The organism is Polaribacter sp. WD7 (assembly GCF_003335085.1).
Taxonomy (GTDB): domain Bacteria; phylum Bacteroidota; class Bacteroidia; order Flavobacteriales; family Flavobacteriaceae; genus Polaribacter.
In genome coordinates this window covers 288,356-346,026 of record NZ_QPEJ01000018.1, presented here as the reverse complement: position 1 = coordinate 346,026, position 57,671 = coordinate 288,356, and the positions used below count along the sequence as shown (strand labels likewise).

Genomic DNA, 57,671 nt, shown 5'->3' with positions numbered 1-57,671 from the left:
CAATTCACTCATATTATAAGCCATTGCAATACAAATGGTTTGACATCTTGTAAAAAAGAAATCGGCAATATAAATTTTATTTTTGTAGTTTGAATTTGTGATTACTTTGCCGTTTTGGTTTATAAGTTCAAAATCTGCAATCTTATGATTTTTTTGAATGTGAAACATACTTTCATCTACCAATCTTGGATTAACATCTACAGGATTAAATACCTTAAGACGATTTTCTTTTTTTACCAAGTGATAAAACACAGAAACTCCAATAACAGAAAATACACCTAAAAAAATAAGCGTAGGAATTGATTTTTTGAAGAATTTGAACTCCATTTACAATATTTTGAAATGCAAATTTACAATATCTAAAACAGCTAAGAAATTAAGAAAAACAATTACTTTGTAAAATCTTTGTTAAAATAAAAATCTTGTTCTAAATAGTTCTTTTACAACTCTCTTTAAAAACGTACATTTGTTCGTTTTTTAATTATGATTTAACGTTGAATGGAAATACTAATAAAAGCATCGCAATTTATTTTAAGTTTATCTTTATTAATTGTATTGCATGAGCTAGGGCACTTTATCCCTGCAAAATTATTTAAAACTAGAGTAGAAAAATTTTATTTATTTTTTGATTATAAATTTTCTCTGATAAAGAAAAAAGTAGGAGAAACCGTTTATGGTATTGGCTGGATTCCGTTAGGAGGATATGTAAAAATATCTGGAATGATTGATGAAAGTATGGATACTGAGCAAATGAAACAACCTGCACAACCTTGGGAGTTTAGATCTAAACCCGCGTGGCAACGTTTAATTATTATGTTAGGTGGTGTTTTTGTAAACTTTGTGCTTGGTATATTTATATATATTATGCTTATGTATGCTTATGGAGAGAAATTTTTACCTAATGAAAATGTGACAGATGGTGTTTGGGTACAAGATTCTTTAGCAACAGATTTAGGTATAAAAACAGGAGATAAAGTGTTAACCATAGATGGCGAAAAGATTAAAAAATTCTCTGAACTTACCATTGGTTTTGTAAATGGCAACACATATCAAATTGAAAGAAACGGACAAATTCTAGACAAAGAAATACCTGAAAATTTTATTTCTAAATTGGTTGATAGAGGCAAAGATGCAGGTGCTATTTTATTACCTAGATACCCTTTTGTTATCGCAGAAATTTCTGAAGATTCTCCAAACACAAATGCAGATATACAACCTAAAGATATTGTTGTTGCGATTAACGGTAATTCAATAAAATATTTTGATGAGGCGCAAACTGAACTAGATAAAGTTAAAAATCAAGAAATTACTATTACTGTTCAAAGAGGCATAGAAACCAAACAAGTTGTTGTTAAAGTTACAGAAAATGGAAAGTTGGGTGTAGGTTTAGGACAGTTATCTTTTAAAGATTTAGAAAAATTAGGCTATTACCAATTGGCAGAAATTGAATATTCTTTTGCAGAAGCTATTCCTGCGGGATGGAACAAGTCTTGGAAAACTTTAACCGATTACGTAAAACAATTAAAGAAAATATTTAACCCAAGTACTGGTGCTTACAAAGGTTTAGGAGGATTTATTTCTATAGGTAGTATTTTTCCTGCAGAATGGAGTGCACAATCTTTTTGGAATATTACTGCATTCTTATCTATCATGTTAGGATTTATGAATTTATTACCAATTCCTGCGTTAGATGGAGGACATGTTGTTTTTACACTTTGGGAAATGATTACAGGTAAAAAACCTGGAGATAAATTTTTAGAATATGCCCAAGTGGCAGGGTTTGTATTGTTAGTCGCTTTACTTTTATTTGCCAATGGTAATGATATTTTTAGACTCTTTAAATAACAATAAAACATAAAACACTCATAACACTAAAAAAAGCTCTGATTTCTCAGAGCTTTTTTTAGTGATCTAATTTAATAATTATCTAATTACTAATTTCTTTGTTGCTGTTTTTCCATTTTCTGTAACTTTTAAAATATACACACCTGGGTTAATAGTTGAAACGTCTATAACTTTCTTTGCATCAAAAAAAATAATAGTAAAAACTTTTTTTCCGATAACATTAAAAATAGAAATTTCTTTAGCGCCTGTACTACTACTTGATAATGTAAATCTTTGGTTTATAACAGGATTTGGATAAGTTGCAAAACCTAGTATTGAGCTATTGCTAACGCTAAGCACAAAATTATTAATTGTACCTGGTGTACCCAAATCACTATCTTCTACATTTTCATCAATTTTAGAAGTTGCTTCTGACCAATTTGCACCAACGTCATTATCTGCTGCAGAATATTTATTGGTAGACAATTCCATACTTTTTCCTGTAGGATCTGGAAACGTGGTTCCGTTATCATACGTAACGCTATCAAAAACAGAAGCGTTACATTCTATGGTAATTGTAGCTATTGCGTTTGTAAGAAACAAACTAGAGTCGTATTGGTAATCTACGGTAACCCCTCCGTTTGTTGTTGTATCAGCATTTTTACCTAAAACTGCATAATCCTTAGCGGGTACAACCACAGAACTTGTAATTGAGGTTATATTAGGATTTTCTGAAGAAACTACTTTAATAAGCCAGCCTTTTAAATCTATATCAACATCAGTCGTATTATAAACTTCAAAATATTCTCCTAAATTATCACTTACCTTATCAGGGTTTTGCATAATTTCTGTAATAATTATAGATCCAGTTGATGGGCAACTTAATGATGGCAAACATCTAGGACTAGCAATATTTCTTATAAAATTACAACTACTTCCTTGTCCTCCAACTATTGTAACAGTATAATCTACACCTTCAGGCACATCTGTAATAGAAATTACTCCAGATTCCACATTATTAGGGTCATCACCTCCAACAATTCCAACATCTGTACCACTACTATCTTTTGCAGTAATGGTGTATCCAATGTTTGTTGTACTTCCTTTAAAATTTATTGTTGTGCTGTAAGTATCGGTATCGTCTGTTGATACATCACAAGCTGTAGCTATATTAGTAAATTGAATTTCGCAAGGAAATTTAACCGAAAAAGATACTGTTTCTATAATAGCAGGATCAAAAGAAGAACCACTATTATCTACCAACTCTAAAGTTAACGTGTAAGAATTACCTTCAGAAACTATTAAGTCTGGTAAAGCATCAGAAAAAAAAGATGAAGATTCTGTTACTCCTCCAGATACGGTAAAGGAAGATCTGATAAAACCATCACCAGAATTATCTCCAAGTCCTGAACCATTATCTGCAGAAAATGTGAAATTATCTACCAAAATGTCTACATTTATTGTGGTTGTAGCTTCTTTTTCTCCTGATGTTGGAGAAGTTATGGTTAAAGTAGGTTCTGTTGAGTTTATTGTAAAATATGTACCTATTGGCATTGGAAAATTTGCAGTAGCATTATTAGTTCCGCCTTCTAGACCATTTACTCCACTGTATGTAAAATCTGTTTCAGAAAAGGTCGTAGAAGCTGTTCTACCACTTTTTCTGTAAGCCCAACCATCAAGATATTCCCAAGTGGTTGCTTTTCCATCAACATTAATATCACCAAAAACATCAATAACGGTTTCATTCATAAAAAGTTCTACAGCGTCGTTTCCATTTATAATCATAGATCCGTCTGTATAATTAGGTTCAAATCCAAAAAAGGTTTTAAAATTATCTACCTCATTAGAAACATAAATAAAAGAACCTGCTTGAGCTGCTACCTCTGGAAATTGAAATTCTTGTCCGTCAGAACCCTCTCCGTTATTAGCACTTCCCAAACCATATATACTTAGGTTCGGTATCGTATTGATCACATAAAGTTCAACTCCCTTTGGATTTCCTCTAGAGAGTGAACCATCAAAAACACCCGTAATTATTAAATTTTGAGCTTGTGAAAGGAAACTCATAGACACAGTTAGCACTGTCGCTAAAAAGCAATTTTTTTTCATAACATTTTTTTTTAATTACGTAAATATACATAATTTTTAATTTTATAATTTGTTTAATATTGATTAGCAGATAATTATAAAATTAAACACGAGTACTTGTTACGTTAACGTTAACGAAGTGGTAACAAATTAAATGATTGTTAAGGAGTTGTTTTTCTAATAGAATTATTACTATTTTTGATGACTATAGTATTCAAATCTATTTATGAACAAAAGTGATATTAAAGTCTTATTGGTAGACGATGAGCCAGATATTTTGGAAATAGTTGGTTATAATTTAAAAAACGAAGGATATCAAGTTTTTACTGCTGAGAATGGTCAAGAAGCTATAAAGTCTGCTAAAAAAATCACTCCACACCTAATTTTACTAGACATAATGATGCCTGAAATGGATGGTATTGAAGCTTGTGAAAAAATTAGGAAAGTAAAATCTTTAGAAAACGTAATTATTGCTTTTTTAACTGCAAGAGGAGAAGATTACTCTCAGGTTGCAGGTTTTGAAGCAGGGGCAGATGATTATATTACAAAACCTGTAAAACCTAAAGTTTTGGTTAGTAAAGTAAAATCTTTGTTAAGAAGACTTAAAACCGAACAAGAAAGTGATGAAACTTTTAAAATTGGAGATATTGTTATAGATAGAGATGAATATGTAGTTTATAAATCTGGTAAAAAGATTTCTTTACCCAGAAAAGAATTTGAATTATTCTCTTTATTAACCTCTAAACCAGGTAAAGTATTTAAACGCGAAGTAATTTTAGATACTGTTTGGGGTAATGAGGTTGTAGTTGGCGGTAGAACAATAGATGTACACATTAGAAAACTTAGAGAAAAAATTGGTGATAACCATTTTAAAACGGTAAAAGGTGTTGGATATAAATTTGTTTTAGAAGGAGCAGATAAATAAATTTACTGCACGTGAAATTTAAAAAAACATATTCATACGCTCTTTGGTCTGCAATATATTTAACCGTGCTTGCTGCAGCTATTGCCTCTATTTCATATTTTTTTATTGTAGAACATCTAGGCTTTGTAACGGTAGCCATTTCTATAGCTGTATTATTCATTATTTCTTTTTTTATCATTCAATATAGAGCAGAGCATTTTATATACAGAAGACTTAAGAAAATTTATGAAAATGTTTCTATATTAGATACTAACGATTTAAAAAGTGATTCTGTAACTACAGACATCGAAAAACTTTCTAAACAGATGGAAACTTATGTTGAAGGAAAACGTTTAGAGATAGAAGATTTAACAGAAAGAGATTCTTTTAGAAGAGATTTTTTAGGAAATGTTGCTCATGAACTAAAAACACCATTATTTACTGTACAAGGTTATATTTTAACACTTATTGAAGGTGCAGTAAATGATAAACATATAAGAACTAAATACTTAGAAAGAGCTAACAAAGGTGTAGAAAGATTGGTTGCTGTAATTAAAGATTTAGACATGATTGCTAAGTTAGAAACTGATGGAATGCGACTTAATAAAGATGTTTTTAACATTTTAGAACTCATTCAAAACGTTTTTGATTTGTTTGAAATGAAAGCTAAAAAGAGAAACATTTTACTCAAATTTGATAAGATTTATGAGTTTCCTGTTTTTGTTAGAGCTGACGTAGAAAAAATAGAACAAGTGCTTATTAATTTGATTGTAAACTCTATTAAGTATGGGAAACCTAACGGAACAACCGTAGTTGCTGTAGAAAGTTTTAATGTAGATAAATTTATCGTAAAAGTAATTGATAATGGAGAAGGAATACAACCCCAACATTTACCTAGATTATTTGAACGTTTTTATAGAGTAGATCAGAGTAGGTCTAGAGAACAAGGTGGCTCTGGATTAGGATTATCTATTGTAAAACACATTATAGAAGCCCATAATGAAACACTTTCTCTAAAGAGTAATTTTGGTGAAGGTTCTGAATTTTCATTTACGCTTGAAAAGGCTAAATAATTCTTTATTTACTTGAGTTTGCCCCGTTGCTAAGCCTTTGTATTTATCAATCTGATCAATTTTTATTTTCGTAAAATCATCAATACTAGAAAAGGGTGCATATTCTTTTTTTTCTAAATATCTTGCTAAATATTCTTGTTCTGGTTGATTTTTGGTAGGAATAAAAAATACTTTCTTTTCTAAAACAGCTAAGTCCATAACTGAGGAATATCCTGATCTACATACTACTATTTTGCTAGAATTTAGCAATTTTTCTAATTGATTAGACAATACATAATTGTAAAAAGTAATATTATTTTCTTTCTTTTTTGTTTGCTGCTCTTCTACACAACCCAACACAAAAACAATATTTCTTGTATCGTTTTGAAATGCTAAAGTCAACTTTTTTTCTAAAAGAGTTCTATTAGGTTCTGGACCAGAAAGGATTACTAAAATGTCAATTTCTTGCTGTAAAGACTCTTTTTTAAATCTGCTTAAAACACCTATGTATTGTGCATTAATTTTGTTTTTTGATATTGATAATTTTCCTGAAAATTCAGAATTAGAAGTATCTGGTATCCAGCATTCATCAAATTTTTTAATAATTTTTTGATGAATATAACTTGTAAAAAAAGTACTTATACCAGAAAATATATTAATTTGGTGAGTAATGTATATAGAGGGGATTGCATTATTGAAAACACCAAATCTATTGTCTGAAATTAATCCAAGTACATCTTTATTTTTTGCTAGAAACCTTCTTATAAGCTCTTTTTCTTGATTAACTGCTTTCCAAATTTTTGGAAATTGGAGTATTAATTTTAATTTAATATGTTTACCATAAGAGATATGGTAAGAAGGCAATTCTATACTTTGTAACTGCGGAAATTCTTTTTGCAGAAACAGCAATGCAGCTCCATCAGAGGCAATAATTGGTGTATAATTGCACTTTAACAAGGCGTTTATAATTGGCACACAACGTGAGGCATGACCTAACCCCCAATTTAATGGTGCTACAATTATTTTACCGTTCATTTATGTTAAATCAAAACCAATATCTTTTCTAAAATTCATTTTATCAAAATGAATTTTATTTATGCTTTTATAGCTCTTTTCTAGCGCTTCTTCTATAGAATTTCCAAAAGAAGTAACTGCAATAACTCTACCACCACTAGTTATTATTTTATCATCCTTAATTGTTGTTCCTGCATGAAAAACGATTGAATCTTCTACAGTTTCGGAACCTGTTATCTCTTTTCCTTTCTCGTAAGATTCTGGATAGCCTCCTGAAACCAACATAACTGTAGTTGCTGTTTTAGAGGTTACGGAAAATGATTTTTCGTTTAAATTTTGATTGGCAACACCTTCAAACAAATCAAATAAATCAGATTCTATTCTTGGTAAAACAACTTCTGTTTCGGGGTCTCCCATTCTAACGTTATACTCCACTACTGATGGATTTCCTTTGTCGTTCATCAAACCTATAAAAATAAAGCCTCTATAATCTATTCCGTCTTTCTGCAAGCCATTTATAGTTGGTTTAACTACCAATTCTTCTACTTTAGCTATAAATGCTTCATCTGCAAAAGGAACAGGAGAAATTGCTCCCATACCGCCTGTATTTAAACCGGTATCTCCTTCTCCGATTCTTTTATAATCTTTTGCTGATGGTAAAATTTTATAATTTTTACCATCTGTTAGTACAAAAACAGACAATTCTATCCCTTTTAAAAATTCTTCAATCACCACTGTAGATGATGCTTCTCCAAATTTTTGATTAGACACCATTTCTTTTAACTCTGCTTTTGCTTCTTCTAAAGAGTTTAAAATTAGTACTCCCTTACCTGCAGCCAAACCATCTGCTTTTAAAACATATGGAGCTGTCAAGGTTTCTAAAAATGTAAAACCATCTGCTAAATTATCTTTAGTAAAAGACTGATATTTTGCTGTAGGCACTCCATGCTTTTGCATAAATTGCTTAGAGAAATCTTTACTACCTTCTAATAACGCACCGTCTTTTTTTGGGCCAATTACAGGTATATTCTTCAAATCTTCATCTGCTAAAAAGAAATCGTGTACACCCGCTACCAAAGGTGCTTCTGGACCTACAACTACCATTTTAATGTTGTTAGTTATAACAACTTTTTTAACGGCTTCAAAATCTGTTGCATTGATATTAATATTGATTGCAATTTTAGCTGTTCCTGCATTTCCAGGAGCAACAAAAAGTTGATTAACTTTTTTACTTTGCGTTAATTTTATAGCAAATGCATGTTCTCTACCTCCAGATCCTAAAATAAGTACGTTCATTATAAGTTTAATTGTTGTGTTGCAAATATACAATTAACAAAAAAAAGAGACTTTTAATTTTACTGTTTTATTTACAACTTCTGTATAGTATAATATGGAATTTTACATAAAAAATCTGCTTAATACGCTATTTAAAAACCCCATTTTAAAAAGTATTTGATGGCAGAAATAAAATGATGATAAAATAATATTGGTTTTTTTGAAGATCCCTTTTGGTGTTGATGTATAATTTCTACCTCTGGAAAATACAACTTCTTTTTACCAGATGCATCTATCTTTCTACAAAGGTCTGCGTCTTCCATATATAAAAAATAACGCTTGTCAAATCCTTGTAAAGTTTTAAGTTCTTTAGTCTTAAATAGCATGAAACAGCCATGAATAAATTCTGGGTAAAAAGGTTTACTTAAATCTTTATGTGCATATTGATGTGCTTGAAACTTCTTTTCTGAGAATTTTATCTTTCTATTAATTAAATCAAAAAAAGTAGGATGCTTTCTACATATAAACTGAGGTGCTTGGTTAGGATACTTAACTTTAGGTGTAATAAATACAGTGTTATCTTTATTTTTTAGTTGATGTATTAGAGAGGGAAGTACATCTACAGAGAACTCTACATCTGGATTCAGAATTAGATGGTAATCTGAGTTTATTGTATCTAAAATTAAATTGTGTGCTTTACCAAATCCTATATTTTTTCCTACAAAAACATACTCAATCTGATTATTTTTAAAATGTTCTTGTAAGCTTTTTGATGTAGAATTATCTATTAGATATAATTTTTTTTCTACAGGTGTTTGTAAAAAACTATCTACTGTTTTTTTGAGTATATCAATCTTATTGTCATATAAAACAATTGATGCAGAAATCATAAATTAGTATGCTTTTTCTTCACCTTCAAAAACATTAAGTACTGTTTTAATAATAATTTTAATATCTAAGAAAAAAGACCAATTTTCTATATAAAAAATATCTAAACGAACTCTGTTTTTAATATCTGCTCTTTTTTTAATTTCACCTCTATAACCACTAATTTGTGCCAAACCTGTAATTCCGGGTTTTACAATATGTCTTTTTAAATAGTCATCTACATCTTTTTGGTATTCTAAAGACAAACTTTCTAAATGAGGCCTAGGCCCTACAACGCTCATATCTCCAGCAAAGACATTAAAAAACTGTGGCAACTCATCCATACTTGTTTTTCTTAGAAATGCCCCTACCTTTGTAACTCTTGAATCTCCTTTTGTAGCATGTATTTTATCTGACAAATCATTTATTTTCATAGATCTAAACTTATAACAGACAAACTCTTCTCCGTTGATACCTTCTCTTTTTTGTTTAAAGATTAAAGGTCCTTTAGATTCTAACTTTACAAAAATCCATATGATTGGTATTAACCACGAGAGAAAAAACACAATAACAATGGTTGAAAAAACAATATCAAAAATTCTTTTTTTATAGAAGTTTTCAGCAAACTCAAATGGGAGTTTGTTTACGTTTAATATCATTAAATCATCATCATAAAACTCTGGACTTCTACTTTTACTATATAATTCTGTGATATTCGGAATCAGTTTTAGAGAGATATCTTTTTCTGTAGCAAATTTATTTATTTTTTTAATCTCATTTTTTGAGAGCTTATTTAATGTACAATAAATTTCATCAACAGTGTTTTTTGAAGCGTAGGCAAATACATCTGCTATTTTACCTAAATAATTTTTACTGTTAATGGGCTTGTCATTAAAAAACCCCAAGTATTTGTACCCTAAGTTAGATTTACTTTTAAATAACTTAATTATTTTTCTTGATGATTCATCTATACCTACAACTACTGTAGTTCTATAATTGTTTCCAAATGATCTATATTTTTTTAATAAATAGAAAATAAAGAATTTAAAGAAAGAAATACTAATAATTATTAATGTTAGTATTTTAAATTGATTATCAACAATATATCCTTCTCTGAAAAATCCAAAGTAAGCAAAATATCCTAAAAAAAATAGTATAAATTGTTTGGCTAACAAAACAAATAGACCAAGAAATCTGGTGTATCTATATACTTTATAAAAACCATAATTATAGGTGGTAATTAGCCAAAAAATAGTAATATAAGATAAAAAAGAAATATTTAGGTACTCATTATCTCTTATAAGATATACAATTAAATTTATTAATAGTACATCTATTAGAATTTGTATGGGTCTTATAAGATGAGAATATCTTTTTTTCAAGTTAATTAATTAAAATAACATTGGCAAATATATTACTTTAATGTAAAATTTTGCGAATCATTTCATCTAAAGTGAACAAGCTATTCGCTATTTTGTTCTGATGGTTAAAATCTACCTTAGTATCTATTATTTCTTCTAATTTTTTTACCAATTCACTTAAATCCCAAGACGTTGATACGGCTTTTAATTTATTATCTAAAAAGAGATGCTCTATTTCGCTGTTAGGATCTGTGATAACTAAAATCTTACAATTTGATGCTAATAAATTAGGTAGTTTAGAAGGTAAAGACCCTTTAGATGTATGCTCTTTTTGAGGAATGATTTGCACTGTACTCTTAGCATACAACTCTTCTAAACATTCTCTTTTAACAAGATTGTGAAATTTTATATTTGAATTGGTATTATTATCTTTTAATTTTTCAAAAAAGCTACCCTGAGAAAAAATATGGTATTTGGAGTTTTTAATTTTGCGAGATGATGTATCAAAAAATTCTAATAACTTAAACGGGTTTTGCTTTTCCCCTAAAGCACCAGAATATACAATATTAATTTTATCTTTAGATAAAATAGAATTTAAATTGTTAGTAACAATTTTACCCATTGTAACAAAAGGATATTGTATTTCCAATTTACTTTCTTCTAAATTGTATAATTTTTTTGCAACACTTTTCATCTCATTAGATAAAAAAATTAATTTGTCACAATTATTATAACATTTGTTTTCTACTTTATGAATAAAAGTATTTACCAATCTATTTATGACTCCTTTTTTTTGATTAGCGTATACTTCTTGTAAATCATGGACCATTCCAACTTTTTTGATACTTTTTTTTATAAATGGTAGTATTACAAAATAAGCAAAACTAGGAGGAAAAACAGGGATAATGATATCCTTATTAAGTTGGTGTTTTTTTAAATTTCTCAATATAAAAAAAGCAAAGCTAATTTCTAGTATCAGTCTTCTTATGAGTGTTTTTTTTGTAAAAAATAAGTTTTTACCTCCTCTAACTATTTCAATTCCTTTTAAAGTCTTTTGACTTTTTTTTATTGACCAATCTGGATAAAAAGGATGAAAACATAAAACGGTTACGTTGTGTCCTTTTTTTTGGAGAGATACTACAAAATCTGTATTAAATTTTCCAGTAGATATTGGTTCTGGATAAAAAAAAGGAGAAAGAACTAAAATTTTTTTTTGACTATTCACCTACTCTATTTCTTATAATTTTTACCGGACTTCCCATACATATTTTATTAGGAGGCAAATTTTTATACACGCTACTTCTAGCACCTACTACTGTTCCTTCACCTATTGAAATACCTGGAGCAACAAATACATCTGTAGCTAGCCAAACTTGATCGTTAATCACAATTTTTTTTGCAAAAATAGAAAAATCTAACTTTAAATAGTCATGAGAAGCTGCACATAAATATGACTTTTGAGAAATAACTACATTATTCCCTATTTCGATTTCTCCCAGAGAATATAATACTACGTCATCTCCAATCCAACATGAATCTCCAATAGAAATTTTCCAGGGGTATGTAACTTTTACGCTTGGTCTAATAATTACATTTTTTCCAATTTTTGCACCAAACATCCTAAGAAGAAAGTTTCTAAAACCATACATAAACTGAGGGGAGTTTTTAAAAAAAAAGCCTTGTACTATCCACCATAATTGTACAATAAAAGCATTTTTACCTCTAAAGTTTTTTGGGAGTTTAAATTTCTCTAAATTCTGGATTTCTTTCATTTAAATTAACGTATATAAAAATAGTAATAAAAAAACAGAACAAAAATAAGCCATAATGTCTAGATAGGTAGTTCTCTGTTAAATTAATCATCAAAACCTGAAAAAAGAATACAACATGCATCATGTTATTTTTCAAAGTTGTAAAAATATAATAGAAATATACTAAAAATAATATTAAGAAAAACCAGCCACCATATAACAATATATAAAAGTAATAATTATGTGTATTAAAAATATTTACTTTGTAAAAGATACTATCATAATTTTTAGCATAACAATCATCCAATTTATTTTGTAAAGCATTTCCATAACCAAAAAATGGTAATTCTTTTGTTAGTTGAATGTTACACTTATAAATAGCTATTCTCGTATTTGTAGAGTTATAATAATTACCACTTATAGGTTTATTAAACTGACTCATAACCTCTTTAAATCTATTTTTTACAACATCTGTATTAAAAATAAAAATTACTGTAATAACCAAAAACAATCCAAAAAATTTAATAACTTTCTTTCTACTTTTTGATATTTGAACACTTAAATATATTGTTAATGTTAATAAAAGTATTAATAAAATTATTCTAGAACTAAAGAGCATTATAAAGAAAAGTGAAATAATTAAATTTAATAGATTAAAAACAATATTTGATTTAAATTTAAATAACGAGAAAGTGATACTAAATAGTAAAAATGAACTAAAATAAGTTGGATGCATTTCTATTAAATAATTAGAAGTAACATATTCTCTAAAAAATGGAATATTTTCTTTGCTTATGTTTAACAATTCTCTAATATTATTTTTTTTAAGAAATACTATCAAATAAATAAAACATTGGACCAATACTGAAATCTGAAAAATCTTTATGGTATTATCTATTACTTTTGGGTTTATATATTTAGGTTTATATAAAAAAACAAGAGGAAAAATTAAAAACGGGAGGTTTAATAAAATTATTTTTAAGTTGTAACTTTTGCTTAACAACTCATATAAAAAAAATAATAGAAAAGGTATTGAGAGTACTACATATTTTTTCTGTATTGCTAAATTATTATTTCTCTTAAAAGAGGAAAATAATAAATTTAAAAGTATAAATACAATAACAGATATAGAGCTAATATTTGGTTTAAGCAGAGGAATTGTAGCTATAGAATAAAAAGACACTATAATTACACTGTTTTTATTTAGCTGTCTCATAAATTATGGTATTGTATAGAGACTCCCAGTCTTTAAATCTTTTTTCCCATGAGTAATTCTCTTTTATAAAATTACTTAACTTTTCTCCGTTCTTCTTTCTTTCTTCACTAGACCAACTTAATACTTCTTTTAATATCTTTTCTAATTCATTTACATTAGGGTTAATCAATTTACCTCCTTGAATATTCCAATCTCTATGAAGCCCTGTTTGGTATGTAGTAATAACTGGTGTTTTTAGGATACCAGCTTCTAAGTTTACCATTCCTATAACTTCAGAATGTGAAGGTGCTGTTAAAACTAGAGCATTTTCTATGACATCTTGCTTTTGTTTACCAGAAATTACTCCTAAAAATTCTACATTGTCGTTTAAATTTAAAGATTCAACTAAAGTTTCTAAATAATTTTTGTAATTATTGAATCTTCCCGCGATTTTAATAGATATATTATTATTTTTCAATCTTGAATAAGCGTTTAATAATAAGTCTATTCCTTTCTTCTCGTCTAACCTACCTAAATATAATATATACTTTTCTTTGTGATCACTATTTTTATTTTTCTTAGAAATAGTAATATTATTGATGAGATTAGGAATTTCAACAATGTTATTTGAAGGAAAAAGTGTTGTTAAATTTTCTTTTTCCTGTGGCGTAATTGCATGAATGTAAGAAGCTTTATTGAATTTATTTTTGATCAAATAGTCAAAATATATTTTTTTTTTAATCTTACCTTTATCCCATAACCAAGGCTCATACATACCATGACAACTTAACAAAAATGGTATCTTGTTTTTTATGCAAAATTTTGCAGCAATAAATTGTGGATACATCCAAACTCCATGAATGTGGACAATATCAATACCAATACTATCTTTTAGAGAAGATAATTTTTTGGACCAATTCGTAGAAAAAAGCCATGTATTACTAGATTCAACCCTATATATACTATCTTGTTTCTCTTTTTTTGATGATAAAATAAAAGAGAAAAAACCAGCTTTATTTAAATTATTGTTTAAATCGTTAACAACTGTTCTTAACCCACCACTATCTATAGAAAAATCTTCAACTATGTGTAATATTTTCATCATCTGTATTATTAAAAAAAATTAGTAAAAAGAAATAAAATTCAGGAGGAAAATAGTGTCCTTCCCTAATTAGTTTTACCACTAAATAAAAAAAAGTACTTTGTTGTATTTTTTTTGAGTCATTTCTAAAAATTAAAATACTCTTGTAAATAAAGATAAAAAATATAACTATTGCAAATAAACCGAAGTCTGATAAAATTCTCAAAAATAAAGAATTAGCGTCTGTCCGATTGATTTTTCGTAAACTAGTAGTTAAATAAGATGGAGGCTTAAGATATTTATAATATTTGTCATACTCGTGCTTGTATGCCCCTAAACCTGTTCCTAAAGGCTTGTCTATTAAAACACTTTTAGTTACAAAAGCATTGCTAATAAAAGCGTAAGAACTCAAGTTTACATTGTTATTAAATTTACCAGTTATAAATGAAGAAAATGTTTCATGCGTTTCTTTTAACCTACGTACTACTTTGTTACTTCTATTTTCATCTATAGGTTCATTCCATTTAGATTTTAAATAAAAGAAACTAGCTATAGCAATTAAAAATACAACTATTGAATATTTTAAAAAATATTTTACTTTTAAAATGGGTATAATTAAAATTAAAAATAAACCTATGAAACCAACAGAAGACTGTGTGAGAAAAATTGTGACTAAAATTATTATAAATTTTAAGTATTTTTTTTCAACAAAACACAAAAACACAGCTGGTAACATTATTGCAGCATAATGTGCTGGCTCAGACATGATTCCATTCAGTCTGTACTTGGAAAAAGTATTTATATTAAAATAAAACATTATCAAAGAAAGTATAGCAAAAAAATAAGCAAACTGTAAGTATATTTTAGTAAGTAATTTAACACCAAACTTTTTTACAACATTAAAATAGAAGATACTACTTATACCTATTCCTAGAATTTGTGCTATTAGGGAGACTATTGAATTCTGATATATTAAAAAACCTAAAACACCATGGATAATTAGAAAAAGAAAAAAGTAAATAAAATTTTTATGAATTTTTATTTCATTTTTATAAGCTAGTATAGCAAAATTAGTAATTAGAATAAGGTAGAATAGCTTCCAGTCTATGATATATTTAAAACTAATGTCTTCTGTAAAAATTGCTAGTACACTTGTATATAAAAGATACTTATCTAGTTGCCGCATTCAACATTCTTTTTATTTTAAATTTCAGAATCCAAAAATAGTAATCGTAAGTAACTAAAAAAGAACTTACACTTTTATTTTCTCTTTTAGCTCTGGCGGCTTCCCTATAAACCATCTTTATATTGCCATTACTTACTCCTCCATCAGACATGTATGCTGTGAACTTATCAAACCAATAAGTTTTTAATTTATCTTTTGCTCTCAATAATATTTCGTAATCGCCTGTAATTCTATATGAAGTATCAAAATTTCCATAAGTTGTAAAAAAATTTCTATGATGAAACGCACCAACATGAGCTATTAACATTCTTCTTCTAAAGCTCCTCCAGCACCAAGTGTCAGAAATTATTTTTCTATCTGCTAACTTTACTTTTGAATGAATTAAGTCTATATGTCCTGTCAGTTTTTTTATTTGCTCGCAATAATTTTTTAATGCATCCTTTAGATAAAAATCATCTGAACCTAAAAAGGATATCCAATCTCCACTTGCCAAGTCTATTCCTTTATTAAAAGCATCATAAATTCCTTTGTCTTTTTCAGATATCCATACATAATTAATATTTCTTTCTTCAAATTTTTTTTCAAACGATTTTATAATCTCTGTCGTTTTATCTGTTGAATTACCGTCCACGATAATGTACTCAAAATTTGTTGTTTTTTGACTTAATAATGATTCTATAGTTTTTGACAATGTTTTTTCACTATTAAATGTAGCTGTAATTATGGATAATAGCATTAATTTTTAATTTTTTTGATAAATTTTACAGGATTCCCTCCCCAAACCTCATTAGAAGGAATATTTTTAGAAACAACACTACCAGCTCCAATAACCGAATTTTTACCGATTTCAACTCCTTTCAGGATTATTGAGCCCGCCCCAATAAAAACTCCAGACCGGATAATAACAGGTGAAGATTTTATATCCGTTTCAGGTACATTTTTTCTATGTCTTACATAAATTGAATGAAAATTTGTATCGTAAATTTTACAATTTCCACCTATTAAAACATAATCTTCTATTAAAATACTTTTTGAGCAATATATTGTACTATTAGATATACCTACATTATTCTCTATTACTAAACTTGCATCTTTTTCAACAACAATACTTGTAAATTCCTGCCCTCCAATGGGATTGTATAGATGAGAAGAGTTTATAGTCACATTATTTCCTATTTTAATTTGTCCTTTACCTTTTAAAAATAGAGAACCTTTAACAACAAATTTTTTTCCATAAGTTATATCAAGCATCAAATACTTTATCCTATTGGAGATATTAGGGACAATTAAAATTAATGATTGATAAAATTTAAAAAGAAGATTTATCATTTTTTAAAAGTTTTTCATATATTTCAAATGTCCTATTATTGTTCAAAGTTTGACAATAGTTTTTTTTAGCTAATTTTCTTGAATTCTTCTTCATCTCTCTTAGTTTTTCGATATCATTTTTCATTAAAATTAACTTACTTACTGCATCTTCAATATTTCCAAAACTGTAGAGATAGCCTGTATCCCCATCTTTTAAAAGAGTATTTTGAGATTTTACATTTGTAGCCAAAACTGGTATAGAAAGAGACTGAGCCTCTATTATAGATCTTGAAAAATGAGGGGTTTTAAAGGGACTTATAAGAACATCAATCATCTGCATTTTTATTGCAACATCATTAACCATACCTTTTAAAATTACATTATTAGGCATTTCTTTTGCAATTGATTTTATTTTATTATCAAGTAAATTAGGAGCATACCCATAAATTAAAAACTTGACATTATTATCTTCTAATTTTTTAGCTATCTCTAAAATATCTTCTATTCCATTTTCTATATTAAATCTTGCAAAAAAACCTACAATAAAATCTGATGTTTTCAAGCCTATTTTTTTTCTCTCTTCTTCTTTTATTAATGAGTTAGATTTGTACTCTTCTAAATTAACTGAATTCTTTATAATTGAGGTATTTATTTTATTAAAAAAACTTGCTTCGTAATCATTAATAGCTATAAAATGATCTACACTAATTCTATTGAAAAATTGAAGTATCTTACCAAATAAATTTTTTAACAAAGGCTCTCTTATATGAGATACTACTTTTACATTTTTGAAAAATAATTTTGCAGTAATTGCATACACAAATAAGCAACTAGTGTTAAGGTGGATAAGTTGAGGGTTTGCTTTCTTTATAACCTTATAAGCAGTTAACATATTGGGTAAGATGTAAAGTATATTTTTAGAAAAAAGTCTAAAGCTCATACCAGAAACAGTTGTACCATGAAAAGCAAAAAGTCTTTTACTACTTGTAATTACTTTTGTACCACTTTTTAAGAACAACTCCTTTGCTGGACCATTGATAAGCATAAAAACAGTTGGTTTAAATCTAGACCTGTCTAATTCATCTAATATGATTGATAAACTCTTAGGTGCACCACCAAGTTCGCCTGCGTGGTGTATATACAATATATTATACAAATCTTTTACTTTTATTTGATATTGAAAAAAGTTCCACTAAAGCTTATTTTCGTTAGAGGATTTAAAGGAATAAAATTTAGGTTAAATTTCTTTTCCCATAAATTAATAATTATTCTTTCTCCTTTTCTATTTGTGTCATCCAAAATAATAGAATTGTTCTCATTTAAATAATTAATTATAAAAGGTAAAGCTGGATATCTTGACATTTGTATATGTTTTTGATAAGCTAAAGGACCATCAATTAATACAGAGTCAAATTTTTGATTTTCAATGTTTTTCTTAATAATATCAGCATCATACCATTTATTATTACCTATTGCAAAATTATTATAGGACAATGGTGCATAAATTAACTCTACATATTTTAACAGTTCTTCTTTTTTTAATATATTTCTCAGTAATTCTATCCACACTTTATCATGATCTACTGTCACTATCTTTAAATCAGTTTTTGAAGTTTGAGCTAATTTAGCCAAATAAATAGTAGAGATACCTCCTCCAAATTCTAATATCCTTTTTCTGTTGTTTATTATTATATCGTTAAGTAGATATCTAATACTACTATAACTCAGTGATGATTTTGAATGCGGCAAATAACTCTTAAAAAGCAAAGAAGACATACTTAATTTAGCTAATATATCCTCTTGATTATTTTTTAATAAGAGTTTTTCTTTAATCTTAGATTTTAATTTCTTGAGCATATTATTGATTTCATTTTCAACCTAAAATTGATTCTTAAATTCTTAAATAGTAAATCATAGAAAAAACCCACAAACGCATAAGATATTAATGTAGAAATAGCTGCACCAATAAGACCAATTTTCTCTAAAAGTACAAAATTTATAACTATATTCATTAAAGCTCCCATTATATTTCTTATAAATGAATGTATATAATAACCTTCTACAACAAGCCACTTAGAACTCACTGTGGTAAAGAAAAAGAAAACATTAGACCATATGTATATTTTTAGTACTGAAGATGAATTAGTATATTCAATACCATATAAATTTTTAATAATGAATTCTCCAAATAAAGTAGTAAATAAAGCAACTAAAATAGCTATCCAAAAAAGGATTCTGTACAAGTTTATTAATCTTTTATGATAAACCTCTTTTTCTTTAGTTTTAGAAATAATAATTGCAGGAAATAAAGATGATACAATCATATTTGGTATAAAATACCAAACTTCAGACAAGTTTATTGCTACTGCATACAAGCCTGCTGATTTATCTCCTAAAATCTCTTTTACCATGACTTGATCAATTCTAATGTAAACAATATACATTAGACCGCTTAAAAATAATGGCCAACTTTTTTTTAATAATTTAATTGCAAGCTCTTTTTTAAAAATCCATAAATTTAAACTGAAGTACTTTTTAACAAACAAATAAAATGTAAAAGTGTGCAGTAACAAAACCTCAAAAACCATAGCAAATGCAAAGTAAAATATCGAAAAATCTTTGTAAATAAAAATAATTTTAATTATGCTAGATATGGATACTGTTATAATTTTTGCAAAAACAGTAAATTTAGATTTAACTTTACTTTGAAAAAAAAGGTCTACAATTTCGAAAGCCTGAAGAAATAAAAAAAAAGAAAGTATGAATATTAATAGTTTAATATGATATGAATCATAAAAAACACTAGCAAAAATTATGATTAAAATAAAACTTAAAGAACCGAAAAGAAATTTTAATCCCAAAGAAGTTCCTAGAATTTTATAAGTATCTTTTTCTGTTTTAGCAAGTAAAAGTTCTTTTATTACAATGTCATTTAAGCCAATCATAGCAAGAGGTATAAATAAAGATACAATGCTATAACTATATGAAAGTAACCCAAAGCTTTCGGGGCCCAGATATTTAGCAACCCAAGCCCCAACAAAGACTACTGAAAATAAACTTATTATTTTACTAACAAAAAGCCAAATTGTATTTTTAAAATATTTTAAAAACGACTTATTGTTTTTGATAGATTGATATTTACTTTTTAGCATCCAATATTTTTAATAATCTAACACAAATACCAAACAAAAGTATTTGTTAACTTACTAATGTATCGTTATTTTACAAAAAGGTTGAATTCTGACAATTTCCTATCCTTCTCAGATAAAACAATATCTTCTTTTTTAATTTTCCAATCTATATTTAAATCCGGATCATTGTATATAACTCCGTCTTCTGATTCAGGATAATAATAGTTGTCACATTTATAAGAAACTATGGTATCATCTTCTAACACTGAAAATCCATGAAGAAAGCCTTTAGGTACTAATAATTGTTTGTTATTATCCTCAGACAATTCTATAGCAAAATGCTGCCCAAATGTTGGTGAGTTTTTACGAACGTCTACAGCTACATCTAGTATTTTTCCTTTTACCACTCTAACCAATTTTGTTTGAGCATACTCTCCTTTTTGAAGGTGTAAACCCCTTATAACTCCATATTGGGACGTAGACTGATTGCCTAAAACAAAATCACCTACAAAACCTGTTTTTTCTTGAAACTCTTTTTTGTTATACTCTAATAAAAAGCATCCTCTATTATCTTTAAAAAAAGTAGGTTCTACAACGTAACAATCTTTTAAATGGGTTTCTTTTACTGTCATAAAATATCTAATAAATTTTTACCATATCCGCTTTTCATATTCAATTCTGCCAATTTTTTTAATTGACTTTTAGAGATAAAACCACTTTTAAAGGCTGCTTCTTCTATAGAGCCTACCTTTAAGCCTTGTCTCTCTTCTATTACTTCTACAAAATTACTTGCCTGTATTAAACTTTTAAATGTACCTGTATCTAACCATGCTGTTCCTCTATCTAATATTCTTACAGATAAATTTACATCTCTCAAATATGCTTTGTTAATATCTGTAATTTCTAATTCGCCTCTAGGACTTGGTTTTAATTTTTTTGCTTTTTCGATAACAGAATTATCATAAAAGTAAATACCAGGAACTGCATAATTAGATTTTGGGTTTTTGGGCTTTTCTTCTATAGAAATTGCGTTTTGATTGTCATCAAACTCTACCACTCCATAGCGTTCTGGATCATTTACATGATAAGCATATACAATTCCACCATTAGGGTTTGTATTCTGCTGTAGTAGTTTAGACAAACCAGAACCGTAAAAAATATTATCACCTAAAATAAGCGCAACACTATCATTACCCACAAAATCTTCGCCTATAATAAATGCTTCAGCCAAACCGTTAGGTTTGGCTTGTATTGCATAATGAAAAGAGCATCCTATTTGAGAACCATCTCCTAATAATTTTTTAAATAAAGAAGTATCTTGAGGTGTAGAAATAATTAAAATTTCGTTTATACCTGCAGAAATTAAAGTTGATATAGGATAATATATCATTGGCTTATCATAAACAGGCATTAATTGTTTACTAACTGCCAATGTTAAAGGGTGTAACCTTGTACCCGAACCTCCTGCTAAAACTATTCCCTTCATATTATGCGTATTTTTTTAAATACCAAGCTATGGTTTTTTTTATACCAGTCTCAAAGTTTTCATCTGCTTTCCAACTCAATTCTTTCTCTATTTTTGATGCATCTATTGCATACCTAAAATCATGACCTGGTCTATCTTTCACAAAAGAAATTTGATTTTTATACGATGCTTCAGAAGGTATTATTTCATCTAAAATTTCGCAAATTTTAGCCACAATATATAAATTATTTCTTTCATTTTTGCCTCCTATATTGTACGTTTCTCCTGCTTTTCCATTTTGAAAAGCAAGGTGAATACCCTTACAATGATCTAAAACATACAGCCAATCTCTAATATTTTTACCATCTCCATAAATCGGAATTTTTTCTCCGTTAATGGCTTTTCTTATTATGGTAGGAATCAATTTTTCATCATGCTGTTTTGCTCCGTAATTGTTAGAACAATTGGTGGTAACTACATTTAAGCCATAGGTATGAAAATAACTTCTAACTAACATATCTGAAGATGCTTTCGAAGCACTATACGGGCTATTAGGGGCATAAGGTGTTTCTTCTGTAAACAAACCCGTTTCACCTAAAGTTCCGTAAACTTCATCAGTAGATACATGATGAAATCGATGTTGTTCGCAACCCTTTTTGTACTGAAATGGAGATAGCATCCAATTATTTTTGGCAACATCTAGTATATTAAATGTACCAAAAACATTGGTTTTTATAAATGCATCAGGGTTTTTTATAGAGTTATCTACATGAGATTCTGCTGCAAAATGGATAACGGCACTAAAATTATACTCTTTAAATAGGTTTTCTACTAAAGTTCTGTCACATATATTACCTTTTACAAAGGTATATCTAGTATTTTTTTCTATTTCTTTTAAGTTGTCTAAATTTCCTGCGTAAGTTAAGAGATCTAAGTTTACAACATGATAATCTTGGTGTTCTAATAAAAAAAAAGGAATAAAGTTAGAGCCAATAAAACCGGCACCACCAGTGACAAGAATAGTTTTCATCCTTATTTTTTATAATTATTTAAATACGTATTTAATTGTAGTAAAAGCAAAACACCTATCATTACCCCTGCACCTAATAAACCAAGAATAAAAATATAATTTTTAGTTACTCCACTAATTTCATAACCTACTGGTTGAAAATTGGAAATAACATTAATAACTTCATACTTTTGAGATTTTTCTTCAGAAATTTCTTTTAAATCTCTAATAATTCTCCTTTTTGTGTTAAATATTTCTAGCTCTTTCGTTTCTTTTTTAGTACCACCTAAATCTATATTAGTTCCGTTAGAAGATTTTTTAGCCTCTTCTACCATGACTTGCATATAAACTTTTCTTAACGAATCTAATTGACTAATGTTTTGAATAAAAATTGAATCTGTTCTATTTAGATTTTCATTTTTTAAGTTCTTAATTCTATTAAAGTAAGGGTTTTCCACTACCGATGAGATAATCACTTCTCCTAGCTTTGGAAAAACATCTTTTTGTTCTGATACTACACTTATTTTATGAAATTTGTAGTCTAAATCTGTAAAAGCAGTCTTAAAATCTGCAAACGTATAGCTACTCACTGTTGCTGTATCTACTTCTAAAATAAACTCATTATAAGAATTGATAATATCATTTTCATTAGCAATGGCTTCTATTGAAAACTTTTGTAATCCTCCAGCAGATTCTTTATCTAAATTAAAAACTTTTACAAGTGCCATGGTGTCCTTTTGAAGGACCAAATCATTATAAAATTGAATATTATTATACAATTGTAATGTACTTTTAAAATTAGGTTCTACCAATAAATCAGATCCAAAGCTTTTTGACTTCTGTGTTTGTAGAAAAAAACCAAGTATTGCGCCTAAAACAAGGGCTACACCAATTTTAATAGTATTCTTTTTTAAAAACAAAAGAATAGCAATTATACACTCAAAAATTCCTATGAAAATATTTCCTATAAAATTGAAAAAGTTTCTAAAGCCATTTCCAATAATGACGAATAAAGAGCCTAAATCTACTTCCTCGTCGTTGTTTTTTTGATTTGTTGACATAACTTATTTGATTATAATATAGTCTTAAACTATTAAAAAATTTGTTCTAATATTTTTTGTGTTATTGCATATGTAGGTGTTACTCCTGTCATACCTAATCCTCCAGAAGCTAAAGTTGCACCCGTTTCTAACGGATTATCAGATGCATAGTAGGCATACCTAACTTTTACATCTTCAGAAATAGTACCTCTTATTTTAGAGGCTGCCTGTATTGCTTTTTGATAATGAGCTCCTTCCATTTCTAACCCAATAACATTCCATGTTGAGTTATGAAAAAACTTTAATAAATCTTTGTTCTGTAAAGATGTTCCTAATACAGAAATCATAGATCCATCAAAAACATTAACTCCAAAACCTTTTAAATCTTCTTTAGTAAGTTCATTTTTAAATGGATAATTATCTGCAGTGCCTTCAAAAATATGTGCAGAAGGAATCATTATATCTCCTTTTGCGCCTTCCAAAATACCAGCTTTACCCATAATAGAAACAGATTTTACGTCTAAATTATTTTTTTTCTTGCTGTTTTTATAGGGTTTTAATAATTCGTCCATAGTTTCATACGCTTGTTCTCCAAAAGCATAATCCATTACTATAATTACAGGATTCTCTTTTTCTAAACTTGTTTTTTGAAACGCAGAGTTATCAAAATTTATTTTGTTGGTATCTATTACTTGAACATTAATATTTGTTCCAGAAGTATCTTTTATATAAATCAATCCATTTTTAGAAGCATACTCTTTTACTTGTTTTTGTAAAGGTTTGCTATCTGCATTACTTAATAGTTGATATAGCTCAAAACCTTTATATTCCTTAGCTTCTTTTGGTAAAGCGTTTTGGGCATAAATAGAATTTAAGACACTATGCATATTTGCGCTAATAATATGAATTGGTCTTTTTAAAAGCTTATTTTCTTTAAGGACTTTCTTAATTGTGTTTGCCCAAATTTCTCCATAAATATGATGCCCAATTTCTTCTATTAGTTTTGAACTAAAAGTAATGGTTCTTTTCTTTTGATTTATGACTTCATTTATAGCCAACTTTCCTAACCAATACATAAGATGAAAAAAACGATCTGGATTTTCTTGAGTTGAAAAATTATGGTGAATTTTTGTTACCTCATCAAAGGTTCTTCCTAGAATACTGCCTAAATGTACTATAGATAGTTCTCTTTCTTCTGAAGTTATTTTTTTATTATAAATTACAATTTCTTCTAAATGTTTCCATTCTCGTGTAAAATCTTCTCCTTCTAATAAGGTAACTCTTTTTTGAATTTTGTGCGACTCTATAAATAAGAACGTCAAATGAGTTAAAATATCATAGATTTCAGAACGTCCTCTAGTAATCTCTATATTCATTTGATCTTTATCTATTCTATAACAATTTCTTCTTCTTTTTGGAGGCACAATAGCCTCAAAAGTAGAATTTCTATATCCTTCGTCTGTGGTTAAATTTATAAATTGACACTCTTCTATTCCTATAGGAAGTCTATCTATTACATACATTAAACCGTTTAGTTCTATTCTTTCTTCTGCAATAGAACCATAAATTTCAGGACGCAGTAACAATAACGAATTGCGCAAGGTTTCTCCAGAAATTCCCATAGGTTTGTAAAACCCTCTAGTAAATAAGTGTCGCATAGAAATGTATAGTTTTTCTATAGCATTTCTTGATTCTTGTGCTCGAGTTCTATCTATTTTATTGAGTTTTGACATCTTAAATTTCAGGCTGCAAAGATAAAATTATTTGGCAGATAAGAGCTTTTTATATTCATGTTGATTTTGCAATAATGCAACAGCTTCTGTAATCGTCTGATCTTTTTTTAAGTTATACCTATAAACACCTTCTTCGTATACATATCTATGCAATATTTCCTCTCTAATTACTTTCTTTAAAATATCATCATTTTTAGAAATTTCAGCAATTTTAGCGTCAAATAATATACTTTTTATTTTAGCATATTCTTTGGTTATTTTTTTTGATGATGTTATCTCATATGCTTCTTTAAATAGTTTTTCTTGCTGGGTTACAAAAGAAGTATCTGTTTTTAAAAAGTTTGTAAATTTTGCAAAATCTTCATCTTTAAAATCATAGCTGTCACCAACTGCCAAATCAGGGTTTTTATAATAATAATTTGTTGCAAAATTAAATATAGCACTAGAATTTAGTAAAGCTTCTGTAGCTTTAGTTTTTGTAGATTCTTTAGTAATTACATCGGGTAAAATTCCGCCACCATCAAAAACTATTCTGCCATTTTGGGTTTTAAATTCGTTAATTCCTAAATCTGAAAACTTAGGTACAGTTCCATCTTTTTTACGATTCGTGTAATCCAACTCTTGAATACATCTGCCACTAGGAGTATAATACTTAGATATGGTAACTTTTAATTGCGTACCGTAAGTTAATTTTCTATAACGTTGCACTAAGCCTTTTCCAAAAGAACGTTGCCCCATAATTACGGCTCTATCATAATCTTGCAGAGATCCACTTACAATTTCTGATGCTGATGCAGACCTTCCGTTAACCAAAACTACTATAGGTATTTCTAGATCTAAAGGCTTATTTGTGGTTCTGTAGGTGTTACTCCATTTCTTTATTTTAGCTTTTGTAGTTACAATAGTTTTACCTTTTGGCAAGAAAAAATTACAAATATTTATAGATTCTAATAATGACCCTCCTGGGTTGGAACGAAGATCCAAAATCAATTTTTGCATCCCTTTTTCTTTTAACGCTTTAAACGCTTTTTTCACCTCTATAGAAGCTTTTTCATTAAAACGTGTTAAAACAATATATCCTGTTTCTTCATCAATCATTTCTGAAAACGGTACCGGATTGATAATTACTTTATCTCTAGTAATCTCTTTGGTTATCAAACTTCCTTGACGATCAATTTTGACTGAAAAAGTACTATTTGGTGTTCCTTTTAAAAAAGAAGACAATTGATCTCTGTTCATATTCTCTATAGATTGATTGTCTATAACAGTAATTACATCTCCTGCTTTTAAACCTGCTTTGTCTGCAGAAAACCCTTTATACACCTCTCTAATTTCTATACCTCTTTTGTCATAATTTACAGAAACACCAATACCACCATATTCTCCTTCTCTTCTAATTCTTACATCTTCAACATCTTGTTCATTGTAAAAATTAGTATAAGGGTCTAAATCTTTTAAAGTATTTTTAATAACCTTATCAGTAAGATCTGCGGGATTAATTTCATCTACATAATACATGTTTAATTCTTTGAATAATGTATTGTAAATTTCTATTTGTTTGGCGACTTCAAAAAATTTTGATTTAAAAGAAAACGACACCAAAACAATAGCTACTAAAACTACAAATATCGTTTTTCTAGACACGTTAATTTTCATCTTTTTTTTCATTTACTTTGGCAACAAATAGTTTTAACAATTTTTCCATTTTTAAACACAATTCGCTGTAACTCCGTTCTTCTTTCCCAATATACGAAATCATAAAAACATAGGGCATATCTAGGTTGTTATAAACAATATTTTTTTGCAACCTATAGGTTTCTCGCATCAAACGTTTTATTCTATTTCTGTCTACAGCCAATTTAAAGTTACGTTTGGGCACAGAAACACCCATTTGTACAGGAAATTTAGAAGTGTGTTCTGTTTGTAAAAACACCATTCTTAACGGAAATGTTTTTACAGAATTACCTTGTTGATATAACTTTTCTATCAACTTTCTACTTTTTAAACGCTCTTGTTTTCCTAAAGTATTCTTCATCAATACAAACTTAATAGAAATGAAGAACTTTTAACGTTTTCTAAAGAAGAACTTTAGAAAAGATGGTTAATTTTATTGATTATTATTTGATCATTTTTAACGATTCTTTTTTTTATAATTCAACTGTTTCATGAAACAAGATCTTTTCAAAGCACCCGATTATTATCATTTAGATGATTTATTGACTGATGAACATAAATTAATTAGAGATACTGCTCGTAACTGGGTAAAGCGAGATGTTTCTCCAATTATTGAAGAATATGCTCAAAAAGCTATATTTCCAAAACAAATTATCAATGGTTTGGCAAATATTGGTGCTTTTGGACCTTACATACCTGATGAATATGGTGGTGCTGGACTAGATCAAATTTCTTACGGATTAATTATGCAAGAAATTGAACGTGGAGATTCTGGTGTTCGTTCTACAGCTTCTGTACAATCCTCATTAGTTATGTATCCTATTTTTGTATATGGAAACGAAAAACAACGCAAAAAATACTTACCTAAATTGGCCTCGGGAGAATGGATGGGAAGTTTTGGTTTAACAGAGCCCAACCATGGTTCTAATCCTGGAGGAATGGAAACCAATTATAAAGATAAAGGAGATCATTTTTTATTAAATGGTGCTAAAATGTGGATTTCTAATGCTCCTTTTTGTGATATAGCTGTAGTTTGGGCAAAAAATGAAGAAGGTAGAATTCACGGGTTAATTGTAGAACGTGGTATGGAGGGTTTTTCTACTCCTGAAACTCATAATAAATGGTCTCTTCGTGCGTCTGCAACTGGAGAATTAATTTTTGACAATGTTAAAGTTCCTAAAGAAAATTTATTACCCAATAAATCTGGTTTAGGGGCTCCTTTAGGTTGTCTAGACTCTGCAAGGTTTGGAATTGCTTGGGGTGCCATTGGTGCTGCCATGGATTGTTATGATACTGCACTTCGTTATTGTAAAGAACGTGAGCAATTTGGCAAACCTATTGGGCAATTTCAATTGCAACAAAAAAAACTAGCAGAAATGATTACAGAAATTACCAAAGCTCAACTATTAGCTTGGAGACTAGGTGTATTGAAAAATGAAGGAAAAGCAACTTCTGCTCAAATTTCTATGGCCAAACGAAATAATGTGGAAATGGCTATACAGATTGCTAGAGAGGCAAGACAAATGCTAGGTGGTATGGGAATTACTGGCGAATATTCTATTATGCGTCATATGATGAATCTAGAAAGTGTTATTACCTATGAAGGTACACACGACATCCATTTGTTAATTACAGGTCTTGATGTTACAGGATTAAACGCTTTTAAATAAATAGTATTTAAACCTGTTGTGCATTTTGAAAAATTCTGTCAATTCGGGTGGATTTTATGATTGAAATGAGTAAAATTTGTATCGAAAATAACAATTTTTAGCTTATAAATAGTTCTCGATACAATTTTTCGTTCCTCAAAATCACTCGAACTGATATTTATCTAGTTTCTGCGCCAAAATGCACAACGGGTTATTTAACAAAAATAGTATCTTTTTTTGAAAAGCTTAAGATGCTACTTTAAGTAATACATTAGGGCATCTTTTGCAGTTTATACCCTTTTTTTTGTACTTATTGCAACACTTATTTTTAGGTTTTATGCAATTGGCACTACAAACACTGTCACAAACAGAGGTGCTTGCCATAGGAATAACTGGTTTTTTTGAAGTGTAAAATACAATCATTTCTAATAAATATATGGCAAATATAACTATTTATTTAGAATAAATAAAAATAGTAATCTTAAAAATAGTTTAATTTTTGAGTTTGTCTGTTATTATGTTTTATTTTTATGTTTTTCTAAAAAACTATGAAAAAATCTAAACAAGATTATTCTGTAAAAAGTAAATTTAACATAAAGCATTTACCAAGCTTGCTGGTTAGCGCTGCAAAATCTTGGTATAATAGCAATCCTTTTAATCATGCAGCAGTAATTGCTTATTACGCTATCTTATCATTGCCCGCATTAATTATCATCATTTTTAATATTGTAGGTTCTATCTGGGGAAGAGAAATTGTAGAAGGTGAAATATTAGGAGAAATATCTAATGCCATTGGTCAAGAAACCGCAGAGGCAATTCGTAAAATGATGATTGATGATGGCAACAAAAAAACGTCTATTGTAGCTACTACTATTGGTATTGCTACGCTTTTGTATGGTTCTACTGGAGTTTTTTTTCAAATTCAAAATGTACTTGATGTAATTTGGGAAGCAAAACCAAGATTTAAAAACGGAATTCTTGAAACTGTATTTGTAAGGCTTAAAAGTTTCGGTTTTATTTTAATCATCGTTTTTTTATTGTTGATAAGTTTAGTTTTAACTTCATTATTAAGCACTTTTGCTGAAAATCTGAAATTACTCTTGTCTGAAAATTTAGTAAAATATATTTTTATATTCGATGTTTTCATCTCACTTGGCTCTATATATTTTGTATTTGCTGCTATGTTTAAAGTATTACCGAATGTAGATGTGCCATGGAGAGCTGTTAGAATAGGAGCTTTGCTAACATCTCTCTTTTTTGTAATGGGTAAATACTTACTTGCAATATATTTTAATGCATTAGAACCTGGTTCTACTTATGGAGCAGCTGGCTCTATGATTTTAGTTATGTTATGGGCGTCTTATACTAGTTTAATTTTATTTTACGGAGCCCACTTTACAAGACAATACTCAAAAAAATACTTATTAGATCAACCTGAAAAAATTATAGAATAAATTTTATTTTTTTGTCAATTTTATAAATATCTCCCTACCTCTTCTACTAGAGATAGAATTGTAACATGGCTCAAAAATATCCACGTTAAAATAAGGTTTAAAATAGTTTTTATATTCTTTGGTATTTCCTCCAAAAGGGGGTCTATCTTTATATAAAGGAACGTTAAACAATACCCCAACAAGTTGTCCTTCAGGTTTTAAAATTTCATGCATTTTAGTAACATACTTTGTTCTTAACGATGGATGAATTGCGCAAAAAAAAGTTTGTTCGATTACCAAATCAAAAGTGTTTTTTATATCGAAAAAATCTCCTAAAATAAGTTGAGATTTTGGAAAATTTGGCACCCTGTTAGATAAATTATATAATGCTGTTTTAGATAAATCTATGACAAAAACATTTTTAAATCCTTTAGCAAATAAATATTCTGCTTCATAAGAATTACCACCTCCTGGAATCAAAATTTTACAATTTTTATCTTCTAAATGATCAAAATATGCCTTTAAAGGAGGAGAAATAATCCCCAAATCCCAACCAATATCACTATTTTGATATCTTAAATCCCATGCTTTTTCCGATAAATCCATTTTTTAACTTTTATTCATTTTTTGTTAGAATAAATATAATCATTTCCCTACCAATAAAATAGAGTTATATTTGCACTCCCGTTTTAAAAAAACAAATATGGAAACTTTAGTTACTGCAAAAGAAAAATTAACTGAAAAAGGGTTTTTAGATATCAATACTCCAAATATTGATTATATCGAAGAAATTCTTCGCCTTAAAAAAGAGAAAAATGCAGTATTACTAGCGCATTATTATCAGATTGATGAAATTCAAGAAATAGCCGATTTTGTAGGTGATAGTTTAGCTTTAGCACAACAAGCAGCACAAACGAATGCAGATATGATTGTATTTGCTGGTGTGCATTTTATGGCAGAAACTGCAAAGATTTTGAATCCTGATAAAAAAGTAATTTTACCAGATTTGTTAGCGGGTTGTTCTTTGGCAGATTCTTGTCCGCCAGAAGACTTTGCCGCATTTAAAGCAAAGCATCCAGATCATATCGTAGTAACATATATTAATTGTTCTGCAGAAATTAAGGCGTTGAGTGATTATGTTTGTACCTCATCAAACGCTCGAAAAATAATAGATTCAATTCCTAAAGAACAACCAATTATTTTTGCTCCTGATAGAAATTTGGGTGATTATTTAAACAAAGAAACAGGTAGAAACATGTTACTTTGGGATGGTGCTTGTATGGTTCATGAGGCTTTTTCTATGGAAAAACTAATTGATTTATTTCAAGAACATCCAGATGCAGAGTTAATTGCGCATCCAGAATCTGAAGCCCATATGCTTAAAGTTGCCAAATATATTGGTTCTACATCAGGACTTTTAAATCACGTAAAAAACAGCACCAAAAATAAATTTATTGTGGCTACAGAAGCGGGTATTTTGTTTCAAATGATGCAAGAAAATCCTGATAAAATAATTATTCCTGCACCTGCAAAAGAAGACAATACTTGCGCTTGTAGCGAATGTGCATACATGAAAATGAATACCTTAAAAAAGTTGTATTTGTGTTTAAAATACGAGCTTCCAGATATTGAAGTAGATGCAGAGTTGTGTAAAAAAGCCATAGTACCTATTCAAAGAATGTTAGAAATTTCTAAATAATTATATGCTTGTAGAGCAAAAAATACATACTACAGATTTTTTAGTAATTGGTTCTGGAATTGCTGGTTTAACATTTGCGTTAAAAACAGCAAATAAGCATAAAAATGCGAAAATTACTATTGTTACCAAGGACCAAAAAAGTGAATCTAATACCAAATATGCCCAAGGAGGCATAGCGTCTGTATATAATAAAGCTGTAGATTCTTTTGAGCAACATATAAACGATACTATAATTGCTGGTGATGGTTTGTGTGATGAAGATGTTGTAAAAATGGTTGTAGAAGATGGTCCAAAACGATTAAAAGAACTTATTAATTGGGGTGCTAAATTTGATGAAGATGAAAATGGAGATTATGATTTAGGTCGTGAAGGTGGGCATTCTCAACATAGAATTTTACATCATGCAGATATTACCGGAGCAGAAATAGAACGTACTTTATTGGCTCAGGTAGAAGCGTTAGAAAACATCGATTTTTTACCATATCATTTTGCAATAGACTTAATTACAGAACATCAGGTTCAACAAAAACAAACCAAAAGAAATAGTAAAATTTCTTGTTTTGGCGCTTACGTTTTAGACATTAAAAAAGGAGCTGTTATAACCTTTGTCAGCAAATTTACGTTGCTTGCCTCTGGTGGTAATGGGCAAGTATATGAAACCACCACAAACCCTACAGTAGCAACTGGTGACGGAATTGGAATGGCGTATAGAGCTAAAGCAGAAATTTCTGAAATGGAATTTATTCAGTTTCATCCCACAGCTTTGTATAATCCAGGAGAATACCCGGCATTTCTGATTTCTGAAGCGGTTAGGGGTTTTGGAGCAAAACTAAGAGATTATGACGGTAATTTTTTCATGCAAAACTATGATGAGCGTGAAGAACTTGCCTCTAGAGATATTGTGGCTAGAGCAATAGATAATGAACTTAAAAAGAGCGGGAAACCCCATTTATACTTAGATTGTACGCATTTAGATATCGTAAAATTTAAAGAGCATTTTCCTAATATTACAAAAAAATGTAGTTCTTTAAATATTGATGTTTCTAAAGATTTTATTCCTATAGCTCCAGCTTGTCATTATACTTGTGGTGGCGTAAATGTGAATAAAAAAGGAAAAACATCTATTAAAAACCTATACGCTTGCGGAGAAGTTACACGAACGGGCTTACATGGGGGAAATAGATTGGCATCTAATTCTTTATTAGAAGGTTTAGTGTATGCCCATAAGGCATTTAAAGCCGTATCTAAAAAGTTCGCAAAAGCTAAGTTTCCTAATAAGATTCCTGCTTGGAACGATACAGGTGTTGTAGAAAATACTGAAAAGGTACTTACTTCTCAGGCTAGAAACGAGGTAAAAACCATTATGACCAATTATGTTGGTATTGTGCGTTCTAATGAGCGTTTGGCACGTGCAGAAAAGAGGCTTCGTCTTCTGTATGAAGATAATAAGCGTTTGTACGATAATTCTGAACTTTCTGAAGATTTATGTGAGTTACGAAACTTGATTACCACTGCCTATTTAATTACCCAGTTTTCTAAAAAAAGAACTGTAAATTGTGGCGGTTTTTACAACTTAGATTGTATAAAAACTATTGCGTAAGCTTAGCAATTAAGTCTTTTTTTGAAACCAAACCAGATTGTTTCCAAACTTGTTCTCCATTTTTAAAAAGCACAAAAGTAGGCACACCTCTTACTTGAAACTTACTGGCTAAAGCTTTGTTTTTATCAACATCTATCTTTATGATTTTTACAGTATCTCCTAATTGATCTTTTACTTGCTTTAAAAGTGGGCTCATGGTTTGACATGGACCACACCAGGTTGCAAAAAAATCTATCAACACTGGTTTTTCTTGATCTATAATTTGATTGAATTTCATATATATTCTTAAAAAAAAGTAACGTAAAATTATACCAAATAAATTTGATTAAAATTCTATATTTAAAATATCCCCACTTAATTGTAGTAACTGTAATTCTATCAATTTGGCATCAAACTTTGCATTATTTAGTGCTGTTTTTGCGTTGATTAAGTTAATTTGAGCTTGACGAAATTCTACAGAAGAAATTTGCCCTAATTTAAAGCGTTCTTGCGTTCTATCAAAATTATTTTGCGTGGTCAAAACATTGGTTTCTTGAGCTTTTAAAATAAACAGTTGATTTTGATAATTTTCCCAAGTATTCTTTAGGTTGTTTTTTATAGTAATTTGTTGCTGTTCTAAAGCTATTTGCTGATTATCTAATACTATTTTAGCATTTGCCACTCGGGTTTTCCGTGTTCCTCCATCAAAAATATTCCAGACTAAATTTACACCTGCGTTTAATCCATCAGAAGTAATTAATTTAGCACCAAAAGGGTTGATTAAGTTTTGATTTTCTGTTCTGTTGAAGCCGTAAGAAGCATTAAAGTTTAACGTAGGAAAGTAATTGGCCTTGTTTACTTTTAAATTAAACTCGCTTATAGCTATATTTGTTTCGTTCTGTTTTAGTAAAGAATTATTTGTCATTGTTTTTTGAGATAACTCCTCTAAATTTAACAATGTACTATAGGTAACCTGAGTTTCTACGGTGTAATTACTTTCTTTTTCCACACCTAAAACCACATTTAAACCTCTTTTTGCATTACTCAATTGCTGTTTGGCAGAAATGTAGGCTATACTGTCATTATTAAGATCTACTTGAGCATTTAAAAATTCTAACTTTGTGGATTGTCCATATTCATATTGGTATTTAGCTCTTTTTAATCGTCTTTTAGAAATACGAAGTGCCTCTTGTAAATTGGTTTTGTTTTCTGATAATCTGGCAATTTGAAAGTAAATCGTAAATAGTTGTAAATAGGTATTTTCTATAGTTTCCCTTGCCTGTAGTTCTGTTAAATTATAAGTTTCTTTTAATTGTTTGTAGTTGTATTTTCTACCTAAACCGTCAAAAATAGTATAATTTACGCCAACTGAGGCATTGTAGTTTCTTGTAATTATTCCTTCTCCAGAAATTTCAGAATCGTTACCTGTATTTCTATCCGTAAAAGTAAAACTTTGATTATTTCTCCTAAAATCTGCTCCAGAATTTATAGCTGCAGTTGGTAAAAAACCACCATTTAATATGCTGGCATTGTTTTTAGCAACTTCTAGATTATTATTGGCAATTTTAATACCAAAATTGTTTTGTAAAGCAATTGCTAAGGCCTCTTTTTTTGTTAGAATTTCTTGTGATGAAATATTTAGCGAAAAGAACAAAATAAGTACTGTGACTCCGAGTGATTTTTTTGAGGAATGATAAAAAATAGTATCGAGAAATCTATTGGTTCTCGGTACAAATTTTACTCCTTTCGTCTGTAAAATCCACTCAAATTGACAGGATATTTTCCGGCTTTTATATCTCATTTTCATCGTATTTAGCATCTATTACAGCTCTTTCTACCTCTTCTTTTGTTATCTTATTACCTGTTTTTAGCCATTTTATTTTTACCTTAAACCAATTAGAAGTAGATAGTAACATTGGTAAAACAATTAACGTTAATAAAGTAGCTATAGCAATACCATAAGCAATTGAAATTGCCATAGGTATTAAAAATTGGGCTTGCCTACTTTTTTCAAAAATTAAAGGGGCTAAACCTGCAATAGTGGTTAATGAGGTTAAAAAAATAGCTCTAAAACGAGATTTTCCTGCTGCAATTAAAGCAACATCGTACTTCATACCTTCGGTTAAATAATTATTGAATTTGCCAATTAATACCAAACCATCGTTTACCATAATCCCTATTAAGGCAATAATGCCCAAAAAGGATAAAATACCAATAGAAAAATCGTGTATGAAATGCCCCCAAACTACACCAATCATACTAAACGGAATCATAATAATAAGTAGAATAGGCTGCGAATAAGATCTAAATGTAAAGGCAATTACAATATAGATGAGTCCTAAAATTATCCATCCAACACCAGCAGCAGAATCTGTTGTTTTTTTACGTTCTCTATTTTGACCTTCATAAATAGGAGTAACCGAAGTGTATTTAGATAAAATTTCTGGCATTACATTATTTCGTAAATCAGCTAAAATTGCTGTAGCACTCCCTTTTAGTTCTTTTAAATCTGCCGTAATTTGTATTTCTCTTTTTCCGTCTAAATGATTAATTGCAATGTCTCCTCTTTCTATAGTATAATTTGCAATTTCAGAAAGCGGAATTCGTGTTCCGTTTGCTGCAATAATTCGCATATCATCTAGGTCTTTAATAGAAGATCTATCTCTTTTATCATAGCGTACCCAAACTTTTATTTCATCCTGACCACGTTGAAAACGTTGCGCTTGAAGACCAAAAAAACCGTAACGAATTTGCTGCATTACAGACTGTAAATTTAAGCCCAATAAATACGCATTATCTTTTAACTTTATACGGACTTCTTTAATTCCTGACGGATCATTATCTGTTACATCTTTTAGTAAAGGATTATTTTCTAAAGCCGTTTTTAATTCTTCTTTTACCGCTTTTAATTCTCTAATATTGTTACCCAACAATGAAATAGCAACAGGACTTCCTCCAAAATTTCCGCCAGAACCAAATACCAAACTTTCTACACCATAAACTTTTCCTACTTTTTCTGAAATGGAATTTGTTATTTCTGGGGATGAAAAATCTCTTGCTTCACCAGGTAAAAGATTTACGGTTAAAGTAGCATTTGCACTTCCAGGACCAACTCTTTTAATTACATTTTCTACAACTTGTATGTTACCCGTTTGTTTTTCTGTAAAGGCATCATTTACCAACCATACTTTTTCTTCTACCATAGAAATAATAGAATCTGTAATTTTCTCGTTAGTTCCCTGTGGCATTTTTAGCGTAATCTGAATTCTATCACTTGCTATTCTTGGAAAGAAAGAAGTTCTTACAATATTGGCATCTATAGCCATTTTACTAAAGATTAAAACCGCAATAAAAACTGAAAAAATAAAAATCTTATTTTGTAAAGAAAATTTTAAAAATGGTAAATAATAGGCATCTCTAAACTTAGACAACCCTTGGTCTGCTTTTTTATTAATTTTCTTAAAAAAACGATCTATACTATTGGTTTTGTTTACCTCTCCTTCTTCTAATCGTTTTCTGTCTAAGGCTTTAGAATGTGCAATGTGTGCTGGTAAAATAATTAGAGCCTCTACTAAAGAAACGCTTAATGTTAACAGCACAATTGTAGAAACCTCTCCAAAAAAACTACCAATTCTACCATCTAAAAAGAAAAAAGTAGAAAATGCTATGATTGTTGTTAAAATTGCAGAGATAATCGGCGGAATAACTTCCATAGTACCATCTATAGCTGCCTTAATTTTCGATTTTCCTAAATCGTAATAATGATGATAAATATTTTCTCCAATTACAATTCCATCATCCACTAAAATACCGATAACAATAATCATCCCAAAAAGGGAAAGTACATTAATAGTAACATCAAATTGTGCTGCAAAAATAAACATTCCTAAAAATGCGATTGGTAATCCAAAAGCTACCCAAATTGCCAAACGTAAGTTTAAAAATAGAGCTAAAAAAAACAACACTAAAAGTATACCTACAATACCATTTTCTATAAGTAATTCTGTTCTGCCATTTAGGGTAATACTTCTATCACTAGTAACGGCTAGTTGAACATTTTGTTGCTTTTGGTTATACTCATAGATGTATTCTTTAATTTTATCTGCAGATGAAATTAAATCTTCATTATTGGTATTGCTAACCGTAATATCTATTGCTAAATTACCGTTAAAAAATAATCTGTCTGGGTTTTCTGACCACGTGTCGCTTACTCTAGCAATATCTTTTAAACGTATAATGGTTCCGTTTGGTTGTGTTCTTACAATAATATTTTGAAGTTCTACTCCATAATATGATTTGTTGTTAGCTCTAATTAAATAATCTTCTTGATTGGTTTTAATATTACCTCCTGTTATTAATAAATTAGCATTTCTAACCGCATTAGAAACCTCTGTAAACGATAAATTATACGCTCTTAGATCTTTTTCGCGAACTGCTATTTCTATTTCTTCTTCTGGAAATCCTGAAATGGCAACCTGAGAAATACCGTCTATTGCACGAATATCGTTTTCTATATTTCTAGCGTATTGTTTTAATGATTTTAAAGACACATTTTGTCCGCTAAGCGAAAAACTAATCGTAGGCCGTATACTTTCTACTTTAGCAATTACAGGAGGCTCCATACCTGTAGGAAAAGAAGGAACTCTATCTACAGCATTCTTTACATCGCTTAAAACTACATCAATGTTTTTTCCTTTTACAACTTCTATGCTAACAACTGCAGCATTTTCTCTAGATACAGATGTTACTCTATCTACACCAACAATTCCTTTTAAATTATCTTCTATTTTAAGAACAACACCTTCTTCCATTTCTGCAGGTGATGCTCCAGGATAGGTTAAGTTTATTTGTATTAATTGAGAATCTACCAAAGGGAAAAAGGAAGATTTCATACTCAAAGCACCTAATGCACCAAAGACAACAAATGCAATAATAACAACATTTACAGCAACAGGAAATTTGATAAAATAACTAATTATTTTTTTCATCTTATTTCTTTTTGTTGATTTTTACAATCATACCCTCAAAAGCACCAGGTAAGGGTTGAGAAAGAATTTTATCGTTATTTTGTAGTCCTTTTACAATTACTTTTTCTGCTCCAAAATATACAGGGTTTATCCTTTTTAACCTTAAAATACTATCGTTTTCTACAGTGTATACCATTTTGTTATCTACCAATAATTTTCTTGATATTTCTATAGCGTCTTTTTCAGATTTACCCACCAAACTAGCTTCTAAAAACATACCCTCTTTTAAATCTGAATTACTTACCTGAATATAGGCGTTTATAGTTTGAGAAACTTGATCTATTTTGCCATTTATGCGCACTACTTTGCCCTCGTATTTTTTAGATTTATTTAAATTACTCAAAACCACTTTATTGCCTACTTGCAATAAATCTGCAAATGCTGCATTTACAGCAACTTCTAATTCGTACACACTAGTATCAATAAATTCACCTAATTTTTGACCAGCTCTAACTAAGGTACCAGATGAAACTAAAGTTTCTGTTAATACACCTGTAAAAGGGGCTCTTAAAATATGTTTAGATAAGCGTACCTCTAGGTTTTTTACGTTGTAGTATGCGGTTAAAATTCCTCGTCCAGAAATAAAATATTTTTCTTTATCTGATGAAAATTTTGGAAGACTAGGTGTACTTTTATGAATATTAAAATCTTTTAAAAAGGCTTCCCATTTATTGAATTCTGAATTATAATCTAGTCGAATATCTGGTAAAATAGAAGTTACCAAGTTATATAGATTACTTTTTTGTGATTTTAAGCTGGCCAAAAACTCATCACTATTAATACTCAATAAGGTTTCTCCTCTTTGATATGTAGTACCTGGTTTAAAGACTTTATTAGATGTATTTAACACTCCTTGTACTTCAGAAAAAAGCTCAATTTTACGTTTGGCAACCAAATTACCACTAGCTGTCAAAACAATAGGTACTTCTGTATTTTTTACATCTTCTATAAAAACAGATTTAATTGTTTTTTTAAATGTTGGTTTTGGTCTTTGATTTTTATGAACAAAATGTTTTCCTAATAAAATTGCACCAGCAATTAAAAAAAGTCCTAAAACAGCTAAAATTATTTTTCTCATAGTTGGTTAATTTTCAATTCTTTTTAGTAAAATCATAAGAGAATTCTATGCTTGTGCAAAGATAGTTTTAAAGCAAAACGTTTGTCGTTAGCTTGCATTTTTCTTTGTTAAAGAAAAGTTATAATTATAGTTTTTAATACATAATACAACCCAAACCACTTTTTTTTAGCATCTTTATAGTTCATAAAAATGATACTGAAATAGCGTTTTGTATTGCTGTCCTAACACAAATAATGCCCTTTTTTTTAATTCTGTAACTAGTGTTCCTGAGCATATTTGGGAGTCTTTACATTGTAAAAGCAATCTTTATTTTCATAAAGATTTTTTAATCGCTATAGAAAAAAATCATCCAGAAATTACTTTTTCTTACTTGGTTTTACTTGATCGTCAAAAACACGCTATTGCATTTGCGTCTCTTCAGATTGTAGATTTTTATATTAAAGGAATAAAAAACGAATTGCAATCTCTAATTAAAAAGATTGAACATTTAGGGCAAAAATTACGTTTGCTGCCTTCTAAAAAACCTTTGAAATTATTAATTTGTGGCAACACCTTTGTAAGCGGAGAACACGGAGTTTTTATAAAAAAAGGACAAGACAAAAAGCAAGTAATTAAAAAATTAGCCGAAGCCATAACACATTTTTCTAATTCTGATAAAAAATTAAAAGCAGATGCTTATTTGTTAAAAGACTTTGTAAACGAATCACTTTTTATTACCAATGAACTTAAAGAATATCAATATCATCCTTTTTTAGTAGAACCTAACATGGTTTTATCTCTTCAAGAAGATTGGTCTACTTTTGATGATTATTTAACGGCAATGAAAACTAAATTTCGCGTAAAAGCAAGGAAAGCTTTTAAGCAAAGTGCTGCCATAAAAATTGAAGAAGTAACCCTTAAAAATATTACAGAACAGTTACCAAAAATGACAGAGTTGTACCAAAAAGTAGCCGATAATGCAGACTTTAATCTTGGGCACTTTAATTTAAAAACTTATACTGATTTTAAAAATAAATTAGGAGAAAATTATATTTTAAGAAGTTATTGGTTAGGAGATAATATTGTTGGTTTTTTATCTGGTATTATTAACAACAACAATTCTTTAGATGCTCATTTTGTAGGTATAGATTATGAATTAAATAAACAATATGCTATTTACCAAAGAATGTTGTATGACTATATTGCTATTGCCATTAACAAAAAGATGAAAACATTAAATTTTGGAAGAACAGCAAGTGAAATTAAAAGTTCTGTTGGTGCTGTTCCTCAAGATTTAACCATGTATCTTCGTCATAAAAAAACAATCACAAATAAGATTTTAAAAGTATTTTTGCAACGCGTAGAACCTACACCTTTTCAGCAAAAATTTCCATTTAAAAAAGTAGAATTTGTCAATGAAAAATAGCGAAGAACTTATAGCATTGTTGCACCTAAAAGAGTTAGGAGACCATAATTTTAGCGGAAATAGTGTATCTATTGGAAGTCCTCATGTTTTTGGAGGTCAAGTATTGGCACAAGCAGTTCATGCTGCCTATAAAACCATTTCAAAAAATCGTTATTTACATTCTTTACATTCATATTTTTTAGAAGCAGGTGATTTAACTATTCCTATTCAGTACCTTGTTGCAGAAGTAAGAAATGGAGGTAGTTTTTCTACAAGAAGAGTAACGGCAAGTCAAAACGGTACAACTATTTTTATTTTAGCAGCTTCTTTTCATAAAAAAGAAGAAGGTTTTGAACATCAAATTAATTTTCCTGAAGTTAAAAAACAACCCGAAGAATTAATGAGTTGGGATGATATGCTACAAAAGTTTGGTGATTTTTTACCAAAATCTACCAAAGCGTTTTTAAGTATTGAAAGACCAATTGAATTTAAACCTGTTAGAATTCCAAATCCTTTAGATCCAGAAGATTTGCCTCCTAACGAGCAAGTTTGGTTTCGTTTAAAAGGTAAAAAACAAACTCTTGATTATAGAACAAAACAAGAAATTCTTACTTATATTTCTGATTATAATATATTAAATGCTGCTTTTAATCCAAACGCAAGTAAATTTAATTTCGGAAATACGCAAACTGCAAGTTTAGATCATTCTATGTGGTTTTTTAGAGATTTTAATTTTGATGATTGGATGTTATTCTCAGCAGAATCTCCAAATGCTTTTGGTGCAAGGGGTTTAGCAAAGGGTAATATTTTTACAAGAAATGGAAAGTTGGTGGCATCTTTTGCACAAGAAGGATTGTTAAGACCAAAGAAAAAATAAAATAATTATTGATTTAAGATGAATGCTACAACATATGTTTTAACCACAAACGGTTTATTGTTTTTACTAAGTATTATATATTGGAAATTCCCGCCAAAAAAAATTAACAATTGGTACGGTTACAGAACACATAAAACCATGTTACATCAAAAAATATGGGATTTTGCAAATGCAATTTTTGCTAAAAACTTACTCATATATGCAGGTATTTCCTTTCTTGGAGCATTAGTCTTTGCAAAATTTGCAACTGTGGTTATTTCTTGGCAACCTATGGCATTGGTTTTTTTAACCATAGTAGTTTGTATTATAAAAACTGAAAAAGCACTAAAAGATAGTTTTACCGAAGAAGGCAAAAAGAAATAGTTATTGCTAAACTATTTACTAAAAATTTGCCATAAAAGAAATAGATAAATTTCTACCAGGAGCAGCAACACCAGAGGCAAACTCTATATAATGTTCATCAAAAATATTATCTAATCTTGCCTGTACTGTAAAATTATTGCTTACTACATAACTACCATTAAATCCTAAAGTCATCCAACTTGGAGACCCAAAAAAGATGTCTGTCTCATTGGTTGCATTTGGATTTACAACGGGTGTTAAATCATGATTATCTATGCCCTCTGGAATGTTAAAATCTTCTATATCTTTTTTACTATTAAATCTAAAATCTGCACCTAATTCTAGTTTATCTTTTTTATAATTTACTTGAAATTGACCAAACAAAGGAGGTATAGAAGACAAAGGCTCATCTGTATCATAGGTTCTTCCTTTTGTATAGGTTACAAAACCAGAAGTATTCCATGTATCAGATAGTTTACCTAAATAGTTTAATGTATATCCAAAAATATAGGCAGTTCCTCTGTTTTGATTGGTTACAGCATTTCCAAATTCTCCATCAAATTCAACTTGTTGTCTGCTTCCATCGTCATTTAAAACAAATTCTCTTTGTATATAATTGTCTAATAATGTATAATAAAAATTACCTGCAACTCTAAACTTTCTGTTGTTAAAATACTTTTGAATGCCTACCTCTGCATTGTATGCAAATTCTGGTTGTACATTGATATTTGGAATGGTAACGTTACCAGATTTTTCTCTAACTCTGCCTACATCATCTATATTTGGCGAACGAAACCCTGATGATAAAACACTATTGAATTGCCAATTTCTATTAGGTCTATGTACATATCCTAAAGTAGCAGTAATTGCAGAGTTGTTAGCAACTAAATTTGGGTTGGGTAGTTGAATAAAAGTTTCGTCTATCCAAGTTGCTTCCAAATGCGTCCTTGTAAAACGAATACCAGAATTTAGGGTGGATTTACTACCTAAATCTTGTCTATATCCTGCGTAAGCAGCATAACTTGTATAATTGCTACCACCATCTGGATAACGAGATTGTACCGGAAAACTATCTGAAAAACCATCTATTTCTCCATCTTGAATATTTAAACTTCTGCCAAAGGAATTAGAGGTTACATCATTGTATGAAAACTCAAAACCATACGATAAATTTCTTTTTTTGTCTTGCGTTAGCGGCACAAAAAAATCGCCATTTAAATTAAAAATATCTACTTCCTCTTCTCTATAAGATCTATTTAGACTTCCAAATCTTCTTTGAATTCTACTTTCTTGTACGTTTTGATAAGCTAATGTAATTGCTCCGTTTTCTATCCAATTTCTATTAGGATGTATCAGCAATTGTGTTGAGGCTAAAAATCTATTTTGAGGCCCGTAATTCCATTCAGCAAATTTTAAAGAAGATGGATCTGTAAGATCTGTAAGCTCAGTTAATCTATCAAATCTAGGAATATCTGATGAGGTAGAATACTGTAAGTTTATTTTTAAATCTGTTTTTTTAGATAAAGGAATGTAAAATTTTTGCAAAACATCTGTTTGATTGAAACCAGTATTTCTTAACAAACTAGGGTCTGGGTTTTCAGCAGGATTTGGATTAAAGTTACCGTTACTATTTTCTGAATAAAAAAATACTTTACCCCAATCTTGGAAACCATGATTTCTACTTCTACCCGCTCTTAAATCTCCAAAATCGCTATAAGAAATGCTTGTAAAAGAAGCCCATTTTTTAAAACTTAATTCTGCAGAAACGTTTGTAGTTACTTCTTGATTTGCTGAAGAAAATCTAGAGAAAAAATGACTCTTTATCTCTTTTTCTGCAGATAATTTAGGAGTTTTGGTGTAATAATGAATTACACCTCCTAAAGCGTCAGAGCCATATATTACAGATGAAGGTCCAAAAACAACCTCTACCTTGTCTAATAAATTGGGTGATATAGTTATGGCGTTTTGTAGATGTCCTTTTCTGTATATAGCATTATTCATCCTAACACCATCTACAACTAACAACACTCTATTAGACTCCATACCCCTTATTACTGGGCTTCCACCACCAAATTGAGATTTTTGTACTTTAATTCCGGGTACTGTTGCCAATAAATCTGCAGATGTTTGCGGAGAAACTTTTTGAATATCTTTTGTAGAAAGTACTGCTATCTGTTCTGCAATTCTCTTTGTTTTTTCTTCTTTTTTAAAAACAGATAGTACAATTTCATCTAATTCTTCAGATTGTTTGGTAAGATATACTACAAAGTTTTTTTTTCTTAATACAGATTTTTTAACACGTTTAATGGCATACGATAAATGAGAAAAAACAACAGTCTCATTTTCTTTAAATTGAGAAATATTTACAAAGCCTTGCTTGTTAGATGTTACATTTATAGTGTAATTATCGTTAAAAACAGTAACATCTTTAACAAATTTGCCTGTGCTCTTATCTAAGATTTGTACGTTTTGTGCAAAGTTTATACCGTAAAATAAAAAGAAAAATCCAAAAACTAAATACCTCATCAACTAAAAACTGCTTCTAAAATTTGTAACGATTTTGGTGTTCTAAAACCGTCCAAATGTAACTCAAAATATCGAATTATTATTTTTAAAACTGTTTGTCTTTCTTGTTTGCTAAAAGACACGTTTTCTATTGCATCAAAATTTATGCCTAAAAGCTTTTTAAATTGATAAAATTGGTTTTTATAAATGGTATTTTTTTGTGATGTACTATTTGTAAAATTTCCTTCTAATAAATTGAACCCTAATTTATCTTTTTCTGATACGTTAGGATAAAAACCTAGAAACTGTGTAAGGTTAAATAAAAAAAGTAGATGAAAATTAGCAACATTGTCATGAACGTCTAACCAAGTAAATGCAGTTTCTATATAACTAAATAAGTTTGTATTAGGCTCTTCTTCTTGAATGGCGTAAGACAGTACCTCTGCTAAAAAAAGGACAATAGATTGTTTTACAATATCTTTATAAATAGTTTTGTAAGGGTTAGAAACGTGTACTTCTTTTATATGGTGTAGTGTCTTTTTTTCTGAATGACTTGCAATTATACTTAACTGAGTAAGTGGTTGAAAATAGGCTGCTTTTAATCCTCCTTTTTTAGATTTTAAGACACCTCTAAGCAAATATGATGTAAGGCCACTTTGTAAGGTATAGCATTTAACAATTAGACTAGAATCACTATATTTTATAGTGTTTAGTACAATAGCTTTTGTGGCAACAACCGCCATTAATTTACAATAGCAATTTTAGTAACTGAGGTTTCTGATGCATCTTCATTAGATAACAAAACAATGTAAACACCAGAAGCTACTTTTCTACCCGCAAGGTTTGTCTTATTCCATACCACTTTACCACCTTGTAGTTCTTGCCCCTCTATAACATTAGTTTCATGTACCAAGTTTCCTGCAACATCTAAAATTTTAACGTTAGTTCCGTTGGGTAAATTGGTGTTATTTCGTCCTGTAATTGTAACCCTTTCATGGTTTTTTAATGCAGGGTTAGGGTATGCGTAAACCTCACCTAACACTTCACCAAATGGTGCTACTCCACTATTAAAAACAACTATACCTCTATCTGTGGCAAAATATACTTTTCCGGTACTATCATCTGCAGCAATTTTAACGATTCTTGATGAGGGTAAAGGTGAATTTTGAGGACTAAAATTAGCTAAAGTTCTTTGTCCGCTTGGATTTGTGTAGATTACACCACCATTGTCTGTTCCAAACCATTTATTTTCTGCACCATCAACAACTATAGAATTTATGGTTTGATCTCCTAATAATCTGTCTCCAAAACCATCTTCATTGGCGTTAATTACAATGGGGTTTGCATTAGGGTTCGGGTCATTAAAAACACCAGAAGCGTTATTGTATACTACAAGACCAGATAGGGTTCCTATCCAAACCCTATTACTATCATCAACTGCAATAGACCTTACATTTACACTTGGTAAATTACCAGAATTCGGGGAGCTTATAAATGCCCTTTGTCTATTACCATTTTCATTAAAAATATATACCCCATTTCTTCTAGTACCTAACCAAACTGTTGCAGATCTATCTACAAACATTGTGTTGGTTTCTTCTGCGTCATTTGTTTGTAAACTACCCAAATCAAAACTAGACCAACTACCTGTAGGTGTTCTTTTTTTTAATTTTGAAGAAGCTAAGGCATCTGCAACCCATAAATTGCTATCATTATCAAAAGCAACACCGCTAATTCTTGTTGTTATGCTATTATTATCTGAAGGAAATAAATCTTCTAACGGACTATTTCTAGAGTGAAAAAAATTGACAATTTGGTTGTTTTCAATTTCTAAAAGACCACCACCAGAAAATATATTACCGTCTGCTGTCTGAGCAAAAGAGCCTATAAAGGCTCTATTTTCTGAATTCTGATCTATTGCAATATCTACCAAATCTTTAACAGGTGCCTCAGCGGAAAAGTTTGTATTGTTCCAATTTTGTCCATCAAAATAACTAAAGCCTAATCGTGTTCCGTTTGGCACATATGATGATAAATTATACCCTCCATAAACAACCCATACATTATTATTGAGAACTGCAATAGAAAATGCTTGGTTTGACAATGGTCCTTCAGGATGAATCTCTACATAATCTGAAGATTGATTTGAAGAAGTACTTAAAATACCAAATTCTGAAGTTGCCAAAAAAATAGTATTATCTATATAAAAAGCGTTGTTTATTGTGAAGTTGAAAACTTCATTAGTTCCAAACTGAAAACTTTCATTTAAATCTGTATTGAATACTACAGCTATAGTATTTAATGAAACTGACAAATGAGAATCTGATGCTTTTATAGAAATAATGTTTTGATTAAAGTTTCTAATTTGTGTTAAAGCATCGTTTTCTAAACTATATAAAATTGAACCTTGTGTTACATAAATTTGATTATCAAATTGTGTTACTTCTTGAAAATTTCTTCCTTGAAAACTTTGTTTCCAACTGTTAAAATCTATGAGTAAATTATCGTCTGCATCAGCAGTAAAAATACCGTCAACTGTTGCAGCATATATAACTCCGTTTAAAACTTCTATTTCGTTAACTGTAACAGATGTAGAATTGTTTCCAATAAAATACGTGTCTCCAAATTCTAGTCTTTCTATATCATACACCACAATACCAAAAGGAGTAGCCAAAAATAACTCATTGTTAAACTCTTCAATAGCATTAATACTTTTATCTCCAGATTCGGTAAAATTGACAATGTCAGAAGATATGGTAATACTTCCGTCTTCATCTACTACCTCTATGAGTCCGTTTTCATAACCAATAATTAATCTTTCTGTACTATTGCTATAATGAATTGTTGTTGTATTTTGTCCTGATAATCCTTGCACAGAAGATAACTTTTCTAATTCTTCTGTAGATGTATTGTATGTAAAAACAGCATTATCTACTAGTGCGTATATAATATCATCTACTTTTTGAAAATCTTTTACATTATTGTAAGAAAAAAAATCTTCCCAAGAATCGCTAAAATCAGTTTGAGCATTCATCAAAAGCGTTAAGAACAAACTATATACCCAAAAAAGTCTTTTCATTTTTTTATTTTGATATTTCAAAGATATTTATTTATTGTTACAATAACGATAAAAGGACTTACATTAGTACAATTAACTGGTATTTTATGGGTATTGAAATAGAACGTAAGTTTTTGGTAAAGAGTGATGTGTTTAAAAAACAGAACTATCAAAAAAATTATATTAAACAAGGGTATTTAAATTCAGATAAAAACAGAACCGTGAGGATTCGAATTTTAGATGACAGGGCATTTTTAACCATAAAAGGTAAATCTAATGTATCAGGTACTTCAAGGTTTGAGTGGGAGAAAGAAATTATGCTTGATGATGCAAAATCTCTTTTTTTGTTATGCGAAGATGGTAGTATAGAAAAAACAAGATATCTTATTAAACAGGGCCAACATATTTTTGAAGTTGACGACTTTCATGGAGATAATGATGGTTTAATGATTGCCGAAATTGAATTGTTTTCTGAAAATGAGTTGTTTGAAAAACCAGATTGGTTAGGAAAAGAAGTAACAGGAGAACTTAAATATTACAATTCTAGTATTAGCAAAAATCCTTTTAAAAATTGGAAATAAAAAAACCTCGAACGTTACGTTCGAGGAATTTTTAATAAACCTACCCCCTAAATAAGATTTATAATACTTACCTAATCAACTTAAATTGATGCAGATAAGTATTGCAAAGATACATTTTTTTTTGAGATTCAAAAAATAATATAATTATTTCTATTAAATTTAATTAAAATAGCTTATAGGTTGTAAATAGCTAAAAAGTGACTTATGCTACCTAACAAAACAAAAACATGAAAAATAGCGTGGTTATATGTCAATTTTTTTATAGAATATAAAATAGCTCCAACTGTATAAAAAATTCCGCCAATAATTAAAAAACTCAATCCAAATTCAGACAATACATTCATAAGTGGTTTTATAAAGAACATTACCTGCCACCCCATTAACAAATACATTACTGTAGAAATTTTATTAAATCTTCCTGTAAAAAAAAGTTTTAATACAACTCCTATGCCCGCAAAAATCCAAACAGCAACAAACATATACCACCCCAACTTAGTATCTAAAGCAATGATACAAAATGGAGAGTAACTCCCAGCAATTAAAACATATATAGCTGCATGATCTAAAATATTTAGTTTTCTTCTTTTTTTAGGTTCTTTTGCTGCATGATAAAATGTAGATGCAGCATACAAAATCATCATGCTTACTCCATAAATTATCAAACTAAAAGGTTTCCAAAAACCTGTATATAAAATCGCTTTTTGAATTAAAAAAGGAAATGCAATTATACTAGCTAAAAACCCCAAACCATGAGACCAAACATTAAGTTTCTCTTCAGGTTCTGAATACGTATAATTTAATTTTTCACTCATTTATTTACTTCTATTGGTGTCTTTCATATATTTTTTATCATTAGCTAAGTCTTCAAAAATAACATCAAACGTTTGCTGTTGTAACATACCTATATTACCACTCTTTAACCCTATTGTGGGTATAAATTTGTGCTGTTTAATTCTTAAAATTCCTGGACCTCCTTTTAAAAAATTCCAAGAAAATAATCGTTTACAATCATAATACACTTGGGGCACTATTGGTATTTCAAACTCTATTGCCAGACTAAATGCTCCTTTTTTAAAGGGAGCTAAGATTACATTTTCTTCAGGTACTAATCCTTCAGGAAAAATTGCCATACTTACCCCGTTTTGCAATCTTTTTTTTGCCATTTCATAAACTCTCTTTCTACTTTTTATACTACTTCTATCTACCATAATTACTGCTCTCTTGTAAAAAAAACCAAAAACAGGAATTTTAGCCAATTCTTGTTTACCCACAAAAACAATTGGGTTTTTGCACAATACAATCAATACAAAAGGGTCTATCAATGAAGTATGATTTGGACAAAACATATAGCTTTTATCGGGTTCTATTTCTTGGTCTGATTGCACTTCTAAACGAAAACCCATGCTAAAGATTAACACTTTAGACCATATTCTAACCAATTTCCATAACAAATGATAATAACTTTCTTTTGCTGTAAACACAATAAGTAAGGGAGACATGATAACAATAGTGGTAAACATTAAAATGTAAAACCAAGCACGCCAAAGTAGAAGAAATGGTATTTTTAAATATTTCACAGAATAACAAAACGGTTTTTATTTACTAAAATTATACGAAATTTTTACAATCTAAAAAACCTTATGTAAAAGTAGTAATATTCTTTTGTTTGATGGATTTTATGATTCAAAACCTTACTTTTGCGCTCTCAAAGCGTTTAGGTATCATAATCTTACGCTAAAATTGGTAAATCATAACATTATGTCTAGAGTTTTAACGGGTGTGCAAAGTACAGGAACACCACATTTGGGAAATTTATTGGGTGCTATTTTGCCCGCTATAGAAATGGCTAACAACCCAGATAACGAGGCTTTTTTGTTTATTGCAGATTTGCATTCTTTAACGCAAATTAAAGACGGTAAAGTACTTAGAGAAAACACCTACAGTACAGCTGCAACTTGGTTAGCTTGTGGTTTAGACATTGATAAAACCGTATTTTATAGACAGAGTGATATACCCCAAGTTACAGAATTATCTTGGTATTTAAGCTGTTTTTTTCCTTATCAACGTTTAACATTAGCGCATAGTTTTAAAGATAAGGCAGATCGTTTAGCAGACGTAAATTCGGGTTTGTTTACATACCCAATGTTAATGGCTGCCGATATATTATTGTATGATGCAGAAATTGTTCCTGTTGGAAAAGATCAGCTACAACACTTAGAAATGACACGTGATGTTGCCAATAGATTTAACAATCTTGTTGGTGAAACCTTGGTAGCTCCTGAAGCAAAAATTCAAGAACATACCAAACTTGTTCCTGGAACAGATGGCGAAAAAATGAGTAAATCTAGAGATAATATTATTAATATTTTCTTGACAGATAAAAAGTTAAGAAAACAAATAATGAGCATTAAAACAGATAGTAAAGCCTTAGAAGAACCTAAAAATCCAGACAACGATAATGTTTTTGCGTTGTATAGATTACTTGCTTCTGATACTCAAATTACTGAAATGAGAGCAAATTATGAAGGCGGAAATTATGGTTATGGTCATGCAAAACAAGCTCTTTATGAGTTGATTGTAGAGAAATTTGCTAAAGTTAGAGAGCGTTATCATCATTTTATGAATAATAAAAATGAAATTGATGCTGCTTTAGAAATTGGTGCAAAAAAAGCTACAACCATTGCCAATGATGTGCTTTATAGAGTTAGAGAAAAAGTTGGGTATTAAATATACTTTCTGATACAAAAAGGCCACATACTCTTTTGCAAAAGTATGTGGCCTTTTTTTATGTATGTACTTCTATAACCATTTACAAATAATTCCGCTCATAATTGCAAGCGTCACTATCCAATATCCTGCATTAATTGCAACGTATTTAAATGATTTTTTTTCAAACATGGCAATAATTCCTAGAATAGGCATAATTAGAAATAAACCGTATAAAACTCCATGAAAAGCCCCGTGTTTAAAAGTTCTAAAACGGTCTCCATAAGTATTTACAAAGTTTTCAAAATATACAAAAGCATCTCCCGTTTGTTCTGCAAAACCAGGTTCTCCTGCTAAAGTAGAATATGTTCCCATTTGATGAATTACCATTGGCATTAAGGCAGAGGAAATAAGAACACTTAAAACATAGCAGATAGCTAATACCTTAATCATGTTTGTTTCTTTTAAAGATTCTTCTGTAAAACCCATGATGCTCATCCATGTTTTTCCAAAAAGAGGGCCATACCAAATGGACCCTAAAATCATAGGTACTAAGGCTGTTAAGAACAGAACATAAAAATTCATCTCCATAATAAAAAAGTTTTTGGTTAATTCTCAAATATAAGAAATCTTATATTGAGGTAAGAAAATAAAAAAGCTGAGAACTTCTGTTTCTCAGCTTTTTATAAGAATAACGGTATCGTTTTTATTTAATTTTCATAGTTTTTGCAATGGCTTCTAATTCAAAAATAAATGCTCTTTTATTTACAGAAGGTGCATAGGTAAAGCCTTCAAAAACAATAATTCTGTTGTTCTTTTTGTCTATAATGGTGTAGTTTATAAAAGGACCCGCCATAAAATCGTTTTTTACCTCCCATTTACCTCTAGTTTCAAACGCTTTTTTGCCATCTATAATGGCATCAAAAGTAGAGGGGGTATACGCTTCTTCTGTAATCATATGCATGGTTTCTGGATCTGAACCCGGTATGTATTTTTTACCAATTCTATTTCTTACCGCTACAATACTATCTGCTACAGTTTCCTCATTTTCTAACGGAAGACTATACAAAATGATGTTATTGCTTCCTGTTTTGGCTATTCCGCTTGTTAAGTGATGACGTAACCATAAAAATTCTCCTGTGTCATCTACAGTTCTAAATTTATCGTGTAAAGTTAAAGATATACCTAAATTTTGCAGTGTTTTAAATTGTGTATCGTCTAGTTTTGTTTGCCCAAAAACGTTTTGAATCATTTTTAAATCTGCAGCTAAAAAAATATCTATGATTTCTTTCTCATGTTTTTTAAATAATGCTACTGTACGTTGTTTGGTTTTTCCTTTAAGATATACCACAGTTTGTGGTTTTGCATAAGCATCTTTTTTTACAAAAAACTCATCTTTTGATCCTTCTCCTATAATTAAAATGTTTCTAGAAGCCTTCATAACGCTATTAAAACCATTTGGAGCAATTTGCGAAACAGATAATGTTGCCTCTGGTTGAGGCAAACCTGCAACTAACTCGCCAAAAGAGTTTCTAATTTCTTTACCAATATCTCCATTCCAATCGTTAATATTGGCAACAACCATTACCTTATTTAATTTTCCAACAGAGCTTCTAAGTACTATTTTATCATTTCCTTTACAAGAAACGAGTACCAAAGCAATTGTAAATATGCATATAAAATGTTTCATAAGATTTTTTGTATGTTATTAAGTTTAGTTTAGGCTTATCATTACCAAATATTATTCCATTTTTTATAAAATTAAAAAAATAAGCTGGTTATTTAAATAAACAGTTTATATTTTTCTTGGATAAATGTATAAACGTTGTCCTATTTTTAAATTACTGGTTTTTAAACCATTCCATTTTTTTATTTGACTTACTCTAACCCCATATTTATTTGCAATTTTACCAAGATAATCTCCACTTTTTACTTTATACCGAATTCGTTTATCCATTTCAAAATATTTGGGTAATGGTTTTTCTCTTGTTGCATCGTCTGCATCAGCTAAAGCATACAATTGTTTTTCTTTATCTAAAAAAGTAATCATTTTGTTTGATGGCAATTGTAAAGCATAATTTCTGTCCTTTACAAAGGGGATGATATTGAGTTTGTATTCTGGATTTAAAAATGTCAAAACTGTTTCATCTACTCCTATAATTTCAGAAATTTGATCAAATGTAACCGTCCGTTTAACACGGACTGTATCTGTCTGAAAATTGAAAAATTGAGGTGTTTCTGCATAAATATGATGCGCATCTGCATATTCAAAGATGTACATTGTAGCGTAAAATGCAGGCACATATCCTGCTGTTTCTCTTGGCAAGTAGGGTCTTATATTCCAGTAATTTTTATAACCGCCAGAACGTTTTATGGCTTTAGTTACATTACCTGGTCCTGAGTTGTAGGCGGCTAAAGCCAAATCCCAATCACCAAAAATTTTAAATAGCTGACTTAAATACTTACAGGCAGCAATGGTTGCTTTTACTGGGTTGTAGCGTTCATCTACATACGAACTTACTTTTAAATCAAACTGTTTTCCTGTACCATACATAAATTGCCACATACCAGAAGCACCTACTCTAGATTTTGCTCTGGGTCTTAAAGCAGATTCTACAATGGCTAGATATTTCATTTCTAAAGGAATATCGTATTGATCTAAATATTGTTCAAACATTGGAAAATAATATTTTGCTCTAGCCATTAATGCAGGATAGTATTTTTTTCGATACAATAAATAACTATTAATTACTTTTTCTAAAGCAGGATTATACGCTAAATTAAATGGTGTTTTTGCGTTTAAAATTGATAATCTTTCTTTTAGTAAAGGCTTTGTTACTGCTGTTTTTACATTACCTGTAATATCTTTATCGTTAAGAACATAGGCTAAAGTGTCTATTAAAGGTGAATTGAATTTTTCATCAATCAGTAAACTATCTATCGTTATCAAATCATCATCAGAAAACAATTCTACAATTACTTTTTGAATAGAATCTGTTCTAAAAACAACAGTATCTTTTTGCTTGAGTAGCATGGTATCTTTTTCTTGAGAAAAAATAGATACTGTTAAAAATAAGAGGGGAAAAAAATTTTTCATATCATTTAGATTTAGCCCTTGCTAAACCTTTTGTGTTTTATATGTTTAATTCTAAAGCAATGGGGCAATGGTCTGAATGTTTTGCCTCTGGTAAAATATAAGCTCTAGAAATTCTATCTTTTAATGATTCTGAAACCATTGCATAATCTAGTCGCCAACCTTTGTTATTAGCCCTTGCATTGGCTCTGTAACTCCACCAAGAATATTCTTGTCTTTCTGGGTTTAGGTGTCTAAAACTATCTATAAATCCGCTATCTATAAACGTACCAATCCATTGTCTTTCTTCTGGTAAAAAACCAGAAACACCTTTCATTTTTGGGTTGTGAATATCTATTTCTTCATGACAGATATTATAGTCTCCACAAATGACCAAATTCGGAATTTCTTCTTTTAAATTATTGATGTATTCTTGAAATTCATCCATATAATTTAACTTAAAATTTAACCTATCTAAGTTTGTACCTGATGGTAAATACAAACTCATTATAGAAACATTATCATAATCTACACGAAGATTTCTACCTTCAAAATCCATAGTTTCAATTCCTGTACCGTAAGCAATATGGTTTGGTTTTTCTTTGCAAAAAACAGCTACAGAAGAGTATCCCTTTTTTTGTGCAGAAAACCAGTAATGGTAAGGATAACCTGCTTGCTCAAATAAAGTAAGGTCTAATTGTTCTTTATGAGCTTTGGTTTCTTGTATACAAATCACATCTGGATTTGCGGCTTGCAACCAATCTAAAAAGCCTTTTTTTAATGCGGCTCTAATTCCGTTTACGTTGTAAGATATTATTTTCATAAAAAACTTTTTGTATAATAAAAAAATATTGAGTTATTCTAAAATGATTGGTTTTTTTAAAAATAGCCAAGTAATTTGTATTTGTTCTCCTGTTTGTGTTTTGATTTTCTTTTTTTTGGGAGATAAAATAAAAGCTAGCGTAATAGAAAACACCGTTCTTAACATAGGGTTTTCTATGCCACACAAATAAGTAATTAGATATAGTATTAAAAAAGTAATTACAAAAAATAATTTTGGAAACTTAGCGATATTCTTCATTATCTAGTTCTTATAACTATCTCTTAATGTTCTTCTCATAACTTTGTTAGATGCTGTTCTTGGTAAAACATCAATTTTTATTAAATCTGACACTTTAAACAAAGGGTTCATCTGCTTTTTTACTACTTTTTGGGCATGTAATAAACGATCTTCATCACTTAAGGTTTTTGTTTCTTTACAAACATAAAAAACAACCAATTTTGCTGGTCCTCCATCTTTTGGAGCTACAGCTATAGCTGCACATTCTTTTACAAAGTCTAGAGTACTAATTACTTGTTCTATTTGGGTAGCACTTACTTTAATTCCGCCTAAATTCATGGCATCATCTACACGTCCTAAAATTTTAAAATAACCATCATCTAACTCTGCTAATTCATCTCCGTGTCTTCTTAAAATAGTCGTATACTTAGGAGTATCTTTATAATAAATAGCATGATGATTTTTATTTAATAGCATTGTAGAAAGCCCCATAATTGGTGGTATTAAAAATACCTCGCCTTTTTTTGTTTTTTGATGGTTGTCATCCAGCAGTACAAAATCACTACCTAAAGCTTTTGTAGAAAAAGTACTGGCTATATTTTCTTGAACCACTGTACTTGTTACATAACCGCCGCCAATTTCTGTACCTCCGCAATATTCTATAACTGGTTTATTGTTTGCCAATTGCATTAAATATTGCATTTCTGTAGGATTAGAAACCTCTCCTGTAGAACTAAAGTTTTTAATAACACTCCAATCTAAAGGCTCCATACAACCTGAGTTTTTCCAGTGTTTTACAATACTAGGAATTACACCTAACATGCTCACTTTTGCATTTTGCACAAACATACCAAAGTCTGATTGCAAAGGTGCATCATAATACAAAGCTATAGTTGCTTTGTTTAGTAAGGTTGCAAAAATTAACCAAGGCCCCATCATCCATCCTAAATTGGTTGGCCAACAAACAACATCGTTTTGTTGAATATTTTGATGATACAAACCATCTGATGCTGCTTTTATAGCCGTAGTATGATTCCAAGGAATAGCCTTAGGTTCTCCTGTTGTACCTGATGAAAATAAGATGGTAATACTCTCTTGTGGTGTTTGTTTTACAGATGTAAAATTGGTGTTTTCTGATAGAAAATCATCCCAAAAAAGATCTTGCTCTCTTAAAGAAAAATCATTACTGGTAGTTGTTTGTAATACAATAATTTTAGCTGCGTTTGCACTAACCACCTTTTTATACAGCGGAAAAGATTTACCTGCTCTAGATAAGAAATCTTGAGTAAATACTACTTTTGGCTTGGTAATTTCTAGTCTTACTGCAATTTCTTGTGGTGTAAAACTATCTACAATGGTGGCCACCTTAATACCTGCTTTTATGGCTGCCAAGTATATGGCAACACACTCTAAAGTCATGGGTAAATCTATAGCTATAGTATCACCTGTTTTAATATGAAGCTTTGCAAAACTATTGGCTATTCTATTAACGAGTAGTAAGAGTTCTTTTTGATTTATCTTTTGAAGGTCTTTGTTTGGTTTTTGAAAAACAATAGCTGTAGCATCATCATCGTTTTGAAAACAAGAATCTACGATATTTAAGCTTGCTCCATACAACCATTTTGCTTGAGTAGCACCATCATTCAAATTTAAAATTTGATCGTATTTTTTATGTTGAATAATATTTAAAGAAGCTACAGTTTGCTGCCAAAACTCTTCTTTATTTTGTACTGACCAACTCCATAAATCATCATAATTAGTAAACTCTAGCTTTTTCATGAGTTTACCAATATTAGAATTCTGGATGCTTTTTTTAGTTGGTTTCCAAGTCATACAAAATGGTTTTAGAAATCTGTGTCTTCTTCTGGGATTATAATTTTGTTTTCATCTTCCTCAGGTTTTTTATCACCACAATCTATATTTATGGTAAGTAACTCTGGTTTTTCAAAATCTTCTTGACTAATTCTTAAAGACGTATCTGCATAACATTTTTGCATAAACAAAGCCCAAGTTGGTAATGCCATTGTTGCGCCTTGACCTTTGGTTATTCCTGCAAAATGGGTTGCTCTATCTTCGCCTCCTGTCCAAACACCAGTTGCTAAATTTGGCACAATACCCATAAACCAGCCATCTGATTGATTTTGAGTTGTACCTGTTTTACCTGCTATTGGATTTGTGAATTTATACGGATGCCCAGTAATATAATCTGCTTTTTTCCAAGGTAATCGTAAACGAACTCCAGACCCAGATTGGGTAACTCCTTTTAAAAGATCTAAAACAACATAGGCAGATTCTTCACTTAAAACTTCTTTGGTTTTTGGTATAAACTCTTGTAAAACCGTACCATTTTTATCTTCTATTCTTGTTAAAATCATAGGTTCTACTCGTAAACCTTTATTTGCAAAAGTTGCGTAAGCACCTACCATTTCTATAAGTGATAAATCTACAGCTCCTAATGCTATAGATGGGTTTGCCATTATATCACTTTCAATACCTGCAGACTTTGCCAAACGAACTACATTTACAGGAGAAACCATATCTACTAACCTTGCAGACATTGTGTTTACAGAACCTGCTAATCCATCCTTAAGACTAAGCATACCACCATATTGATCATTTGAATTCTTAGGTGTCCATTCTTCTTTAATTCCGTATTTTCCTT

The 57,671-nt window shown here is 29.7% G+C and carries 52 protein-coding genes (2 of these 52 running past the window's edge); 12 read left to right on the top strand and 40 right to left on the bottom strand.

The annotated features are described in order from the left end of the window. Nucleotides 1–327 carry the start of an SCO family protein gene (locus DUT90_RS10795; RefSeq protein WP_114427198.1) on the bottom strand. It extends 354 nt beyond the left edge of the window, so 327 of the gene's 681 nt are visible here — the first part of the coding sequence; it begins with the start codon at nt 325–327; the stop codon falls past the left edge of the window. 171 nt (nt 328–498) lie between these two features. On the opposite strand from DUT90_RS10795, the gene rseP reads away from it, so the two are divergent. Next, the gene (rseP, locus tag DUT90_RS10790) at nt 499–1,845 is read left to right on the top strand and encodes an RIP metalloprotease RseP (protein WP_114427197.1); all 1,347 of its coding nucleotides are present in this window, start codon (nt 499–501) and stop codon (nt 1,843–1,845) included. Between the two features lie 78 nt (nt 1,846–1,923). Here the strand turns inward: rseP and DUT90_RS10785 are convergent, their stop codons facing one another. Continuing rightward, the gene (locus DUT90_RS10785; protein WP_147266212.1) at nt 1,924–3,933 is read right to left on the bottom strand and encodes a lamin tail domain-containing protein; all 2,010 of its coding nucleotides are present in this window, start codon (nt 3,931–3,933) and stop codon (nt 1,924–1,926) included. A gap of 205 nt (nt 3,934–4,138) precedes the next feature. Here DUT90_RS10785 and DUT90_RS10780 point away from each other — a divergent pair, with 205 nt between their 5' ends. Together DUT90_RS10780 and DUT90_RS10775 are read left to right on the top strand one after the other, a co-directional pair. After that, complete coding sequence (locus DUT90_RS10780; protein ID WP_114427195.1) at nt 4,139–4,837, top strand: response regulator transcription factor; 699 nt, start codon at nt 4,139–4,141, stop codon at nt 4,835–4,837. Between the two features lie 11 nt (nt 4,838–4,848). Continuing rightward, complete coding sequence (locus tag DUT90_RS10775; protein ID WP_114427194.1) at nt 4,849–5,889, top strand: cell wall metabolism sensor histidine kinase WalK; 1,041 nt, start codon at nt 4,849–4,851, stop codon at nt 5,887–5,889. Here DUT90_RS10775 and DUT90_RS10770 read toward each other — a convergent pair. The 21 genes from DUT90_RS10770 to rnpA form a co-directional block, all read right to left on the bottom strand. Continuing rightward, nucleotides 5,863–6,903, bottom strand: coding sequence for a glycosyltransferase family protein (locus tag DUT90_RS10770; RefSeq protein ID WP_114427193.1), 1,041 nt, complete (start codon nt 6,901–6,903; stop codon nt 5,863–5,865). The two genes, DUT90_RS10775 and DUT90_RS10770, sit on opposite strands and share 27 nt — an antisense overlap. Beyond that, entirely contained in the window at nt 6,904–8,178 is a 1,275-nt protein-coding gene (gene purD / locus DUT90_RS10765) for a phosphoribosylamine--glycine ligase (RefSeq protein ID WP_114427192.1), read from the bottom strand. 131 nt (nt 8,179–8,309) lie between these two features. After that, entirely contained in the window at nt 8,310–9,047 is a 738-nt protein-coding gene (locus DUT90_RS10760) for a glycosyltransferase (protein WP_114427191.1), read from the bottom strand. A 3-nt stretch (nt 9,048–9,050) separates the two neighbouring features. Continuing rightward, complete coding sequence (locus DUT90_RS10755) at nt 9,051–10,406, bottom strand: exopolysaccharide biosynthesis polyprenyl glycosylphosphotransferase (protein ID WP_114427190.1); 1,356 nt, start codon at nt 10,404–10,406, stop codon at nt 9,051–9,053. A gap of 37 nt (nt 10,407–10,443) precedes the next feature. Next, the gene (locus DUT90_RS10750; RefSeq protein ID WP_114427189.1) at nt 10,444–11,610 is read right to left on the bottom strand and encodes a glycosyltransferase family 4 protein; all 1,167 of its coding nucleotides are present in this window, start codon (nt 11,608–11,610) and stop codon (nt 10,444–10,446) included. Beyond that, nucleotides 11,603–12,157 carry a putative colanic acid biosynthesis acetyltransferase gene (locus DUT90_RS10745; RefSeq protein WP_114427188.1) on the bottom strand — a complete coding sequence of 185 codons (555 nt, stop codon included), beginning with the start codon at nt 12,155–12,157 and terminating at the stop codon, nt 11,603–11,605. Before DUT90_RS10745 ends, DUT90_RS10750 begins: the two co-directional genes overlap by 8 nt. Next, nucleotides 12,126–12,872 carry an O-antigen ligase gene (locus DUT90_RS13395; RefSeq protein ID WP_258848565.1) on the bottom strand — a complete coding sequence of 249 codons (747 nt, stop codon included), beginning with the start codon at nt 12,870–12,872 and terminating at the stop codon, nt 12,126–12,128. The genes DUT90_RS10745 and DUT90_RS13395 overlap by 32 nt, the downstream gene beginning before the upstream one ends. A 463-nt stretch (nt 12,873–13,335) precedes the next feature. After that, nucleotides 13,336–14,433: a glycosyltransferase gene (locus DUT90_RS10735; RefSeq protein ID WP_181858190.1), complete on the bottom strand. Its 1,098-nt coding sequence runs from the start codon at nt 14,431–14,433 to the stop codon at nt 13,336–13,338. Next, nucleotides 14,411–15,229: an O-antigen ligase family protein gene (locus DUT90_RS10730; protein WP_181858189.1), complete on the bottom strand. Its 819-nt coding sequence runs from the start codon at nt 15,227–15,229 to the stop codon at nt 14,411–14,413. Before DUT90_RS10730 ends, DUT90_RS10735 begins: the two co-directional genes overlap by 23 nt. Before the next feature lie 352 nt (nt 15,230–15,581). Further along, complete coding sequence (locus DUT90_RS10725) at nt 15,582–16,334, bottom strand: glycosyltransferase family 2 protein (RefSeq protein WP_114427184.1); 753 nt, start codon at nt 16,332–16,334, stop codon at nt 15,582–15,584. Then, nucleotides 16,334–16,927, bottom strand: a complete 594-nt coding sequence (locus DUT90_RS10720) for a DapH/DapD/GlmU-related protein (protein ID WP_114427183.1) — start codon at nt 16,925–16,927, stop codon at nt 16,334–16,336. The genes DUT90_RS10725 and DUT90_RS10720 overlap by 1 nt, the downstream gene beginning before the upstream one ends. Continuing rightward, a complete protein-coding gene (locus DUT90_RS10715; RefSeq protein WP_114427182.1) occupies nt 16,908–18,050 on the bottom strand; it encodes a glycosyltransferase in 1,143 nt (380 codons plus the stop codon). The genes DUT90_RS10720 and DUT90_RS10715 overlap by 20 nt, the downstream gene beginning before the upstream one ends. 23 nt (nt 18,051–18,073) lie before the next feature. After that, nucleotides 18,074–18,763 carry a class I SAM-dependent methyltransferase gene (locus DUT90_RS10710; protein ID WP_114427181.1) on the bottom strand — a complete coding sequence of 230 codons (690 nt, stop codon included), beginning with the start codon at nt 18,761–18,763 and terminating at the stop codon, nt 18,074–18,076. Continuing rightward, a complete protein-coding gene (locus DUT90_RS10705) occupies nt 18,748–20,058 on the bottom strand; it encodes a flippase (protein WP_114427180.1) in 1,311 nt (436 codons plus the stop codon). The genes DUT90_RS10710 and DUT90_RS10705 overlap by 16 nt, the downstream gene beginning before the upstream one ends. Before the next feature lie 65 nt (nt 20,059–20,123). Then, entirely contained in the window at nt 20,124–20,669 is a 546-nt protein-coding gene (gene rfbC / locus DUT90_RS10700; RefSeq protein WP_114427179.1) for a dTDP-4-dehydrorhamnose 3,5-epimerase, read from the bottom strand. After that, on the bottom strand, nt 20,666–21,523 hold the full coding sequence (rfbA, locus tag DUT90_RS10695; protein WP_114427178.1) for a glucose-1-phosphate thymidylyltransferase RfbA: 858 nt from the start codon (nt 21,521–21,523) through the stop codon (nt 20,666–20,668). The genes rfbC and rfbA overlap by 4 nt, the downstream gene beginning before the upstream one ends. A gap of 1 nt (nt 21,524) precedes the next feature. After that, nucleotides 21,525–22,532, bottom strand: coding sequence for a dTDP-glucose 4,6-dehydratase (gene rfbB / locus DUT90_RS10690; RefSeq protein ID WP_114427177.1), 1,008 nt, complete (start codon nt 22,530–22,532; stop codon nt 21,525–21,527). A gap of 2 nt (nt 22,533–22,534) precedes the next feature. Beyond that, nucleotides 22,535–23,572, bottom strand: coding sequence for a hypothetical protein (locus tag DUT90_RS10685; RefSeq protein ID WP_114427176.1), 1,038 nt, complete (start codon nt 23,570–23,572; stop codon nt 22,535–22,537). 32 nt (nt 23,573–23,604) lie between these two features. Next, complete coding sequence (locus DUT90_RS10680) at nt 23,605–25,284, bottom strand: DUF6909 family protein (protein ID WP_114427175.1); 1,680 nt, start codon at nt 25,282–25,284, stop codon at nt 23,605–23,607. Nucleotides 25,285–25,311: 27 nt separating this feature from the next. After that, the gene (locus DUT90_RS10675; protein ID WP_114427662.1) at nt 25,312–26,940 is read right to left on the bottom strand and encodes a S41 family peptidase; all 1,629 of its coding nucleotides are present in this window, start codon (nt 26,938–26,940) and stop codon (nt 25,312–25,314) included. Then, on the bottom strand, nt 26,930–27,319 hold the full coding sequence (gene rnpA / locus DUT90_RS10670) for a ribonuclease P protein component (protein ID WP_114427174.1): 390 nt from the start codon (nt 27,317–27,319) through the stop codon (nt 26,930–26,932). Before rnpA ends, DUT90_RS10675 begins: the two co-directional genes overlap by 11 nt. Before the next feature lie 130 nt (nt 27,320–27,449). Here rnpA and DUT90_RS10665 point away from each other — a divergent pair, with 130 nt between their 5' ends. Beyond that, a complete protein-coding gene (locus DUT90_RS10665; RefSeq protein ID WP_114427173.1) occupies nt 27,450–28,628 on the top strand; it encodes an acyl-CoA dehydrogenase family protein in 1,179 nt (392 codons plus the stop codon). A 527-nt stretch (nt 28,629–29,155) separates the two neighbouring features. Next, on the top strand, nt 29,156–30,061 hold the full coding sequence (locus tag DUT90_RS10660; RefSeq protein WP_114427172.1) for a YihY/virulence factor BrkB family protein: 906 nt from the start codon (nt 29,156–29,158) through the stop codon (nt 30,059–30,061). Between the two features lie 3 nt (nt 30,062–30,064). Here the strand turns inward: DUT90_RS10660 and DUT90_RS10655 are convergent, their stop codons facing one another. Further along, nucleotides 30,065–30,646, bottom strand: a complete 582-nt coding sequence (locus DUT90_RS10655) for a methyltransferase domain-containing protein (RefSeq protein ID WP_114427171.1) — start codon at nt 30,644–30,646, stop codon at nt 30,065–30,067. 97 nt (nt 30,647–30,743) lie between these two features. Here DUT90_RS10655 and nadA point away from each other — a divergent pair, with 97 nt between their 5' ends. Together nadA and nadB are read left to right on the top strand one after the other, a co-directional pair. Next, a complete protein-coding gene (nadA, locus tag DUT90_RS10650; protein WP_114427170.1) occupies nt 30,744–31,739 on the top strand; it encodes a quinolinate synthase NadA in 996 nt (331 codons plus the stop codon). 4 nt (nt 31,740–31,743) lie between these two features. Continuing rightward, nucleotides 31,744–33,339, top strand: coding sequence for an L-aspartate oxidase (nadB, locus tag DUT90_RS10645; protein WP_114427169.1), 1,596 nt, complete (start codon nt 31,744–31,746; stop codon nt 33,337–33,339). Here nadB and trxA read toward each other — a convergent pair. The 4 genes from trxA to DUT90_RS10625 form a co-directional block, all read right to left on the bottom strand. Then, a complete protein-coding gene (gene trxA, locus DUT90_RS10640) occupies nt 33,329–33,616 on the bottom strand; it encodes a thioredoxin (RefSeq protein WP_114427168.1) in 288 nt (95 codons plus the stop codon). The genes nadB and trxA overlap by 11 nt on opposite strands. Nucleotides 33,617–33,664: 48 nt before the next feature. Then, the gene (locus tag DUT90_RS10635; RefSeq protein ID WP_258848546.1) at nt 33,665–34,972 is read right to left on the bottom strand and encodes a TolC family protein; all 1,308 of its coding nucleotides are present in this window, start codon (nt 34,970–34,972) and stop codon (nt 33,665–33,667) included. Between the two features lie 136 nt (nt 34,973–35,108). Then, a complete protein-coding gene (locus DUT90_RS10630) occupies nt 35,109–38,306 on the bottom strand; it encodes an efflux RND transporter permease subunit (RefSeq protein ID WP_114427167.1) in 3,198 nt (1,065 codons plus the stop codon). Nucleotide 38,307: 1 nt separating this feature from the next. Beyond that, nucleotides 38,308–39,423 carry an efflux RND transporter periplasmic adaptor subunit gene (locus DUT90_RS10625; RefSeq protein ID WP_114427166.1) on the bottom strand — a complete coding sequence of 372 codons (1,116 nt, stop codon included), beginning with the start codon at nt 39,421–39,423 and terminating at the stop codon, nt 38,308–38,310. A gap of 208 nt (nt 39,424–39,631) precedes the next feature. On the opposite strand from DUT90_RS10625, the gene DUT90_RS10620 reads away from it, so the two are divergent. The 3 genes from DUT90_RS10620 to DUT90_RS10610 are packed head-to-tail and all read left to right on the top strand — an operon-like array spanning nt 39,632 to nt 42,047. Continuing rightward, nucleotides 39,632–40,828 (top strand): peptidogalycan biosysnthesis protein, encoded by a 1,197-nt coding sequence (locus tag DUT90_RS10620; protein WP_114427165.1) that lies wholly within the window; start codon nt 39,632–39,634, stop codon nt 40,826–40,828. Next, complete coding sequence (locus DUT90_RS10615; protein WP_114427164.1) at nt 40,818–41,684, top strand: acyl-CoA thioesterase II; 867 nt, start codon at nt 40,818–40,820, stop codon at nt 41,682–41,684. Before DUT90_RS10620 ends, DUT90_RS10615 begins: the two co-directional genes overlap by 11 nt. Nucleotides 41,685–41,702: 18 nt before the next feature. Next, nucleotides 41,703–42,047, top strand: coding sequence for an SdpI family protein (locus tag DUT90_RS10610; RefSeq protein WP_114427163.1), 345 nt, complete (start codon nt 41,703–41,705; stop codon nt 42,045–42,047). Nucleotides 42,048–42,065: 18 nt separating this feature from the next. On the opposite strand, the gene DUT90_RS10605 is transcribed toward DUT90_RS10610, so the two are convergent. From DUT90_RS10605 to DUT90_RS10595, 3 genes are read right to left on the bottom strand one after another with little or no spacing between them, the layout of a single operon-like run. Further along, nucleotides 42,066–44,552 carry a TonB-dependent siderophore receptor gene (locus DUT90_RS10605; RefSeq protein WP_114427162.1) on the bottom strand — a complete coding sequence of 829 codons (2,487 nt, stop codon included), beginning with the start codon at nt 44,550–44,552 and terminating at the stop codon, nt 42,066–42,068. Beyond that, nucleotides 44,552–45,274, bottom strand: a complete 723-nt coding sequence (gene recO / locus DUT90_RS10600; protein ID WP_114427161.1) for a DNA repair protein RecO — start codon at nt 45,272–45,274, stop codon at nt 44,552–44,554. Before recO ends, DUT90_RS10605 begins: the two co-directional genes overlap by 1 nt. Beyond that, a complete protein-coding gene (locus DUT90_RS10595; RefSeq protein ID WP_114427160.1) occupies nt 45,274–47,610 on the bottom strand; it encodes a two-component regulator propeller domain-containing protein in 2,337 nt (778 codons plus the stop codon). The genes recO and DUT90_RS10595 overlap by 1 nt, the downstream gene beginning before the upstream one ends. Nucleotides 47,611–47,696: 86 nt before the next feature. Between DUT90_RS10595 and DUT90_RS10590 the strand changes: the two genes are divergently transcribed. Further along, nucleotides 47,697–48,170, top strand: a complete 474-nt coding sequence (locus tag DUT90_RS10590; RefSeq protein ID WP_114427159.1) for a CYTH domain-containing protein — start codon at nt 47,697–47,699, stop codon at nt 48,168–48,170. A gap of 173 nt (nt 48,171–48,343) precedes the next feature. Here the strand turns inward: DUT90_RS10590 and DUT90_RS10585 are convergent, their stop codons facing one another. Both DUT90_RS10585 and DUT90_RS10580 read right to left on the bottom strand, forming a co-directional pair. Next, a complete protein-coding gene (locus DUT90_RS10585) occupies nt 48,344–48,982 on the bottom strand; it encodes a PAQR family membrane homeostasis protein TrhA (protein ID WP_114427158.1) in 639 nt (212 codons plus the stop codon). Further along, complete coding sequence (locus DUT90_RS10580; protein WP_114427157.1) at nt 48,983–49,747, bottom strand: 1-acyl-sn-glycerol-3-phosphate acyltransferase; 765 nt, start codon at nt 49,745–49,747, stop codon at nt 48,983–48,985. It lies immediately after the preceding gene. A 181-nt stretch (nt 49,748–49,928) separates the two neighbouring features. On the opposite strand from DUT90_RS10580, the gene trpS reads away from it, so the two are divergent. Beyond that, nucleotides 49,929–50,897: a tryptophan--tRNA ligase gene (gene trpS / locus DUT90_RS10575; RefSeq protein ID WP_114427156.1), complete on the top strand. Its 969-nt coding sequence runs from the start codon at nt 49,929–49,931 to the stop codon at nt 50,895–50,897. 72 nt (nt 50,898–50,969) lie between these two features. Here the strand turns inward: trpS and DUT90_RS10570 are convergent, their stop codons facing one another. The 7 genes from DUT90_RS10570 to DUT90_RS10545 form a co-directional block, all read right to left on the bottom strand. After that, nucleotides 50,970–51,467 (bottom strand): DUF1761 domain-containing protein, encoded by a 498-nt coding sequence (locus DUT90_RS10570; RefSeq protein ID WP_114427155.1) that lies wholly within the window; start codon nt 51,465–51,467, stop codon nt 50,970–50,972. A 115-nt stretch (nt 51,468–51,582) separates the two neighbouring features. Continuing rightward, nucleotides 51,583–52,566 carry a DUF4837 family protein gene (locus DUT90_RS10565; protein ID WP_114427154.1) on the bottom strand — a complete coding sequence of 328 codons (984 nt, stop codon included), beginning with the start codon at nt 52,564–52,566 and terminating at the stop codon, nt 51,583–51,585. A gap of 105 nt (nt 52,567–52,671) precedes the next feature. Beyond that, a complete protein-coding gene (locus DUT90_RS10560; protein ID WP_258848545.1) occupies nt 52,672–53,973 on the bottom strand; it encodes a lytic transglycosylase domain-containing protein in 1,302 nt (433 codons plus the stop codon). A 37-nt stretch (nt 53,974–54,010) separates the two neighbouring features. Beyond that, the gene (locus DUT90_RS10555) at nt 54,011–54,772 is read right to left on the bottom strand and encodes an exodeoxyribonuclease III (protein WP_114427153.1); all 762 of its coding nucleotides are present in this window, start codon (nt 54,770–54,772) and stop codon (nt 54,011–54,013) included. Nucleotides 54,773–54,805: 33 nt separating this feature from the next. Next, nucleotides 54,806–55,030: a hypothetical protein gene (locus tag DUT90_RS13275; protein WP_147266211.1), complete on the bottom strand. Its 225-nt coding sequence runs from the start codon at nt 55,028–55,030 to the stop codon at nt 54,806–54,808. A 3-nt stretch (nt 55,031–55,033) separates the two neighbouring features. Then, nucleotides 55,034–56,842 carry an AMP-binding protein gene (locus tag DUT90_RS10550; protein ID WP_114427152.1) on the bottom strand — a complete coding sequence of 603 codons (1,809 nt, stop codon included), beginning with the start codon at nt 56,840–56,842 and terminating at the stop codon, nt 55,034–55,036. A gap of 11 nt (nt 56,843–56,853) precedes the next feature. After that, nucleotides 56,854–57,671 carry the end of a transglycosylase domain-containing protein gene (locus DUT90_RS10545; protein WP_114427151.1) on the bottom strand. It continues 1,468 nt past the right edge of the window, so only the last 818 of its 2,286 coding nucleotides appear in the window; its start codon lies off the right edge, out of view; it ends in the stop codon at nt 56,854–56,856.

Excerpts from the sequence above, each read along its gene's own strand:
- DUT90_RS10745 (WP_114427188.1), bottom strand. The coding sequence starts at position 12,157 with ATGAAAGAAATCCAGAATTTAGAGAAATTTAAACTCCCAAAAAACTTT.
- DUT90_RS10630 (WP_114427167.1), bottom strand. The coding sequence starts at position 38,306 with ATGAAAAAAATAATTAGTTATTTTATCAAATTTCCTGTTGCTGTAAAT.
- DUT90_RS10680 (WP_114427175.1), bottom strand. The coding sequence starts at position 25,284 with ATGTCAAAACTCAATAAAATAGATAGAACTCGAGCACAAGAATCAAGA.
- DUT90_RS10780 (WP_114427195.1), top strand. The coding sequence starts at position 4,139 with ATGAACAAAAGTGATATTAAAGTCTTATTGGTAGACGATGAGCCAGAT.
- DUT90_RS10735 (WP_181858190.1), bottom strand. The coding sequence starts at position 14,433 with ATGAAAATATTACACATAGTTGAAGATTTTTCTATAGATAGTGGTGGG.
- DUT90_RS10625 (WP_114427166.1), bottom strand. The coding sequence starts at position 39,423 with ATGAGAAAAATAATTTTAGCTGTTTTAGGACTTTTTTTAATTGCTGGT.
- nadA (WP_114427170.1), top strand. The coding sequence starts at position 30,744 with ATGGAAACTTTAGTTACTGCAAAAGAAAAATTAACTGAAAAAGGGTTT.
- DUT90_RS10590 (WP_114427159.1), top strand. The coding sequence starts at position 47,697 with ATGGGTATTGAAATAGAACGTAAGTTTTTGGTAAAGAGTGATGTGTTT.
- DUT90_RS10585 (WP_114427158.1), bottom strand. The coding sequence starts at position 48,982 with ATGAGTGAAAAATTAAATTATACGTATTCAGAACCTGAAGAGAAACTT.
- DUT90_RS10725 (WP_114427184.1), bottom strand. The coding sequence starts at position 16,334 with ATGCTATTATCCATAATTACAGCTACATTTAATAGTGAAAAAACATTG.
- DUT90_RS10570 (WP_114427155.1), bottom strand. The coding sequence starts at position 51,467 with ATGGAGATGAATTTTTATGTTCTGTTCTTAACAGCCTTAGTACCTATG.
- trpS (WP_114427156.1), top strand. The coding sequence starts at position 49,929 with ATGTCTAGAGTTTTAACGGGTGTGCAAAGTACAGGAACACCACATTTG.
- DUT90_RS10655 (WP_114427171.1), bottom strand. The coding sequence starts at position 30,646 with ATGGATTTATCGGAAAAAGCATGGGATTTAAGATATCAAAATAGTGAT.
- DUT90_RS10660 (WP_114427172.1), top strand. The coding sequence starts at position 29,156 with ATGAAAAAATCTAAACAAGATTATTCTGTAAAAAGTAAATTTAACATA.
- DUT90_RS10705 (WP_114427180.1), bottom strand. The coding sequence starts at position 20,058 with ATGCTAAAAAGTAAATATCAATCTATCAAAAACAATAAGTCGTTTTTA.
- DUT90_RS10555 (WP_114427153.1), bottom strand. The coding sequence starts at position 54,772 with ATGAAAATAATATCTTACAACGTAAACGGAATTAGAGCCGCATTAAAA.
- DUT90_RS10565 (WP_114427154.1), bottom strand. The coding sequence starts at position 52,566 with ATGAAACATTTTATATGCATATTTACAATTGCTTTGGTACTCGTTTCT.
- DUT90_RS10710 (WP_114427181.1), bottom strand. The coding sequence starts at position 18,763 with ATGCTCAAGAAATTAAAATCTAAGATTAAAGAAAAACTCTTATTAAAA.
- purD (WP_114427192.1), bottom strand. The coding sequence starts at position 8,178 with ATGAACGTACTTATTTTAGGATCTGGAGGTAGAGAACATGCATTTGCT.
- DUT90_RS10560 (WP_258848545.1), bottom strand. The coding sequence starts at position 53,973 with ATGAAAAATTTTTTTCCCCTCTTATTTTTAACAGTATCTATTTTTTCT.
- DUT90_RS10685 (WP_114427176.1), bottom strand. The coding sequence starts at position 23,572 with ATGTCAACAAATCAAAAAAACAACGACGAGGAAGTAGATTTAGGCTCT.
- DUT90_RS10610 (WP_114427163.1), top strand. The coding sequence starts at position 41,703 with ATGAATGCTACAACATATGTTTTAACCACAAACGGTTTATTGTTTTTA.
- recO (WP_114427161.1), bottom strand. The coding sequence starts at position 45,274 with ATGGCGGTTGTTGCCACAAAAGCTATTGTACTAAACACTATAAAATAT.
- DUT90_RS10595 (WP_114427160.1), bottom strand. The coding sequence starts at position 47,610 with ATGAAAAGACTTTTTTGGGTATATAGTTTGTTCTTAACGCTTTTGATG.
- DUT90_RS10605 (WP_114427162.1), bottom strand. The coding sequence starts at position 44,552 with ATGAGGTATTTAGTTTTTGGATTTTTCTTTTTATTTTACGGTATAAAC.
- trxA (WP_114427168.1), bottom strand. The coding sequence starts at position 33,616 with ATGAAATTCAATCAAATTATAGATCAAGAAAAACCAGTGTTGATAGAT.
- nadB (WP_114427169.1), top strand. The coding sequence starts at position 31,744 with ATGCTTGTAGAGCAAAAAATACATACTACAGATTTTTTAGTAATTGGT.
- rnpA (WP_114427174.1), bottom strand. The coding sequence starts at position 27,319 with ATGAAGAATACTTTAGGAAAACAAGAGCGTTTAAAAAGTAGAAAGTTG.
- DUT90_RS10760 (WP_114427191.1), bottom strand. The coding sequence starts at position 9,047 with ATGATTTCTGCATCAATTGTTTTATATGACAATAAGATTGATATACTC.
- DUT90_RS10785 (WP_147266212.1), bottom strand. The coding sequence starts at position 3,933 with ATGAAAAAAAATTGCTTTTTAGCGACAGTGCTAACTGTGTCTATGAGT.
- DUT90_RS13275 (WP_147266211.1), bottom strand. The coding sequence starts at position 55,030 with ATGAAGAATATCGCTAAGTTTCCAAAATTATTTTTTGTAATTACTTTT.
- DUT90_RS10675 (WP_114427662.1), bottom strand. The coding sequence starts at position 26,940 with ATGAAAATTAACGTGTCTAGAAAAACGATATTTGTAGTTTTAGTAGCT.
- rfbB (WP_114427177.1), bottom strand. The coding sequence starts at position 22,532 with ATGAAAACTATTCTTGTCACTGGTGGTGCCGGTTTTATTGGCTCTAAC.
- DUT90_RS13395 (WP_258848565.1), bottom strand. The coding sequence starts at position 12,872 with ATGCATCCAACTTATTTTAGTTCATTTTTACTATTTAGTATCACTTTC.
- DUT90_RS10770 (WP_114427193.1), bottom strand. The coding sequence starts at position 6,903 with ATGAACGGTAAAATAATTGTAGCACCATTAAATTGGGGGTTAGGTCAT.
- rseP (WP_114427197.1), top strand. The coding sequence starts at position 499 with ATGGAAATACTAATAAAAGCATCGCAATTTATTTTAAGTTTATCTTTA.
- DUT90_RS10720 (WP_114427183.1), bottom strand. The coding sequence starts at position 16,927 with ATGATAAATCTTCTTTTTAAATTTTATCAATCATTAATTTTAATTGTC.
- DUT90_RS10665 (WP_114427173.1), top strand. The coding sequence starts at position 27,450 with ATGAAACAAGATCTTTTCAAAGCACCCGATTATTATCATTTAGATGAT.
- DUT90_RS10730 (WP_181858189.1), bottom strand. The coding sequence starts at position 15,229 with ATGTTTTATTTTAATATAAATACTTTTTCCAAGTACAGACTGAATGGA.
- rfbA (WP_114427178.1), bottom strand. The coding sequence starts at position 21,523 with ATGAAGGGAATAGTTTTAGCAGGAGGTTCGGGTACAAGGTTACACCCT.
- rfbC (WP_114427179.1), bottom strand. The coding sequence starts at position 20,669 with ATGACAGTAAAAGAAACCCATTTAAAAGATTGTTACGTTGTAGAACCT.
- DUT90_RS10550 (WP_114427152.1), bottom strand. The coding sequence starts at position 56,842 with ATGACTTGGAAACCAACTAAAAAAAGCATCCAGAATTCTAATATTGGT.
- DUT90_RS10615 (WP_114427164.1), top strand. The coding sequence starts at position 40,818 with ATGAAAAATAGCGAAGAACTTATAGCATTGTTGCACCTAAAAGAGTTA.